The sequence below is a fragment of the Roseibium sp. genome, from assembly GCF_965276855.1.
In the GTDB taxonomy this organism is placed as follows: Bacteria; Pseudomonadota; Alphaproteobacteria; order Rhizobiales; family Stappiaceae; genus Roseibium.
This window is the reverse complement of sequence record NZ_OZ255700.1, coordinates 803134-859001: the sequence shown is the minus strand read 5'-3', so window position 1 is coordinate 859001 and position 55868 is coordinate 803134. Positions and strand designations below refer to the sequence as shown.

The 55868-nt window shown below is 58.3% G+C and carries 56 protein-coding genes, 1 tRNA gene and 1 pseudogene (2 of these 58 only partly in view); 35 read left to right on the top strand and 23 right to left on the bottom strand.

Annotated elements, in window-relative coordinates; translation table 11 throughout:
• Positions 1-505: the 3' portion of an adenylate/guanylate cyclase domain-containing protein gene (locus ACQY4Z_RS03850; protein ID WP_428526819.1), read on the top strand. Its footprint begins 851 nt before the window's first position; 505 of the gene's 1356 nt are visible here — the last part of the coding sequence; its start codon lies beyond the left edge, outside the window; it ends in the stop codon at positions 503-505.
• Between the two features lie 166 nt (positions 506-671).
• Positions 672-1439: an SDR family NAD(P)-dependent oxidoreductase gene (locus ACQY4Z_RS03845; RefSeq protein WP_428526817.1), complete on the top strand. Its 768-nt coding sequence runs from the start codon at positions 672-674 to the stop codon at positions 1437-1439.
• A 117-nt stretch (positions 1440-1556) separates the two neighbouring features.
• Here the strand turns inward: ACQY4Z_RS03845 and ACQY4Z_RS03840 are convergent, their stop codons facing one another.
• Together ACQY4Z_RS03840 and ACQY4Z_RS03835 are read right to left on the bottom strand one after the other, a co-directional pair.
• Positions 1557-1790, bottom strand: a complete 234-nt coding sequence (locus ACQY4Z_RS03840) for a hypothetical protein (RefSeq protein ID WP_428526815.1) — start codon at positions 1788-1790, stop codon at positions 1557-1559.
• On the bottom strand, positions 1780-2169 hold the full coding sequence (locus ACQY4Z_RS03835) for a VOC family protein (RefSeq protein ID WP_428526813.1): 390 nt from the start codon (positions 2167-2169) through the stop codon (positions 1780-1782). Before ACQY4Z_RS03835 ends, ACQY4Z_RS03840 begins: the two co-directional genes overlap by 11 nt.
• A 97-nt stretch (positions 2170-2266) precedes the next feature.
• On the opposite strand from ACQY4Z_RS03835, the gene soxR reads away from it, so the two are divergent.
• The gene (gene soxR, locus ACQY4Z_RS03830) at positions 2267-2734 is read left to right on the top strand and encodes a redox-sensitive transcriptional activator SoxR (RefSeq protein ID WP_428526811.1); all 468 of its coding nucleotides are present in this window, start codon (positions 2267-2269) and stop codon (positions 2732-2734) included.
• A gap of 125 nt (positions 2735-2859) precedes the next feature.
• Here soxR and ACQY4Z_RS03825 read toward each other — a convergent pair whose 3' ends face one another.
• Both ACQY4Z_RS03825 and ACQY4Z_RS03820 read right to left on the bottom strand, forming a co-directional pair.
• Positions 2860-3117 carry a YjhX family toxin gene (locus ACQY4Z_RS03825; RefSeq protein WP_209173299.1) on the bottom strand — a complete coding sequence of 86 codons (258 nt, stop codon included), beginning with the start codon at positions 3115-3117 and terminating at the stop codon, positions 2860-2862.
• Positions 3118-3395: 278 nt separating this feature from the next.
• Positions 3396-3650 (bottom strand): hypothetical protein, encoded by a 255-nt coding sequence (locus ACQY4Z_RS03820; RefSeq protein ID WP_428526808.1) that lies wholly within the window; start codon positions 3648-3650, stop codon positions 3396-3398.
• Positions 3651-3844: 194 nt separating this feature from the next.
• Here ACQY4Z_RS03820 and ACQY4Z_RS03815 point away from each other — a divergent pair, with 194 nt between their 5' ends.
• Positions 3845-4150, top strand: coding sequence for a phosphatidylglycerophosphatase (locus tag ACQY4Z_RS03815; RefSeq protein WP_306146602.1), 306 nt, complete (start codon positions 3845-3847; stop codon positions 4148-4150).
• 177 nt (positions 4151-4327) lie between these two features.
• On the opposite strand, the gene ACQY4Z_RS03810 is transcribed toward ACQY4Z_RS03815, so the two are convergent.
• The 3 genes from ACQY4Z_RS03810 to ACQY4Z_RS03800 form a co-directional block, all read right to left on the bottom strand.
• Positions 4328-4864, bottom strand: coding sequence for a DUF3299 domain-containing protein (locus ACQY4Z_RS03810; protein ID WP_428526806.1), 537 nt, complete (start codon positions 4862-4864; stop codon positions 4328-4330).
• Complete coding sequence (locus ACQY4Z_RS03805; protein ID WP_306146604.1) at positions 4854-6125, bottom strand: agmatinase family protein; 1272 nt, start codon at positions 6123-6125, stop codon at positions 4854-4856. Before ACQY4Z_RS03805 ends, ACQY4Z_RS03810 begins: the two co-directional genes overlap by 11 nt.
• A 142-nt stretch (positions 6126-6267) precedes the next feature.
• A complete protein-coding gene (locus tag ACQY4Z_RS03800; protein WP_306147305.1) occupies positions 6268-6510 on the bottom strand; it encodes a DUF6455 family protein in 243 nt (80 codons plus the stop codon).
• Between the two features lie 231 nt (positions 6511-6741).
• Between ACQY4Z_RS03800 and ACQY4Z_RS03795 the strand changes: the two genes are divergently transcribed.
• The 6 genes from ACQY4Z_RS03795 to ACQY4Z_RS03770 all read left to right on the top strand — a co-directional run bounded on the left by ACQY4Z_RS03795 (position 6742) and on the right by ACQY4Z_RS03770 (position 14079).
• Positions 6742-9468, top strand: coding sequence for a flagellar hook-length control protein FliK (locus ACQY4Z_RS03795; RefSeq protein WP_428526803.1), 2727 nt, complete (start codon positions 6742-6744; stop codon positions 9466-9468).
• An 8-nt stretch (positions 9469-9476) separates the two neighbouring features.
• Complete coding sequence (locus tag ACQY4Z_RS03790) at positions 9477-9773, top strand: EscU/YscU/HrcU family type III secretion system export apparatus switch protein (RefSeq protein WP_409690714.1); 297 nt, start codon at positions 9477-9479, stop codon at positions 9771-9773.
• A gap of 229 nt (positions 9774-10002) precedes the next feature.
• A complete protein-coding gene (gene gatB, locus ACQY4Z_RS03785) occupies positions 10003-11484 on the top strand; it encodes an Asp-tRNA(Asn)/Glu-tRNA(Gln) amidotransferase subunit GatB (protein ID WP_428526801.1) in 1482 nt (493 codons plus the stop codon).
• A 381-nt stretch (positions 11485-11865) separates the two neighbouring features.
• Positions 11866-12546: an amino acid ABC transporter permease gene (locus ACQY4Z_RS03780; protein ID WP_409690720.1), complete on the top strand. Its 681-nt coding sequence runs from the start codon at positions 11866-11868 to the stop codon at positions 12544-12546.
• The gene (locus ACQY4Z_RS03775) at positions 12543-13253 is read left to right on the top strand and encodes an amino acid ABC transporter permease (protein ID WP_428526798.1); all 711 of its coding nucleotides are present in this window, start codon (positions 12543-12545) and stop codon (positions 13251-13253) included. Before ACQY4Z_RS03780 ends, ACQY4Z_RS03775 begins: the two co-directional genes overlap by 4 nt.
• Before the next feature lie 37 nt (positions 13254-13290).
• On the top strand, positions 13291-14079 hold the full coding sequence (locus tag ACQY4Z_RS03770; RefSeq protein WP_428526796.1) for a transporter substrate-binding domain-containing protein: 789 nt from the start codon (positions 13291-13293) through the stop codon (positions 14077-14079).
• Positions 14080-14159: 80 nt separating this feature from the next.
• On the opposite strand, the gene ACQY4Z_RS03765 is transcribed toward ACQY4Z_RS03770, so the two are convergent.
• Positions 14160-14516: a MazG-like family protein gene (locus ACQY4Z_RS03765; protein ID WP_428526794.1), complete on the bottom strand. Its 357-nt coding sequence runs from the start codon at positions 14514-14516 to the stop codon at positions 14160-14162.
• A 40-nt stretch (positions 14517-14556) separates the two neighbouring features.
• On the opposite strand from ACQY4Z_RS03765, the gene ACQY4Z_RS03760 reads away from it, so the two are divergent.
• The 4 genes from ACQY4Z_RS03760 to ACQY4Z_RS03745 all read left to right on the top strand — a co-directional run bounded on the left by ACQY4Z_RS03760 (position 14557) and on the right by ACQY4Z_RS03745 (position 18545).
• Positions 14557-15363, top strand: coding sequence for an amino acid ABC transporter permease (locus ACQY4Z_RS03760; protein ID WP_428526792.1), 807 nt, complete (start codon positions 14557-14559; stop codon positions 15361-15363).
• 27 nt (positions 15364-15390) lie between these two features.
• Entirely contained in the window at positions 15391-16071 is a 681-nt protein-coding gene (locus tag ACQY4Z_RS03755; protein ID WP_428526790.1) for a DNA-3-methyladenine glycosylase I, read from the top strand.
• Between the two features lie 140 nt (positions 16072-16211).
• Positions 16212-17354: a site-specific DNA-methyltransferase gene (locus ACQY4Z_RS03750; protein ID WP_428526788.1), complete on the top strand. Its 1143-nt coding sequence runs from the start codon at positions 16212-16214 to the stop codon at positions 17352-17354.
• A 156-nt stretch (positions 17355-17510) separates the two neighbouring features.
• Positions 17511-18545, top strand: coding sequence for an adenylate/guanylate cyclase domain-containing protein (locus tag ACQY4Z_RS03745; protein ID WP_428526786.1), 1035 nt, complete (start codon positions 17511-17513; stop codon positions 18543-18545).
• A 127-nt stretch (positions 18546-18672) separates the two neighbouring features.
• Here ACQY4Z_RS03745 and ACQY4Z_RS03740 read toward each other — a convergent pair whose 3' ends face one another.
• On the bottom strand, positions 18673-19008 hold the full coding sequence (locus tag ACQY4Z_RS03740) for a MazG-like family protein (RefSeq protein ID WP_428526784.1): 336 nt from the start codon (positions 19006-19008) through the stop codon (positions 18673-18675).
• A gap of 146 nt (positions 19009-19154) precedes the next feature.
• Between ACQY4Z_RS03740 and ACQY4Z_RS03735 the strand changes: the two genes are divergently transcribed.
• Entirely contained in the window at positions 19155-19610 is a 456-nt protein-coding gene (locus ACQY4Z_RS03735) for an N-acetyltransferase family protein (RefSeq protein ID WP_428526782.1), read from the top strand.
• A 117-nt stretch (positions 19611-19727) separates the two neighbouring features.
• On the opposite strand, the gene ACQY4Z_RS03730 is transcribed toward ACQY4Z_RS03735, so the two are convergent.
• A complete protein-coding gene (locus ACQY4Z_RS03730; protein WP_428526780.1) occupies positions 19728-20150 on the bottom strand; it encodes a DUF2147 domain-containing protein in 423 nt (140 codons plus the stop codon).
• Positions 20151-20433: 283 nt separating this feature from the next.
• On the opposite strand from ACQY4Z_RS03730, the gene ACQY4Z_RS03725 reads away from it, so the two are divergent.
• Positions 20434-21192 carry a substrate-binding periplasmic protein gene (locus tag ACQY4Z_RS03725; RefSeq protein ID WP_428526778.1) on the top strand — a complete coding sequence of 253 codons (759 nt, stop codon included), beginning with the start codon at positions 20434-20436 and terminating at the stop codon, positions 21190-21192.
• Positions 21193-21621: 429 nt separating this feature from the next.
• Positions 21622-21861 carry a hypothetical protein gene (locus ACQY4Z_RS03720; RefSeq protein ID WP_133951211.1) on the top strand — a complete coding sequence of 80 codons (240 nt, stop codon included), beginning with the start codon at positions 21622-21624 and terminating at the stop codon, positions 21859-21861.
• A 169-nt stretch (positions 21862-22030) separates the two neighbouring features.
• On the opposite strand, the pseudogene ACQY4Z_RS03715 reads toward ACQY4Z_RS03720, so the two are convergent.
• Positions 22031-22213: pseudogene (locus ACQY4Z_RS03715) on the bottom strand (DUF930 domain-containing protein); the annotation flags it as partial.
• A gap of 75 nt (positions 22214-22288) precedes the next feature.
• Positions 22289-23026, bottom strand: a complete 738-nt coding sequence (locus ACQY4Z_RS03710) for a substrate-binding periplasmic protein (protein ID WP_428526776.1) — start codon at positions 23024-23026, stop codon at positions 22289-22291.
• 484 nt (positions 23027-23510) lie between these two features.
• Here ACQY4Z_RS03710 and ACQY4Z_RS03705 point away from each other — a divergent pair.
• Both ACQY4Z_RS03705 and ACQY4Z_RS03700 read left to right on the top strand, forming a co-directional pair.
• Positions 23511-23600: transfer RNA gene (locus ACQY4Z_RS03705), tRNA-Ser, on the top strand.
• Between the two features lie 443 nt (positions 23601-24043).
• Entirely contained in the window at positions 24044-26563 is a 2520-nt protein-coding gene (locus ACQY4Z_RS03700; protein ID WP_428526774.1) for a heavy metal translocating P-type ATPase, read from the top strand.
• A 71-nt stretch (positions 26564-26634) separates the two neighbouring features.
• Here ACQY4Z_RS03700 and ACQY4Z_RS03695 read toward each other — a convergent pair whose 3' ends face one another.
• From ACQY4Z_RS03695 to ACQY4Z_RS03660, 8 genes are all read right to left on the bottom strand, one after another.
• The gene (locus tag ACQY4Z_RS03695) at positions 26635-28074 is read right to left on the bottom strand and encodes an amidase (RefSeq protein WP_428526772.1); all 1440 of its coding nucleotides are present in this window, start codon (positions 28072-28074) and stop codon (positions 26635-26637) included.
• 333 nt (positions 28075-28407) lie between these two features.
• Positions 28408-28677: an amphi-Trp domain-containing protein gene (locus tag ACQY4Z_RS03690; RefSeq protein WP_428526770.1), complete on the bottom strand. Its 270-nt coding sequence runs from the start codon at positions 28675-28677 to the stop codon at positions 28408-28410.
• Positions 28678-28692: 15 nt separating this feature from the next.
• On the bottom strand, positions 28693-29973 hold the full coding sequence (locus tag ACQY4Z_RS03685; protein ID WP_428526768.1) for a metallophosphoesterase family protein: 1281 nt from the start codon (positions 29971-29973) through the stop codon (positions 28693-28695).
• 49 nt (positions 29974-30022) lie between these two features.
• A complete protein-coding gene (locus ACQY4Z_RS03680; RefSeq protein WP_428526766.1) occupies positions 30023-30727 on the bottom strand; it encodes a histidine phosphatase family protein in 705 nt (234 codons plus the stop codon).
• Positions 30724-31797 carry an HprK-related kinase B gene (locus ACQY4Z_RS03675; RefSeq protein ID WP_428526764.1) on the bottom strand — a complete coding sequence of 358 codons (1074 nt, stop codon included), beginning with the start codon at positions 31795-31797 and terminating at the stop codon, positions 30724-30726. The genes ACQY4Z_RS03680 and ACQY4Z_RS03675 overlap by 4 nt, the downstream gene beginning before the upstream one ends.
• On the bottom strand, positions 31794-32675 hold the full coding sequence (locus ACQY4Z_RS03670; RefSeq protein WP_428526762.1) for a GAK system ATP-grasp enzyme: 882 nt from the start codon (positions 32673-32675) through the stop codon (positions 31794-31796). Before ACQY4Z_RS03670 ends, ACQY4Z_RS03675 begins: the two co-directional genes overlap by 4 nt.
• On the bottom strand, positions 32668-34302 hold the full coding sequence (locus tag ACQY4Z_RS03665) for a phosphotransferase (protein WP_428526760.1): 1635 nt from the start codon (positions 34300-34302) through the stop codon (positions 32668-32670). Before ACQY4Z_RS03665 ends, ACQY4Z_RS03670 begins: the two co-directional genes overlap by 8 nt.
• Complete coding sequence (locus ACQY4Z_RS03660) at positions 34295-34753, bottom strand: NUDIX domain-containing protein (RefSeq protein WP_428526758.1); 459 nt, start codon at positions 34751-34753, stop codon at positions 34295-34297. Before ACQY4Z_RS03660 ends, ACQY4Z_RS03665 begins: the two co-directional genes overlap by 8 nt.
• A 153-nt stretch (positions 34754-34906) precedes the next feature.
• On the opposite strand from ACQY4Z_RS03660, the gene ACQY4Z_RS03655 reads away from it, so the two are divergent.
• Entirely contained in the window at positions 34907-35794 is an 888-nt protein-coding gene (locus tag ACQY4Z_RS03655; protein ID WP_428526756.1) for an NUDIX domain-containing protein, read from the top strand.
• 37 nt (positions 35795-35831) lie between these two features.
• On the opposite strand, the gene ACQY4Z_RS03650 is transcribed toward ACQY4Z_RS03655, so the two are convergent.
• The 3 genes from ACQY4Z_RS03650 to ACQY4Z_RS03640 all read right to left on the bottom strand — a co-directional run bounded on the left by ACQY4Z_RS03650 (position 35832) and on the right by ACQY4Z_RS03640 (position 39489).
• Entirely contained in the window at positions 35832-36548 is a 717-nt protein-coding gene (locus ACQY4Z_RS03650; protein WP_428526754.1) for a hypothetical protein, read from the bottom strand.
• Between the two features lie 146 nt (positions 36549-36694).
• A complete protein-coding gene (locus tag ACQY4Z_RS03645) occupies positions 36695-38284 on the bottom strand; it encodes a class I adenylate-forming enzyme family protein (protein ID WP_428526752.1) in 1590 nt (529 codons plus the stop codon).
• A gap of 215 nt (positions 38285-38499) precedes the next feature.
• Complete coding sequence (locus tag ACQY4Z_RS03640) at positions 38500-39489, bottom strand: NAD(P)H-dependent flavin oxidoreductase (RefSeq protein ID WP_428526750.1); 990 nt, start codon at positions 39487-39489, stop codon at positions 38500-38502.
• 283 nt (positions 39490-39772) lie between these two features.
• On the opposite strand from ACQY4Z_RS03640, the gene ACQY4Z_RS03635 reads away from it, so the two are divergent.
• The 15 genes from ACQY4Z_RS03635 to ACQY4Z_RS03565 all read left to right on the top strand — a co-directional run.
• Positions 39773-41005, top strand: coding sequence for a branched-chain amino acid ABC transporter substrate-binding protein (locus ACQY4Z_RS03635; RefSeq protein ID WP_428526748.1), 1233 nt, complete (start codon positions 39773-39775; stop codon positions 41003-41005).
• An 82-nt stretch (positions 41006-41087) separates the two neighbouring features.
• Complete coding sequence (locus tag ACQY4Z_RS03630) at positions 41088-42020, top strand: branched-chain amino acid ABC transporter permease (protein ID WP_428526746.1); 933 nt, start codon at positions 41088-41090, stop codon at positions 42018-42020.
• Positions 42017-43279 (top strand): branched-chain amino acid ABC transporter permease, encoded by a 1263-nt coding sequence (locus tag ACQY4Z_RS03625; RefSeq protein ID WP_428526744.1) that lies wholly within the window; start codon positions 42017-42019, stop codon positions 43277-43279. The genes ACQY4Z_RS03630 and ACQY4Z_RS03625 overlap by 4 nt, the downstream gene beginning before the upstream one ends.
• Complete coding sequence (locus ACQY4Z_RS03620; protein ID WP_409690768.1) at positions 43276-44055, top strand: ABC transporter ATP-binding protein; 780 nt, start codon at positions 43276-43278, stop codon at positions 44053-44055. Before ACQY4Z_RS03625 ends, ACQY4Z_RS03620 begins: the two co-directional genes overlap by 4 nt.
• Positions 44056-44063: 8 nt before the next feature.
• On the top strand, positions 44064-44759 hold the full coding sequence (locus tag ACQY4Z_RS03615) for an ABC transporter ATP-binding protein (RefSeq protein WP_428529701.1): 696 nt from the start codon (positions 44064-44066) through the stop codon (positions 44757-44759).
• A gap of 237 nt (positions 44760-44996) precedes the next feature.
• Positions 44997-45284: a GIY-YIG nuclease family protein gene (locus ACQY4Z_RS03610; protein ID WP_428526741.1), complete on the top strand. Its 288-nt coding sequence runs from the start codon at positions 44997-44999 to the stop codon at positions 45282-45284.
• A gap of 309 nt (positions 45285-45593) precedes the next feature.
• Positions 45594-47681: a 3-hydroxyacyl-CoA dehydrogenase NAD-binding domain-containing protein gene (locus ACQY4Z_RS03605; protein ID WP_428526739.1), complete on the top strand. Its 2088-nt coding sequence runs from the start codon at positions 45594-45596 to the stop codon at positions 47679-47681.
• An 11-nt stretch (positions 47682-47692) separates the two neighbouring features.
• A complete protein-coding gene (locus ACQY4Z_RS03600; protein ID WP_428526737.1) occupies positions 47693-48871 on the top strand; it encodes an acetyl-CoA C-acyltransferase in 1179 nt (392 codons plus the stop codon).
• Positions 48872-48881: 10 nt separating this feature from the next.
• The gene (locus tag ACQY4Z_RS03595) at positions 48882-50078 is read left to right on the top strand and encodes an acyl-CoA dehydrogenase family protein (RefSeq protein ID WP_428526735.1); all 1197 of its coding nucleotides are present in this window, start codon (positions 48882-48884) and stop codon (positions 50076-50078) included.
• Between the two features lie 12 nt (positions 50079-50090).
• Complete coding sequence (locus ACQY4Z_RS03590; protein WP_428526733.1) at positions 50091-51224, top strand: acyl-CoA dehydrogenase family protein; 1134 nt, start codon at positions 50091-50093, stop codon at positions 51222-51224.
• Positions 51225-51227: 3 nt separating this feature from the next.
• Positions 51228-52010 (top strand): oxepin-CoA hydrolase, alternative type, encoded by a 783-nt coding sequence (locus ACQY4Z_RS03585; RefSeq protein WP_428526731.1) that lies wholly within the window; start codon positions 51228-51230, stop codon positions 52008-52010.
• A 66-nt stretch (positions 52011-52076) separates the two neighbouring features.
• Positions 52077-53597 carry a class I adenylate-forming enzyme family protein gene (locus ACQY4Z_RS03580; RefSeq protein ID WP_428526729.1) on the top strand — a complete coding sequence of 507 codons (1521 nt, stop codon included), beginning with the start codon at positions 52077-52079 and terminating at the stop codon, positions 53595-53597.
• A 172-nt stretch (positions 53598-53769) separates the two neighbouring features.
• Positions 53770-54837: a C4-dicarboxylate TRAP transporter substrate-binding protein gene (locus ACQY4Z_RS03575; RefSeq protein ID WP_428526727.1), complete on the top strand. Its 1068-nt coding sequence runs from the start codon at positions 53770-53772 to the stop codon at positions 54835-54837.
• Between the two features lie 61 nt (positions 54838-54898).
• Positions 54899-55396 (top strand): TRAP transporter small permease, encoded by a 498-nt coding sequence (locus ACQY4Z_RS03570; RefSeq protein WP_133950783.1) that lies wholly within the window; start codon positions 54899-54901, stop codon positions 55394-55396.
• A gap of 50 nt (positions 55397-55446) precedes the next feature.
• Positions 55447-55868 carry the beginning of a TRAP transporter large permease gene (locus ACQY4Z_RS03565; protein ID WP_133950781.1) on the top strand. The gene runs 919 nt beyond the window's last position, so only the first 422 of its 1341 coding nucleotides appear in the window; it begins with the start codon at positions 55447-55449; the stop codon falls past the right edge of the window.

Genomic DNA, 55868 nt, shown 5'->3' with positions numbered 1-55868 from the left:
TGAAGCGGTGCTCGCAGTTCTGGCCGAGTACCAGAACCTTGCGGTCGAGGTGATCACCCGGGAAGGCGGGCAGGTCGACAAGTTTCTGGGTGATGGCATTCTGGCGACCTTTGGCGCTGTCTCACCGTCTGAAACCTATGCAGCCGACGCCTTGCGCGCAGCGCAGGCGCTTGTGGCGGCGGTCACTGAGGCCCAAGACCGGTTCAAGTCGGCGGGCTGGCCGTCCGATCTTCGGGTTGGCACGGCGGTGGCCGCAGGTGCGGTGACCGTTGGCGTCATCGGGTCGAAGAACAGATTGGAATTCACCGTGATCGGCGATGCGGTCAATCGGGCCGCCAAGCTGGAAGACGCCAATAAGGCCCAGCAGAGCAGCGCCTTGACCGACTGCGTGTCGCTGGACCTTGCTCGGGCGCAAGGCTATGCCGGGGATGCTGTCGACATTCGTCCATCTAGCAACGTCGGCGGCGTATCCGGCCCGGTCGATCTTGCTGTGCTGGCAAGATAACCCGAAGTTCTGCCACCGGCTTGGCGCTGCTTCCCCGGTCTTTGAGCGCAAATCCGCTTGACGGACCGTTGAAACTCAGACACTTTGCCTTCCAAATTGACGTTTTCGTCAATCAAAGTAATTAAATCTATTGAAAATCAATAGATTAAAGAATTGGAGGGCTTTGATGGAGCTGGATCAGTCTATGGCAGCGGTCGTCACCGGCGGCGCATCCGGTCTTGGCGCGGCGACTGCACGCATGTTGGCGGCCGAGGGCGTGAAGGTCACCTTGTTCGACCGCAACGGCGAGCAGGGTGCACAGGTCGCGAAGGAAATCGGTGGTGTTTTCGCCGATGTCGACGTGACCGATCAGGCGAGCGTTGAAGCAGGCTTCGATGCTGCCCGCGCCGCGCATGGCCAGGAGCGCATTCTGGTCAATTGCGCGGGGATCGCGCCGGTTGGCAAGACAACATCGCGCGGCGAACCGCACCCGATTGACATGTTTGAAAAAGTCATCTCGGTCAACCTGATCGGCTCTTTCCGGTGTATTGCATTGGCGTCCACCGGCATGTCCTCGCTGGACCCGGTGACTGCTGATGGTGGACGCGGTGTTATCGTCTCCACGGCCTCTGTGGCAGCTTTTGATGGCCAGATCGGCCAGGTGGCTTATGCGGCCTCCAAAGCCGGAGTTGCCGGAATGACGTTGCCGGTCGCCCGGGATCTGTCCAAGCTGGGCATTCGGGTCATGACCATCGCGCCGGGCATCTTTGAAACGCCGATGCTGCTCGGGTTGTCTCAGGACGTTCAGGACTCGCTTGGTCAACAAGTGCCGTTTCCGTCCCGTCTGGGCCGGGCGACGGAATATGCGCAGCTGGTCAAATCGATCTGCGAAAACGACATGCTCAACGGCGAGACCATACGTCTGGATGGTGCCATCCGCATGGCGCCGCGATAGGCCGTCTGTTCTGAAGGAAAAGCGAGAGGTCACAGCTCTGAACGACCGAGCTGTGACGATCTCAAGAGGTGCAGGGCCGTTGCCGCCGGCCGAGTGTCAGCAGGCAGCCCCGGTACGTTAGATCCGGCGCAGCTTTTTGAAGAGTGCGCCGAAAAAGTTGGCAAAGGGCGCAGGGCCACGGCCATCAAATCTGGTCCAAGCGGTCTGAGAGTTCACCAGGTGGGGAACGAGATCACGGCGGATCTGTCCGTCTTCGAGAAACCCATCGGCCCGCAAGGCCGAGTAGGTTTCCGGTGAAAACGCTCGCGGCACCGATGGTCCGAGCATGTGCCGGTCAAGTTCACTCCGCATAGCTGACCACCTCGAACTCGATGCCATCATCATCATCGAAGTAAAATCGGCGGCCAGGCTCATAATCGGCGTGGTTCTTGGTTTTGTAGCCCCCTGCCTTGATCAAGGCTTCGGTGGCATCCAGATCGTCGACCACGACCGCGATGTGATTGAGCCCGCCACGGATGCCGTAGGTTTCGCCCGGCATGGCAGCTGTTTCCTTAGGCGGGTTGTAAGCTGCGATGTAACTGGTTTCATTGCCGATGTGGTAGGTGATGCCGCCTCCGAGGCTATCGCCTTTCCAACGAACCTCCCAACCGAACCAGTCCTTGAGCCGCCTTGCGGTGGCTTCCGGGTCACTCACGGTGACATTCACGTGTTCCAGAAATGCGCCTGACATGGTGTGTCCTTTCACGTTGACTTGTGATGGACACCAGAGATAATTCCTCAAGTTAAGTTGAGGTCAAGAGGAAAAAGTCAATTTTTCGGAGAGGCTTGTGAAAGGCACAGATACGCTGTCCATCGGGGAGCTGGCAGAGCGGACCGGATTGGCAGTATCCGCAATCCGGTTTTATGAAACCAAGGGCCTTGTCGCGCCGGTCCGGACCGAGAGCGGGCAACGGAGGTTTATGCGGGCCGATATCCGGCGGCTGTCGTTTGTACTGGTGGCGCAGGAATTCGGGTTTTCGATTTCAGAGATCGCGGAGCAAATGGAGAAGCTGCCGGACAACCGGGCACCGACCAAGGCCGACTGGACCCGGATTAGCCGGGACTTTCGAAAACACCTTGATGCCAGGATCGAGGGGCTTACCGCGTTGCGGGACAAGCTGGACGGTTGCATCGGCTGTGGTTGCCTGTCGATGAAAAAATGCCAGCTTTACAATGCAGGCGACGCTGCCAACCGCCATGGCCGCGGCCCGCGCTATCTCATGGGAGACCGGCCGGACTTGCCGGAGGAGCTCTGAGCTCTTGCATGCCTTCTTGCACATGGCTTCGTTTGTCGTGGCTAGCTGTCCCGGACTTGATCCGGGACCTGCCGTGGGCCAGAGGGGTGGCCCCGGCGCTGAGGCCGGGGCGGTGAGGGGAGCGGTTACCGGTTGTCGAGCTGAGACCTGACACGTTTGAGGCCAAGGTTCGTGATCCGGTAGGGGCCGCTGTTTTTCGAAGAGATCAGACGCCGGTACTTCAGCTTCTGGAAAAGCTGCTGCGAGCAGCCGCCCCAGAACCAGCCATCGCGTGTGATCGTCTCGTATTTCAGAATACGGCCGTCCTCGTCCTTCTCGGCAAGGATATAGCCGCCCTGAGCCAGCAGGTGCAGCACCCGCTGTTCGGCTTTGGAAATGTCCATTGATGTTGATTTTCAGTCTTTGAGCAAAAGAAACCTGTCACCGCAGCAAACGCATGCGGTGTGGTGCTTTTGTTGTCCCGGCTGGTTGGGAGCCTTCTGGTGAAAGTCGAAGGTCCTGAAACGAGCCGGGTTTACCGGGACTCGCGAGTTCCGCGCATAAAACCTCTCAAAGATTGCACGCTGTCGATATCACGATGACTATGCTGCAACAAGAGACTGAAAGAGACTGACGGTCAGATGCCTGTCGTGTGTTGCAATCCTGCAAGCGAGCATATTGCTCAGCTGCGTTCCGCCGGCCAGTAGCCGCTCTTTTCATCGCGCTCAACTGCGATCGCCTCAACCTCGTCCGAACCGCAGCGCGAACACTTGAGGGATTTGGTGAGCGAGGAGAGTGTGTCTTCCAGCGCGTAGTTGGTCAGTTTCAGATAGCGAAACCGGCTGCAATGGGAACACACGATGCCAAGCCGCCGATCGCTGGTCTCCAGCATCTCGATCGTTTCATCTGTTTGTGCTTTGGCGGGGCTTAAGGTCATACAGTTAGACGGGTCCAATAGCTGCCGGGGGCTTCAAGTGGTCCGGGCGTGAAGACGTGAGAGGTTACGTAACGGCTTTTCTTCGATTGTAAAGCTCTGCCGGCCCTTTGGCCCAAACCACCACCCGACCGGAAAAGTCCAGCTGCGACGCAATTGCGCTCGCTTTTTGGTGTCTGCGCAGCTAAGACAGCGCCATGATGACGCTTTCTGACACATGGATCGATCTGTTCACGCTATCCGGGCTTTTGAACCCGTTTGCGCTGTTGATCGGGGTTTACCTTGGCTGGCGCGCCGATCAGCCGGTAAAGCTGTGGATCGCCGGGTTTGCGGCTGCTGCCCTGTCGCTGATGCTTGAGACTGCGGTGGGTTTGCTGCAATTGCCGCAACCGATCTCCCAGGATGCCGGTGCCCTTGCCATGTTCCCGTTCCGGTTCATAGGCGGTGCGGCAGCAGGTGCGGTTGCCTATTGGCTCAACCGCCGGCGTCGGCAAGCCGGATAAGTCCGGAGAGCAGGTCCCGGCTCAGGGCCGGGACGGCGGAAATTGGTACTCTGAGCTTTTGGAGTAGGGTGCGTCCAACGCCCACTTGGCGCCTCCCCGGACCTGATCCGGGGCCATTGCACGGTAGGCCTCGACTTGGGACGGCATAGTATGCCGCGCTGTCTTGTGAGACAGACCTCAGTTGGTGGGGCTGACTTCGGGTATGGTGGCCTGTGTTACTGATGTGGCTTGAAGCGTATAGTTTGCCGTTGCCAGGTGTGTCTTGGCCCGCTCTCGCCGCAACACGCCGGTCACCCAGACAGGGTCGGCATTCACATCCATACCGTCTGGAAAATGCACCGAAATCACCTGGTCCGGCAGGGGCGGCGGCGGATGTGTGCAATCCTGCCGGAGGGGCGGGATGAGCAGAAACTCCTTCACATCCTTGAACTGAAACTCCAGGGGATGCGCATATCCGGCAATGCGAACGGTTTTCCCGTCAAGGTCAGCCGATCCGGGCGCGCATTTCTCATATTGACGAGACAAAAGATGCGCGGAAGCCGCTTGCTGGCTGCACTTCCGCTGGGACAAGTAGTTTTCCAGCAGTTTTGCGCAAGACGATGGCCGGTCTGCCCGCAGTTCACCCCAGGTGACTGTCAACGGCTCTGCCAGGGCAGAGCCGCACCAAAGCCCAAGCAGAAGAGCACCAGCTAGAAGGCGGCGATCAGTTCTCACCTTGCCCATGCGTGACCGTAAGCGGGCTGAGATAATGCGGGTCGGTCAGGCCTTGCTTGCGCATGGCGATGCCAGTCAAACACTCGCGGATGACCCTGTTTGCGTTTAGTGCGGACACATAGGTCGGGTCCATCAAGGGGGCGAGCTCGACCAGCTCAAAGCCGACAACATTCGATTCTGCGCACAACCGCCGAACGATCGGGAACACCTCGCGCGGCATCAGCCCACCGGGTTCCGGTGTGCCGGTTCCGGGAACGAAGGCCGGGTCGAGTGTGTCGATGTCGAATGAGACAAAGATGTATTCCGGCCCATCGTTCGCCTCTTTGATCACGTCTTCCATGACGGCATCGAACCCACGGCGTTCAATTTCGGCCATGGTGTGATAGCGGAACCCGTTGTCGCGCATCCATTCGAAGGCTTTTTCATCCGGATAGTAGCCGCGCAGCGCAACCTGGATGAAGTTCTTGCCCTCAACAAGGCCCTCTTCAATCAACCTGTAAACAGGCATCCCGTGATTGATCAGATGTCCCATGCCGTATTTGCCGGCATCATAATGGGCATCGAAGTGCACAACACCGACATTGCCCTTGCCGTAAACATCGGTGAGCGCGGCAACATCCGGATACATCAGCGAATGATCGCCGCCGATGATGAAGGGAATGACCCGGCTGCCGTCCTCATGCTGTACTTCGGCCGCCTGGCGCACAAAAGACCGGACCGCATGGATTGTGCGCTCCGTGCTCATCATGTCATTTGGCGCGTTTCCGTAATCGACAACCGTCATGTCCTGAAGTGGATCGACCATCACGTGCATGTGCGGCTGACGTGCGCCGTACCCAAGGTAAATGGACGAGTTCCGAACCGCATTCGGTCCACGAGATGCGCCGCGGGCGCCACCGCCCATGTCGGTGAACGCGCCCATGATCGCCACGTCAACTTCACCGGCGGCGAGATCCTCAGGGGTGAAAGCCAGCGGTTGATGCAGGAACGTCGGGAGTTGCATGTAGCCTTGGCCAAAAAACCGCTGTGGATCGACCAATCCGGGTTCGCGATCCTCCCTTAAACCTTCATAACTCGGAAGAGGAGTCCGCCACGCGTTGAAGCTCGGATCCTGTGTGTCCAGTGGGACGACCGGCTGTTCGCCTTCTCGAATGGGGGCCGCATTTTCCTCGTATTCATGGCCATAGACCTGAGCCAAGGCTGGCCCACCCAGTAGCGGCAGAATGACGAGGCTTGAAAGTAAAGACAGTCCTTTGCCCATGATGCAGCACCTCCCAGAACGCTGACGAAGCGTAACACGCTGAAAAAACAGCGCCAGTCGCTAAAAAGTCCAAGGTGCCGCCGGATCTTTCCGGTGAAAAATCCCTGTCGTTAAGTCGCTGGATTGAAAGCGTGCGCTTCGTTCAGATCTTCAGCCAGCTTTCAAAGAGAACCGCGTTCGGGCAGTCCTTGAGGGGAGCTTTTGCTCCATCTTCGTGATGCTCCAGCCAATGGCGGCACTTTTCGGTTTCCTGACAGCTCATGCAACGGCGGGCAGCCGTTTCCATGTCCACATCGGCTTGCGCACCCTCTGGCAAGCCTTTCATCGCGCCAATGGTGTCCAGCATCCGGCCCATTAATTCGGCACGTTCGTTCAATCGGTCCATCCAGTTCACAGGGAACTCCTCTGTCCTCTGGGCCTGGCAGCTTATGCCGCTTGGCAGGCCCGTGAAGTTTTTGGCGGGATCCCGTCCTGATCCGATCCATTCTGCGGGCGAGGATGGAGACATCTTGCAGTCCCTGCCTTGATCAGGGTCAACTCTCGCCAAGCTTTAAGAAAGCAGCCATACTCGGCGCGTTAGAGTCGGTGTGCTCAGACTGACCCTGGAGACGGTGTCATGGTGGAAACGGTCAGCGCACAGCCGCTGCCAGCAAATACGCAAGGTGGAGCTGCCCCCCAGGCCCTGGAGCCCGGTACTGAACTGCGTGCCAAAGTGGAGGCCAATCTTCCGGGTGGTGTCGTGCGGCTGTCGTCCGATGCCAAATCGATCGATGTTCGCGTGCCGTCTCCCTTGCCTGTCGGAAGCAATGTCACGCTCTCGGTTTCCGGCACCCGGCAACAGCCCGCTGTTGTTCTGACGCCCGACGGCAGTGCGGCGAAACCTGCAACACCAACGCCGCTGCAAAACACTGGTCAGACGGTGGCGACCCAGCCCACAGCGGCAAATCCGCAAACTCCGGCATCCCAACCGGCTGCATCTGCGCCGCCGCCTCAGGCAAATCCTCAGGTGCCGCAACAAACACAGCAACCAACGCAACAGCTGCCGCAACAACCGGCGCAGCAGACTGGCCAGCAGTTGCCGCAACAAGCGCCTCCACCCACCGGAAAGCCGCAGCCCGCGCAGCAGCCAGCCGGGCAGCCGACCTTGCCGCGGCCCGCACCTGTTTTGGCTCAGTTTCTTCAGGCAACCGGCGTGCTGCCGCAACCCGCCCAATCGGGCGGTGCTGTTCAGCCCCAACTTCCCGGCCAAATCCTGACCCAGCCTGCCGCACCGGGCCAACCCGCTGTTCCAAATCAGGCGCAGGTTCCCGGGCAATTGCCGGCAAGTGCGGTTCTGCCCCAACCGGCGCAACCTGCAACCCCTTCAGGCAGCGGACAGGCTCCTCTGCCGGCACAAGGGGCGGGAACCGGTGGGCCGATTGCCGGTGCGCCAATCATAAGTACCGGGCAGGGCACCGTCGTTCCGCCGTTGCCCTCCGCCGGTCCGGCGCCTGGAACGCCGGGCGCTCCAGTCAGCGCGCAATCCGGCCCACAGACTACGGTCACCTTGCCTTCCGGGGCCGGTGGATCGATCCCTTCGCAAGGAGCCAGTGCGCCACTGCCAGGAGGGCCGGTGTCCGGTACGCAGGTCTCAGGTCAGCAAGTCTCTGGCCCGCAAGCGTCTGGTCCGCTGCAAGCTGGTGCGACTTCGCCAACGCAGGTGCCCGCAGGAGGTTCGACGCTTGCCGCAGCACAGGCAGGCACCCTGGCTCCTGCCGCCGGCGGTGCTCCACTGCAATCGCCCGGCACTGGCCCGATACCGACCGCACCGGTGACACCACAGACCGGGCAGCCGTTGCCCGCCGGATTACCAGCTGGAGCTCCAACCGGTACAGGTGCGCCCGGCGTTCCCCCCGCTTCGGGCCAGCCTGCCACGGGTCAAGCGATCCCGCAGACTGGGGCTTTTCCAGCATCCGTAACATCAGCATCAGGGCAAGCGCTTCCGGCGCAAGGGGCTCCCGGAGTACTGGCGGGCGTTTCCACACAAGCGTCAGCCTTACCCCCGCAAGGAGCACCGCCGGGTGGGGTGATCTCCCAAACAGTATCAGCTGCAGGGCAGGGGGCAACCGTTGGAGCCGGAGCTGTTCCGCCTCCAGCCGCCGGAGGGCCACAGGGCGCGGTGCAGCCGAGCGGGCAGGCTTTGCCTCAGCCTGCAGTCAATCAGACTGTTGTGACTGCTCAATCACCTTCAACGCCCGCAGCTGGGACAGCGGGGCAGAACGCCAATGTCCAAGCGGGGCCCCCTCCGCCGGTCAGCGCCAGTGCGCAATCGCAGGCACAGGCCTATGTTTCCGCCAAACCGGGCATGGCAACGCCCGGTCAACCGGCAATTGCCTCTCAAGGGGGCGGTCCGGCAGCTTCAACGCCGGTTCAGCAGGCAGCGGCAGTCTTGCGCCAGCCTTTGGCGGAACAACAGGCCAGCCTCGGCAATCTTTTTGCTCAAATCGGGTCCTTGATGTCGGCGCAGGCGGCCGGAAAGGCCACCGTTCCGGATGCGGTGCAAAAGGCCATGCAGCAGATTTTGGGACTGCGCCTGAACTCCGGACAACAGATAACCGGACAGTCCTTGCAGCAGGCCGTCCGCTTGTCCGGTCAGGGCGGGGAGGGACGGTTGCCGTTGCCGACTGGCGCGCAACAGTCTCCTGTGCCCGATCTGAAGACCGCTCTTTTGGCATTTCGTGGCTTGCTGCAAAGCCTCGGCGCGGAACCTGCCGTTCGGTTTCCAGCGCGCCAGCCAGCCCCGGCGTCCCGCTCATCTGGTCCCCAAGGCCAAGCCCCGCAAACCTCAAGTGGTTATTGGGCCGGGTCCGCGCCGCAAAATCTGCAGTCGCTGCTCCAGGAAACAGACGCTGCGTTGGCGCGCATGCGTCTCACTCAATTGACCAACGCCGGTCTTGCAGGAGATGACGGCCCGCCGGCCGCAGCGGCCAAGCCCATGGACACCGTTCTGGAGTTGCCGCTTGCGCTCGGTCAGGACACGGCGGTGATGCAAATGCAGATCGGCCGAGACGGCGGGGGCAACAGCGCAGACGAGGATGAAGAACCGGCCTGGCGGCTGCGTTTTGCACTGGATCTGACAGCGACCGGTCCGCTCGAAGCGGCTGTGAGCCTTCGGGGCGGCGGGACTTACATCTCCCTTTGGGTGGACCGCAAGGAGACACTTGATCTCCTGTCCGGTCTTCAGGAAACGATGGAGGCGGCCTTCGCCGATGCCGGGCTGGATCTTCAGGAACTGCGTTTCATTCGCGGCCTTCCGCCAAAAACCGCTGCCAAGTATGGCGCCCTCATCAACCGCCAATCGTGAGAGCGCCCATGACCACGCCGACGAAACCTGAAAAAATCGCAGTTGCTCTGGAATATGAAGATGGCGGCGCGCCGGTTGTCAGCGCCAAGGGAACGGGCACGGCGGCCCAGCGGATCGAGGACATAGCCCGCGAGGCCGGAGTGCCAATCGAGCAGAACCCGATGATGGCCGAGGCGCTGTCGCAGATTGAAGTCGATCATGAAATCCCGATGGAGCTTTATCAGGCCGTCGCCGTTCTGATCGGCTTCATCATGCGCACCGGTCAAGCGCAACATCCCAAGGGACCGGGCGAGACAGAAACCTGATCACGATGATGCGGCGTCAATGGTCAAGCTGCTGCCAATCTGCTCAGGAGAGAGGCAGCGACTGCCACCGTTCCCCGCTCCTTGTGCGAAAGCGCCAGCTTTGGGCAAGGAAAGCCTTGCAGTAAAACCAATTCCCGACTAGGCATCAGGGCTGCAAAAACCAGCGCTCCGGCTGTCGTGCCGTACCTTCCAAGCGAGCGCTTTTGACGAACACAGGATTAAACGCCCCATGACGATTGTCGACGTACGCACTCCCGACCCGAAGAAATTCATCAAGGGCGCGACCGGCGACTGGGAAATCGTGATCGGCATGGAAGTCCATGCCCAGGTCACCTCCGACGCCAAGCTCTTTTCCGGCGCCTCGACCGAATTCGGACAGGATCCGAACAACAATGTTTCGCTCGTCGATGCGGCGATGCCCGGCATGCTGCCGGTGATCAACGAGGAGTGCGTCCGCCAGGCGATCCGCACGGGCCTCGGCCTCAAGGCGGAGATCAACCTGAAATCCGTTTTCGACCGCAAGAACTATTTCTATCCGGATCTACCGCAGGGCTACCAGATCTCCCAGTTCAAGCAGCCGATCGTTGGCGAGGGCAAGATCCTTCTGGATATGCCGGACGAGCAGGTCGAGATCGGCGTGGAGCGCCTTCATCTGGAACAGGATGCCGGCAAGTCCTTGCACGATCAGCATCCGTCCATGTCGTTTGTGGACCTGAACCGGTCCGGTGTTGCCTTGATGGAAATCGTGTCCAAGCCGGATCTGCGCTCGGCCGATGAGGCCAAGGCCTATCTCACCAAGCTGCGCACCATCCTGCGCTACCTCGGCACCTGTGACGGCAACATGGATCAGGGTTCCATGCGCGCCGACGTCAACGTCTCCGTCCGCCGTCCGGGCGGCGAATTCGGCACGCGCTGCGAGATCAAAAACGTCAACTCCATCCGCTTTGTCGGCCAGGCGATTGAATACGAAGCGCGCCGTCAGATGGCGATCCTGGAAGATGGCGGCACCATCGATCAGGAAACCCGCCTGTTCGACAGCGTGAAGGGCGAGACCCGGTCCATGCGCTCCAAGGAAGAAGCGCACGACTACCGCTACTTCCCGGATCCGGATCTGCTGCCGCTGGAATTCACGCAGAGCTTTGTCGATGAACTGGCCGCTGACCTGCCCGAACTTCCGGACGACAAGAAGGCCCGGTTCGTCAAGGACTTCGGCCTGACAGCCTATGATGCGGACGTGCTGGTTGCTGAAAAAACCTCCGCTGCCTTCTTTGAAGAAGTCGCGAACGGCCGCGATGCGAAGCTTGCTGCCAACTGGGTGATCAACGAGCTGTTCGGCCGCCTGAACAAGGAAGGCAAAACGCTTGAAACCTCTCCGGTTTCCGCAGCTGAACTCGGCGGGATCATCGATCTGATCAAGGCGGGCACTATCTCCGGCAAGATCGCCAAGGACGTCTTTGAGATCGTCTGGACCGAAGGCGGCGACCCGGCTCAGATCGTCGAAGACCGCGGCATGAAGCAGGTGACGGACCTCGGTGCAATCGAGGCGATTGTCGACGAAATCATCGCCGCCAATCCGGACAAGGTCGAGCAGGCCAAAGACAAGCCGAACCTCGTTGGCTGGTTCGTTGGCCAGGTGATGAAAGCCTCAAAAGGCAAGGCCAACCCGCAAGCGGTGAATGATCTTTTGAAACAAAAGATCGGCCTGGAATAAGGTTTTCTGTTTTCGATTAAGAAGAAAAAGCCCCGGATTTCCGGGGCCTTTTTGTTTTTGGGCAGAACAACAGGCCGCGGCGGCCAATTCTCCTCGGAATGCACTTAAGTCGGTCTAGGCGATCTCATGGACATCTGCGCAGGCGGATGGTCCTTTGCACCGTCGCTGTATTCAACTTGAAAGAATATCGTATGACGATAATTGTTAAATTGTATGCAAAGTGATCACGTGTTGCCCAACAATTGGGCCGAACTTGTCAGCCCGATACCGAAACAGTAGCAAAAACGCTTAGTCCTGCGGGTGGCACAAGTATTGCAAAGCGAACCGTATCCAAACGGGGGCGCTTGATGACAACAAGATACGGCGAGCCGGACCTGGATCATGTTTGATCTCAGGTTTTTCGAAATTTATCGCAATCCAGAATATCTGTTGCTTTTGGGCGAAGGCGCAGCCATGAGCGCCGCGTTGACAATCGGCGGCGGTATGGCGGGCTTTCTGTTTGCGGCACTCCTGGCCGCAGTACGTCATTACAAGATCGCTTTTTTCGCCCAGATTGCCGCGGTCTATGTGGAGTTCATTCGCAACACGCCACTCATCGTACAGATGTTTTTTGTGGCCTTTGGATTGCCGCTGCTTCTTGGATATCAGTGGCCTTTCTGGGCCCATGCATTGCTCGCGTTGACGCTCAATTTCTCAGCATATTTTGCGGAAATTTTGCGGGCCGGGCTTGCAGGTTTGGGGGCGGGGCAAGCGGAAGCTGCTGATGCCCTTGGGCTACCGAAATGGCTCGGGTACGTGAAAATCCTGTTCCCACAAGCGGTAGCGTCGATGTTCCCGTCGCTCAACAGTCAGTTCATCTTTTTGTTTTTGACGACCGGCGTGATCTCCGAAATCGGCGTGACCGATTTGACTTGGGCAGGGCTGTTCATCGACAGCCGCAGTTTTCGATCTTTTGAGGTCTTTTTCACCCTGACCATCATCTACATTCTGATGTCCTTGATGTTCAAAAGTCTGCTTGGGGTTCTCTACGGCCGCCTGTTCAAATGGAAGGTGGTCAGATGAAGGATGCTTTTGTCGCCGTTTTCGGCAAACCTTTCGGGATCGTCCTGTTTCAGCTTTTGGAAGCGACCCAGTTTACGATCTATCTTTCCCTGATCGCGTTTGTCGGTGGTGGCCTCATCGGATTGGCGGTGACCGCCGCTCGGGTGTCGCCCTACAAGCTAATCGACCGGACTTTCATGGCCTATACGTGGCTCTTCCAGTCGGTTCCGCTCTTGATGCTCTTGTTCCTGCTGGGGCTCGGAGCCCCACGGCTTTTTCAAATCCAGATCGATCCATGGCTTGCCGCTGGCATAGCGTTGACGCTTTACACCAGCGCTTATTTGTCTGAGGTGTGGCGCGGGGCCATTACGGCTATTCCCGACGGCCAGCGGGAAGGAGGAAAGGCGCTCGGTCTGACGCTTTTCCAGATCATGCTTTTGATCATCCTGCCGCAAGCCTTCCGTCTGGCAATCGCCCCCACCGTCGGGTTCATGGTCCAGATTATCAAGGGAACGTCGCTCGCCTATATCATCGGGTTCCACGATCTGATGACCATTGGCAAGCGCTGGGCCAACTCTCCGGTGCCCGGCACTCAACCATTCATCATCTATCCGATGATGGCGATGATCTACTTCTCTCTCTGTTTTCCGTTGTCCTTGTGGGCCCGGCGTCTTGAAAAGCGCCTTGGGTCCGCATCGTCCAAAGGTGGGGCAACCGCTGCTGCCTAAAGCCTCCCAAATCACCTTCAAACCAGGGAACACAAACATGTTCAAGAAACTTGCAGGAGCCATTGGAATAGCCATCACAGCCCTGACACTGGCAATTGCACCAGCGTCTGCCGAACTGAAGGACATTCTGGAAGCAGGAACAGTCAAAATCGCCATTCCTGAAAACTTTCCGCCTTTCGGTTCGCTCGGCGCGGAAGGTGAGTATGTCGGCTATGATGTTGATGTCGCAAAGATGATCGCAGAAGACCTCGGCGTTGAACTGGAACTGGTTCCGGTGACCTCAAAACAGCGCATTCCGTTCCTGGAGACCGATCGGGTGGATCTGGTCATTGCCACTCTGGGCGCAAACCCTGAACGCGCCAAATCCATCTGGTTTTCTCATGCCTACGCTCCCTTCTTTTCGGGCGCCTTTGCAAAGCCGGATGTCAGCGTGACAACCATTTCTGATTTTGCCGGCAAGAAAATCGCGGTGACCGGCGGGACGCTCGAAGATCTCGCGATCACTGAGGACGCTCCGGAAGGGGCGGAGATCATCCGTTTTGGTGACAACGCCGCCACGATCGCAGCATACGTTTCCGGTCAGGCTGATGTCATCGTCACCGGCAACATGGTTGCTCTCGGAATCTCCAATGACAATCCGGGCTTTGATCTCGAAACTAAATTCGTGATTGCGAACTCTCCGTCGTTCATTGGCGTGAAAACAGGCAACATCGACCTCTTGCAGTGGGTCAATGTGTTTGTTCTGCACAAGAAGCTGAACGGCAAATTGAATGAACTGTCTGAAACATGGCTGAAAACACCCCTGCCGCCGCTCCCGGCGCTGTAAATTTCAGGCCAGCTATCAAAAAAACGCGCGTTGCAAAGCGCGCGTTTTCCTTTGGTAACCTGCTCGGCGTTCAATCTCGTCTAGTCGTCAGCCGGCAACCGTGTTTCAAGTCCATACTTTTGAGACGTCGCGTTGAATTTTCGTGTGACCGCAGCGCCAAGATCGATACCCATCTGGTCGGCGAGCAGATCCAGGGCAATGATTGCGTCGGCCATTTCGTTGGCGACATCCTGAAGATCTGCAGTGGAGCCCTTGATACCGCGGGTTCCTCGCAAGTATTTCTTCAGGGCTTCCGCAACTTCCCCGAATTCACCGGCAACTTCCAACCCGCGAAAGGCGGTTTGGCCCGCAAATGTGCATATGCGATTGTCTTGTCCGGAAGGGCAGAGCCCAAGATTCGTTTTCCCTTGGCGTTCCAAAGGACTTAACTGTCTCACCTGACATCAATTCATCTCAAGGCCAATCACAGGCACCTTTATGTTTTCAAAAAAGACCAAGGTCACAACACCAAATCAGGACTTTCCTTACTGGCTGCTGGCGGCCTGTCTGATTGCCGCATTTCTTCTGTTTCAAATCGCGACAGACGACATTTACTCAAAGGTCATGGCAACGGTATCGCGCGGCATCTGGATCACGATCTTTGTCACCTTGACCGCATTTGCACTGGCCTCGGCCCTTGGGCTGCTCCTGGCCGTCGCCTCCCTATCCCAATCGATTGTTCTGCGTCAGCTTGCCCGGTTCTACATTGAGATCGTGCGCGGCCTCCCGGTCATCGTCCTGCTGCTCTACATTGCCTTTGTGGCAACGCCGCTGATTGTCATGGGCCTGAATGCGATCCTGGAACCGCTTGGGCTTGAAGCTATACGGACACGGGACTTCCCGTTGCTATGGCGTGCAATCACTGCGCTGATGATCGCTTATTCAGCCTTCATTGCTGAAGTCTTCCGGGCCGGGATCCAGTCGGTCGATGGTGGGCAGATCGAAGCTGCCAAAGCGCTCGGTTTGAACCGGTGGCTGAGGTTTCGTCTGATCGTCTTCCCGCAGGCCTTGAAGATCATTTTGCCCCCGCTCGGCAATGACTTCGTTGCCATGGTCAAGGACAGTTCTCTTGTCTCCGTCCTCGGCGTGACTGACATCACGCAGCTCGGCAAGGTCTACGCCGCCGGCTCTTTCCGCTATCTGGAGACCTATAACGTCGTGGCGCTGATCTATCTGATCATGACCATTACGCTTTCTCTTGCCTTGCGAAAGTTTGAGCGGACAAGAGACGTACGGACGCAATAATCTTGATCAATCACTTTGGAGACGGCCTTGTTGAAATCTTTTGAAGACATCGAAGCATTGGCAATCAAGAAGAAGGGCGGCGCGGACCAGCTTTCGGCCCTGATAGCCGAACATAGTGGTCCCAAGACACCGAAAGAACTGGAGACGATCGGCGATGACCGCTGGCTGTCCATGTTCACCAAAACGATCTTTCAGGCCGGATTTTCCTGGAAAGTGATTGAGACGAAGTGGCAGGGCTTCGAAGAGGCCTTTGAAGGTTTTGATACGGCCCGCCTCGCCTTCCTGCCGGATGAGGCTTTTGAGGCGCTTCTCAACAACAAGTCCATCGTCCGCAATGCCATGAAGATCAAGTCCGTCCAGGCGAATGCGATATTCCTCCGGGATCTGGCAGAAGCCCACGGTAGTGCTTCGACGTTCTTTGCCCGGTATCCGGTCGAGGATCAGATCGGCCTGATGGACATCCTGAAGAAGCGGGGCAGCCGGCTTGGCGGCAACTCTGGTCAGTATGCGCTTCGCTTCATGGGGAAGGAGACATTCATCCTCTCCCACGACGTGGTTAACGCTCTAATCCGTGAAAATGTCATTGGGAATGAGTCCATGTCGAAAAAAAATCTGACTGCAATTCAGGAAGCCTTTAACCATTGGCGATCAACTTCCGGTCGTTCTCTCAATGAAATCAGCAGAATTCTGGCGTTTTCGGTTGGCTGAGCCCGTTAACTTCTCATTCAGGTTTTACCATTGTAAACAAAGCATTGATTCAAAGGGAATTTTTGTTCTGGCAGCTTAACGCCTGATTTACCAAAAGCGGTAACCATGACACTCGAAATTGCGTGAGGTATTGCGTCGCAATGAGAGTACTGCGTACCGGGGTGTCCCCTGTGGCACCCCATTCAACATCTTCGACGGAAGCGGATGCTTCCTGGCTGAACACGATCTTGAAGGGCGACTGCGTGGCTGCCCTTGAGAAGCTGCCGTCCCGGTCTGTCGACCTGGTGTTTGCGGATCCGCCCTACAACCTTCAGTTGGGCGGCGACCTGCACCGGCCGGATCAGTCCAAGGTGGACGCCTGCGACGATCATTGGGATCAGTTCGAGAGCTTTGAGGCCTATGACGCCTTCACCCGCGCCTGGCTGCTGGCCGCGCGCCGGGTGATGAAGCCGGACGGCTCGCTCTATGTGATCGGCTCCTATCACAACATCTTCCGGGTGGGTGCGATCCTTCAGGATCTCGGCTTCTGGATCATGAACGACATCGTCTGGCTGAAGTCGAACCCCATGCCGAACTTTCGCGGCAAGCGGTTCACCAATGCCCACGAAACCATGATCTGGGCAACGAAGTCCAAGGACGCAAAGCCGACCTTCAATTACGATGCGTTGAAGACCTTCAACGAAGATCTGCAGATGCGCTCCGACTGGCATCTGCCGCTGTGCACCGGTGCAGAACGGCTGAAGGGCAAGGACGGACAGAAGGTGCATCCGACCCAGAAGCCGGAAGCTCTGCTCTACCGGGTGCTGACCGCCTCGTCCAAACCGGGCGACGTTGTGCTCGACCCGTTCTTCGGCACAGGCACCACCGGCGCTGTCGCGCGCAAACTTGGCCGCAACTATGTCGGCGTGGAACGCGAGCAGGATTACATCGATGCGGCAACCGCCCGCATCGCGGCAATCCAGCCGGGTGATGAAAAAGCGCTGGAGATGCAGCAGGGCAAAGGGGCCCAAAAGCGCATCCCCTTCGGTACGCTTTTGGAAAACGGCATGCTGGAGCCGGGCACCGAGTTGACCTGTTCCAAGGGCAAGCATCTGGCGATCGTAAGGGCAGACGGCTCCTTGAAGTCCGGTGACCACACCGGCTCGATCCACAAGGTGGGCGCGCTGGTGCAGGGTCAGGAAGCATGCAACGGCTGGACTTTCTGGCATACCGGAGAAGGTTCGAAGAAATCGCCAATCGACGAGCTTCGCAAGGAAATCAGATCCCGGCTGCAGGCCAACTAGCGCCGCAGCCGGCACGAGCTAACAAGCAGGAAGAAAAGACCTTCGCGTTCCCCGCGAGATCTTCCCTTGGCCCCGCCTCCCAAAAGGGATGGCGGGGTTTTTCTTTGGTCCGGCAAAAGCCTATACACATAAGCGGACACTATTTGGGACGTTGCAATGTTTCGACAATGGCAGACCAGAACACTGAAAGCGATTGCCTGGATCTCACTCGCCTCTGCCATTGTCGGGATGTTCATCGGGTTTCTCCGCGCAAGCGAAGAGACGATCTTCACCGATGTGAGTATCGGTATGCTCACTGGAATTCTGATCGGTTTCAGTTGTTCATCTTCTGAGTTTTTCGTTTTTTCAAATTCCCGTCTGAGAATTGCCCGACAGATGCCGCTTTGGCAGCTCATGCTTCTCAGAACAGTCGTTTGGTGCGCGTGCATTTTGGCCGGCATGAGTCTGCCGATCTGGCTCTTCGGTCTGCCTTGGCAGGATCTGGATACCTACTTAATTGAGAACTTTGTCATTTCGGCTGCGATCGCCTTGGCATTTTCCAGCGGCATTGAGCTCTCCCGCCTTTTGGGCCCAGAAGCAACCTCAGCACTCATTACCGGCCGGTATGCCCGCCCAAGGCTTGAGAACCGGGTGGTTTTGTTTGCGGACCTGATCGGTTCAACCGCGCTTGCGGAACGCCTCGGAGAACTTCAGTTTCATGCGTTCTTAAGCGACGTTGCACAGGATTTTGCCGATCCGATCTACAAAACCCATGGCGATGTGCATCGGTATGTCGGCGATGCTGTGATCGTCACATGGCCTCTTGAGAAGGGGTTGAAAAATGGTGCCAGTCTCCATTGCGCACTTGGCATGCATCGCATCCTGGATCGCCGGGCTTCCTTTTATAAAAGGAAGTACGACACGGAACCGCGCATTCGTGTTGCAATTCATTGCGGCCAGGTGGCTGCCGGTGAAATCGGTGATTGGAAAAAGGAAATCGCTCTGCTCGGCGACACCATGAACACCACAGCCCGGATCGAAAGCGCAGCCCGGGACTTGGGGGAAAGCATCGTCTTATCGGACGATCTGGTGAAACGGTTTCCTGATACTCTCAGTACGCCCATACGGGCTTTGCCCGCTTATGAAGCCGCCGGAAAACAAGATAAACTGGCGCTCTGGGCCGTCGAGTTGCCAAAAATTCATCCGCAATAAGAGTGTTTAGGGGATTGATGAGGTGAGTAATTTTGGTTTGCTTGACGGAGCATTCCAACAAAAACACAGAACGCCCCCAACTTCGACGGGTGCCTTATGCATTGCGGAGCGCCGCGTTCCAGTGATCTCAAGAACCATTAGGGTCGAGCTTCGTGACCAATCCGTACTTCTGCGAGGTCGCGTTGAATTTCCGTGCGACCGCAGCGCCAAGATCGATGCCCATCTGATCGGCGAGCAGATCGAGGGCAATGACTGCGTCGGCCATTTCATTGGCGACATCCTGAAGATCTGCAGTGGAGCCCTTGATGCCGCGGGTTCCGCGCAAGTATTTCTTCAAGGCTTCCGCGACTTCCCCGAATTCACCGGCAACTTCTAGCCCGCGAAACGCAATGTCGGCCTGATCATTGCCGGGCCACTCTTTCTGGCGGGTGGTATTGGCCTCGCGCAGATCGGAAAATTTCATGGGTTTGGCTCCAAGTTTGCGGGGATGGAAGAGCAGAAGCGGCAGCGCACACCCCTTCGCAAGGCTTAAGCGACTTGTCAATTTGCCGGACATGGGAATCGCGGTACCAACGCCACAGGTCTTTCTACCAACCGCCAGCGATGCCCATGATCAAAATTGAAAAAGCCACTCACAGCCAACTGGCTGACATTGTTGCCATCATCAATGCCGGGGCGACCAGCGTCCGGAAGGGCAAGGAGTTCGGCAATACTGAGGAGTATCGACCGGCGTTCGAGGCCATGCTGGCGGCTCCCGAAATGGACATCTATGTCGCGCTGGATGCGGCAGGAGAGGTGATCGGCACCTATCAGATCCACTTTCTGAAAGGCCTAGCCTTTCGGGGCCGACCGCGGGTGGAATTGGAAAGCGTCCATGTGCGCGCGGATCAGCGGGGCTCGGGCGTTGGAAAACTCATGATGGCACATGCCGAGCAGCTCGCGGCGGACGTTGGGGCGTGTCTCGTACAGCTGACGTCCAACAAGGAGCGGGAAGGGTCCCACCACTTCTACAAGCGTCTCGGCTATGAACAGAGCCATTTGGGTTACAAGAAGATGCTTGTATGACCGGCGCTCCAAAATGAAATGCCCGCCGCCCGGTCCGGAAATGCGCCACACATTCAAAAGCGGACAGAGCAAGCGGGCTATGGCCAAACCTTAAAGCTTGGCAAAGCGATAAGCGTCTTACTTCACGCGGCTCCAGGTCTCGCCCTTACAGATCAGTCCGCCCATGACGCAGCCTTCCAGCTTCAGTTTGTTGGCAGACGTCAGTTTGATGAAACCGGTATAGGTCTTGCCGTCTTCCGCGTTATAGACTTTGCCCTTCCACTGACCATCCGTACCGGTCGGCTTCATGGATTGAACAATCTGAACGCCAAGCAGCGGGCGGCTCCGTTTGGAAGCGTCGGGGTTTTGCGTATCGTTGCGGGGATCGCGCAGCCAGATGAGCTTGCCGCACAGTGCACCACCGCAAGAGCTGATCCGGATTTTTGACGCCCCGTTTGGGCGTTCCCAGTCGCCCTTGGCATCGGCGGCAGAAGACGGTGCAGTCGTGGCGGCGAGCAGTCCGGCAGCCACAAGTGCAGCCGCGGGGTTGAATTTCAACATATGTTCCTCCCAAAGCGGAATAGCTTCCGTTTACGAAAAGGGAATGTATCGTGGTGTTTCCCGGTTGCATACCCGTCACGTAACGTCATATGCGCGATTTTTTGCTCGGCACGGTGGGAAAGGACGCAATAGTTGGTGCCTTAGGCTGCTCCATCAGGTTTGAAGGGACCTCATTCCAGTATTTGGCGCGCCCATGAACTGGCTAATTTTAGCAGGATTGAAAACCGGGTGCGGGGACCATGTAATAGGATATCTATCGTCCTCCGTAATTTGGGCATGCAGCTTGTACATTCGAAATGCCGTCGGTCTAGTCGTCATAGGCCTGACCCTCTTCGGGGCCAGCACAAAACCCTTGCATGCCGGCCCAATCCGGGCGGCCACCGACGAATGGCCACCGTTTCGCATTTTAACCGACGAGGGTTTTACCGGGCTGGACCTCGATCTCATCCACGAGGTCGGGAAACGGATTGGAACAGAGATTGACGTGGTGAGAATGCCGTGGGGACGGGGGCTGGCGTCCATGCAAACCGGGGCGGTCGATGTCATGACCGGCTTGGCCTACCGCAAAGAGCGGGCCGAATACATCGCTTACACGGACACACCCTACTATGCCTGTGAGACGGCCTTTTATACGCCCGCGTCACGCCCGGTCAGTATCACCTCTTATGAGGACTTGCGCGAGCATACCGTTGGGTTCGTCCTGCATTCCGCCTATTTCGAACAGTTTGATCAGGACACAACGCTCGACAAGTTGGGTGTTGCGGCCGAAAACATTCTCATAGATATGACCAAGCGCGGACGCCTCGATGTGATGATCGGCACCGACTGCCAGGTTGACTATTACCTCAAGACCCAAGGGCTTGGTGACCGGATCGTCAAGACCGAGTACCGCCCGGGCAATACGGTCAATCTGTTTCTCGGCGTTTCCCGGCAATCTGAGTGGGCCGAGCGGGTGGATGAGCTCAATACCATTGTGAAAGACCTGGTGGATGAGGGCATTGTCGATGCGTTTGCCCGCCGGTACTACGACAATCCGTCCTAAGTCCTCCCACTGATCACCATCACAACCTGATCCAACAGGGGCTTTTCCAGCGTGTGGGGCAATCCCGCTGCGTCTGAAAGACAGCTCTCTTCACGGCTTGTGTTTTTCCTGTTCTTGGCTGAAAAAAATGCTCAATCGATCTTTTGGTGAATCCAATATGAATCGATCCTGTCAAATTTTGCGATAATGTTATTGAAAACACACAGCAATTCGTAACGCTATGGTTGTCATCCGGTAAATTTCAGACTTGCTTAAATTATTGTTCGGATTTCATTAAATCTGTTTTTTAACTGCCTCTTTAAGCGCTCCTGATGAAGTAACCCTCATGAAACGGCGGGAAAAGCTTCAGATAAGCTTTCGTTTCTAGGGAAGTCTTGTAGACAAAAAGGGGAGAGCGTTATGGCTCGCTATGAAATACATTCCGACGACATGGCCATCATGGGCGAAAAGCCGATGACAGCTGACATTCTGTTCCAGATGGGCCTGGACAGCGCCTGTGGCCGTCACGGCACGACAGACCTCGTGACCGCGCACAAGTGGTTCAACATTGCGGCTTTGAAGGGCAACCAGGAAGCCGTTCGCTATCGCAAGGAAATCTCCGGTGAAATGAGTTCCTCCGAGATCGCAGAAGCGCAACGCTCTGCGCGCGAATGGCTGTCGATGCATTGATGGCGCGCAAGGCTGCCGGCCAAACGGCACCTTCATCCAACGGTCTATCCTGACGCGGCGCAGATGTTATCGCCGCGTCACCACATTTAGGCACCCATTGAACTGCAGCCAGTCCATGGTCATCCCAAAGAGTGTCGGGGACCGGAGGGCCGAGAACAAACTCAAATCCCGTAATTGCATTGCCAGACGGAGTTAGCTGGCACCTGTAGGCGAGTTCATACCGGTTTCCCTGGCTGCGTAGAGCGCCCGCCGGAGCATAAAGCTCCAGGCCGCGTTGTATTGCAATTTTCAAGGCATAAGGCGCCAGCCGGTCTGGCCTAAATCCTTCTGCATGCGCTCCAACTTGCTCCATGGCCTCCAGCGCGCAAAGCTGAAGTCGTGAGTGGCCAACACCACCACCAACATTCGATCTTTGCTACAAGCGTCTTCAGTTCATGAGCCGGTGGCGGTTGAGGATCTGCTCGTAAGTTCCATTGTGCTTGATTGCCTCCAGGCCGCGTTTCAACGCCTGAATGAGGTCAGGGTCGCTGTCTTTGTTGATGGCCATGTAGAGACCGCCGCTGATGTCCTCCAGGCGATAGATCCGCTCAAAAAGCGCCGGATCGATATCCTCCAGGTCGAGGTAGTATTGAAACGCAGCCTCGTCGAAAGCGATCACATCCAGCCGGCCGAGCGCCAGCTTCCGGATGTTCAAGATATCTTCACCCACGATATCGAGATTGCTGAAGTTCTGGCTCTTAAGGTATTGATAAATCACATCCTCAACCGAAACGCCGATGCTGTAATCCTTCGCGTCGGACAAAGAGTTGACGGTCAGATCCGTCCGGTTGGCCAGTTTGTAAAGTGATGTGTTGTAAGGCGCAATCACACCGAGCCATTCAAACAGATCTTCCCGTTCCGGGATCCGTCCGATCGAAAAGATCACAGTGTTTTTCGAGTTCTGCGCAGTCAGATAGGCCCGTGCCCAGGGCAAAAACAGGAATTCTGCGGTCAGTCCGGTTTCGGCAAGAACAGCCTGAACGACCTCGCTCGACAGGCCCTCGGCAAGGCCGTTGTCCGAATAATTGTAAGGCGGGAATTCCTCGGTGACGATCCTTATGTCCTGCCCCCGGACCGGGAGCGCAAGACACATGAGCAGTGCTGCCACCCACAAAAGGAGCTTCATAAAGGAACGATACGCAGACATCATGGCTCAATACCGCAACAAATCGCCAAAACCTGCAAGCTGTGAAATCTGTCAGGAGCGGCAGCGTTGGTGATGGTTTGGTGCTGTACATGTCCTGCTCGCCGAATGCACAACCGAAACAGCGTGCGGCCACCGATGGGCCGATTTTCCGAAAAGGGCGGGCGTAGTCAGGCGAAACGGAGGCCCGGACCGCGATAATTTGAAGTGCGCCTCGTTCGTCCGCTGATGCAAGGCACTCAGGCGTGACCCGCAAACGCGCAATCAGGGCAGGTCGCGCGATCAAGCGGCACGAGAACAAATCCAAGATAGATTTGTCCCGGTTTTGTCCGGGGCACACGGGAAGTCCTAATCTGTTCTCTGCATGTTCCTGCACAAAGCTGCAAGGTAGGCTCGGTGGAAAAACTGTCTCTGCCTTCAAAAACCGCTTGCTTCCCAAGGCTTCGGGCTCTAAACGGACTTTACCGGAGAGGTGGCCGAGTGGTCGAAGGCGCTCCCCTGCTAAGGGAGTAGGCGGGCAACCGTCTCGAGGGTTCGAATCCCTTCCTCTCCGCCACTTCTTTTGAAATAGCTGCGGTTTGGGAGCTGTCGCCGGATTTATTCGGAGTAGGCCAACGAGCTCGTTGCTCCGGCTCCGACGATGTCACTTGATCAGCAGCCTCTGGCGGTTGGGACAGGTTTGTCATCCCGGCCGCCGCGACGAATGTGGTCTTCATCCCGGGGAGTTGGCCGCTCCCGCAGTCAAGCGTTCAGGTGTCCCGCTTGTCAAAGGCGATGATGGGTCTTTGTTGCCCAATCTGAGCTGATTGTCTTCAAGAACAACATCAAAGATCCGGGCATTTTCCTGTATGATCAGAGGCTGTGCTGGTGATTTCGTTTGCCGTTGGGGAATTGTGGTCCGTCGGTCAGATATGTAGAAAACCGGACCTTGACCTTCCAGCGACTGGAAGTTCCATCTTGGTTTCAATAGCCAAATGAAAAGATGAAGGATGGCGCGTCATGGCGGCCGGTTCCAGTTTCCTAAAATCCCTATCGTTGCCAATTGAAGGCATGCATTGCGCGTCCTGTGTGGGCCGTGTTGAAAAGGCCCTGAAAACCGTTCCAGGCGTTTCCGGAGCCACCGTCAATCTGGCAACCGAACGCGCGGAGGTTCGCCTCGACGGGAACGTTGAGACCCGATCTCTGATCAAGGCCATTGAAGGTCTGGGGTATGAAGTCCCGAGCCAAACCAGTCACCTTGCGATTGACGGGATGACCTGCGCCGGCTGCGTCCGGCGGGTAGAACAAGCGCTGCTTACTGTTCCGGGTGTGTCTGAGGCAAGCGTTAATCTTGCCACAGAACGCGCGGTGGTGACGGGAAACGCCGACATCGCAACACTGATTGCAGCGGTCTCGGAGACCGGCAAATCCGCACGCCAGATCGGGCAAGAGGACCATCCCACGCAAGATACGGCATCGAAACGGGACGATGAAACGCGTCACCTGAAGACCCGTGTGATGGTCGCCGGACTGCTGACCTTGCCGGTGTTCATCCTTGAGATGGGCAGTCATCTGATCCCGGGCATGCATCACCTGATCGCGCAGACGATTGGCGTTCAGGCCAGCTGGCTGCTGCAGTTCGTCCTCACCAGTGCGGTGCTGTTCGGTCCGGGCCGGTCTTTCTACCGGCAAGGCATCCCCGCCCTCTTGAAGGGCGCCCCCGATATGAACAGTCTCGTGGCTGTCGGAACAGCCGCCGCCTATTTGTTTTCGGTGGTCGCGACGTTTGCACCGGCTCTTCTGCCCGACGGAACGGTCAACGTCTATTATGAGGCAGCCGCCGTCATTGTAACGCTCATTTTGATCGGACGATGGATGGAGGCGCGGGCCAAGGGACGCACCTCGGAAGCGATCCAACGGCTGGTAAAACTTGCTCCAAAGACGGCGCGCGTCCGGCGGAACGGCAAGACTGTTGAGGTCGAGGTCTCCAGCGTTGCTGCCGGTGAGATCATCGAAGTGCGTCCCGGCGAACGGCTCCCGGTGGATGGCGAGGTGATCGAAGGGGCAACGTTTGTCGACGAGAGCATGATCACGGGCGAGCCTGTACCGGTGTCAAAAGAACCTGGGGCAACCGTCATCGGCGGGACGGTCAACCAGACCGGAAGCCTGGTGTTTCGTGCCACTGCTGTCGGCACCGACACGATGCTTGCCCAAATCATCCGGCTTGTGGAAGAGGCTCAGGGGGGCAAGCTGCCAATCCAGGCGATGGTGGACAAGGTCACCATGTACTTCGTACCGGCAGTCATCACGCTGGCTCTTCTTACCTTCGGCGTCTGGATTGTGTTCGGGCCGGATCCCGCTTTGACGTTTGGTCTCGTGAACGCCGTTGCCGTCCTCATTATCGCTTGCCCCTGCGCCATGGGCCTTGCGACTCCAACGTCGATCATGGTCGGGACGGGGCGGGGCGCCGAAATGGGGGTCTTGTTCCGCCGGGGTGAAGCCTTGCAGGTCTTGAAGGAAGTGCGCGTCGTTGCCTTTGACAAGACGGGAACACTCACTGAAGGCACACCGAGCCTGACCGACCTTGAGGTCACGAACGGCTTCGATGCCCGAACTGTGCTGTCCCATATCGCAGCTGTAGAAGCAAAGTCGGAACACCCGATTGCACAAGCGATTGTGGAAGCCGCCGGGGCACAAGGTCTAGCATTGCCGTCTGTGCGTGATTTCGAAAGCCTGACCGGTATGGGCGTTGCTGCAAATGCGGGCGGGCGAATGGTTCAGATTGGCGCGGATAGGTACATGGCCCAGCTAGGACAGGATGTGTCGGTCTTTGATGACATTGCCGAACAGCTTGGCCGTGAGGGCAAATCCCCGCTTTATGCCGCGCTGGACGGCCAGCTTGCCGCCATTATCGCCGTGTCCGACCCGATCAAGCCGACCACCCCCGCAGCAATAAACGCCCTGCATGCGCTTGGTCTCAAGGTTGCAATGATCACCGGGGACAACAGCCGCACGGCACATGCCATTGCAAACCGGCTTGGCATTGACGAGGTTGTCGCAGAAGTTCTGCCGGAGGGCAAGCTGGAAGCGGTCAGAGCGCTGAAGGCCGCGCATGGCCAGCTTGCATTTGTCGGTGACGGGATCAACGACGCGCCAGCCTTGGCCGAGGCCGATGTCGGCCTTGCGATCGGGACCGGAACGGATGTGGCGATCGAGGCGGCGGACGTCATTTTGGTCTCAGGCTCGCTCGCCGGTGTGTCGAACGCGATCGCCCTTTCCAAGGCGACAATCCGCAACATCAAGCAGAACCTCTTCTGGGCCTTTGCCTACAACACGGCCTTGGTCCCGGTGGCGGCAGGGATATTGTATCCGGCCTTTGGCATTCTCATGTCGCCGGTCTTTGCTGCCGGAGCGATGGCGCTCAGCTCCGTTTTTGTCCTCGGCAACGCATTGCGGCTGAGAACCTGGACACCGAAGATGCCTGACGCCTCCGGCAGCAGCGCAAAATCCGGAGCGCTGAAGGTCGCTCCGGCGGAATAGCACGATGACCGAGACGGGGCGCTGGGCCAAGTCGTGCCCCGTCAGGCAGCAAAGCCAGTCTCACCGGCGTTTCACGCAATGAGATCTGGTTCGGCCTGTCCACGGTCAAACAGCTTGTGCGCCATGATGCCAGTGCGCGTTTCGATCGCTTCCAGTGCGTCAAGGATCATGTCCTCGCGAAAGCGCCGGCCGACCATCTGAACGGCAACCGGAAGTCCGTCATGCATGCTGGGCGACACGATGCCGGCCGGCAGGCCCATATAATTCATGGCAAAGGACCAGATCCCGCAGCCGAGCACTTCCATGATACCATCCTTGCCCTCCGCGTCCCGGTTCCAGGCATAGGTCGGTGAGGGCAGGAATGGGGTAAGCACAAGCGGGTAGTCCTCAAGCAAGAGGTTCCACTGGCGGATGAAATGCGAGCGCTGCGCCATTTGGCGGAGCAGCTCCTCCCCCTCAAACGGAGGAAAGAGTTCGAAGTATTCGTCGAACATGCGGTTGATTTCGGCGCTGCCGTAGGTCCGGATATCATCGAGCATCAGGACATTGATCTCGCCCATCAGCGCGCGGTATCCGGTTTCACCGATCTCGCCAATGTCCGGCGTTTCGATCTCAACGACTTCATAACCGGCATCAACCAGACAATCGCGTGCCACATCCAAGGCTTTCGTGACCGCAGGATGGGCTTCGAACTGATAGGTGTTTTTCGTAAAGCCGATGCGAATTGCCTGGTCCAGGGCAGGGCCTTCAAACGGTACGGGAACCTGCCAGGGATCATGCGGGTCATATGTAACGGCGGACTTCATGGCGAGGCGTACATCCCGCACCTCCCGGCAAATGACACCCTGGACAGACATCAGTTGCGCAAGCAAACCGCGCTCGGCACTTTGAGAGGGATTCCAGGCAGGTGTGCGGCCGAGCCCCGGTTTGACCGTCACCGCACCCGTGGCTGCAGAGGGAAACCTCAAAGAGCCGCCGATGTCATTGCCGTGGGCGATCGGGCCCATCCCGCTCATGACAGCTGTGGACGCCCCACCGGACGACCCGCCGGAGGAAGCCCACTCGTTCCAGGGGCTAAGCGTGCGCCCATAGAGGTCGTTTGTCGTTGTCGCCCGGAAGGAAAACTCCGGTGTGTTCGTCCGGCCGATGACAATTGCGCCAGCATTGGTCAGGTTTTTGACGAACGGCGCATCATCTGGAGCCATGACCTCGGAGAATGCTTTTACGCCATTCGTGGTGGCCTTGTCCTTCTGGTCGACATTGACCTTGATGGTCACCGGCACGCCGTGAAGCGGCCCGACTGGTCCGGAGCTTTCCATATGCGCATCAAGAGCGCGCGCACGCTCAAGTGCCGCATCGCCCATATCATCGACGACAGCATTGAGATGACCGTTCACTGTCCGCATTCGATCGACGGTCGCTGCCGTGGCCGCTTCAGCCGTGATTTGGCCATTGATGATTTCCGCGACAAGCTCGCTTGCGCTCAATTGCCAGACTGGTTTTTCCGCCATCCTTGGGCTCCCACTCACAACGGACAATTGCAACCGATCCGTTGGAAAAGCTGCTTTTGCCAATTGGTAGTGAAGCCAACCGTTTGAAACAACACCGTAGGTGCACGGTCCTGGAAAGGCGGCCGTTGGTGGTGTGGCCTGTTTTATTCAGCAGTTGTGTTGGTTTTGTGCGAACGCATTTTCCGTTCGCGTCCCAAACCGCCGCACATTTGTTTGTCCAGTCGGTGCTGCCGGAATGTGCACATCGGCTCCTCGAAAGTCAGCTGTTTTGCAGACGTCCAGTTCCTGGCAGCGTGTCGATTGTATTTCGATCCAAGGTGTTACGAGCAGAAATTAGCGTACTTTAAGGTCGCTCTTGGGTTTTTGGGCTTCGGTGCTTTCGGTCCAGGTGAGGCGCAGATCGAGGCGGTTGGAGCCGTTGGCACGGTCTGCGCGCACGCGCACCGTGATCAAACCGCCCGGTTCCAGAACGATCTCTTCATCGCCATCGCTCAAGGTCAGTTCGCCTTTGCCAATCCCCTTGGTCACCGCCTCCAAAAGCGCCTTGATGGACTTGCGGCTTTGAAGGGACTCGTGGCGGAAACTTCCATCACCGTTTTGCATCTAGGCACTCTTTTCTCAAAGATGGTGTTCTGGCTTGAAATGTTTGACCCTTGGATAGTCGGAACTCAAGCCCACAACGTCGCCTGAGGGGAAAATAAGCGTCGCGCCCGCGCCGATGCCGGTGAGGCCTTCCAGACGGCGGGAGGTTCGGTCCAGCGTGATGTCGCCTTCCAGGTGCAACAGCCCGTTCTTGGCCAGGATCCGCTGACCTTTAAGGTTGTTGACGTGGCCCTGAACGATCATCTTGATGCCCGCCTGATGCAGGAGCTCAACGCCTGAGGCCGTCAGTTGTCCGTCAACCGGCCGGTATTTGGTGCGAACCAGATTGGCAACCGGGCCGGAATAAAAGGCAAATGGATCATCTTCGGCTTCCAGCCGGTAGCGCGCATTGACAGCGGCCGGGCCGTCTTTGGCCAGCAGTGCGCACATGCTGTCATCGATCCCGGCATGCAGAAAGACGAGGGAACCGATCTGCTCGACCACATCCATGGCCGAATAGAACCAGCTGTAGGCGCCTCCCGGGTTCAAAAAGAGATCCCGGCACCGCAGGGACGCGGCGTAGACCTCGCGCATGGTGAGGCCTTCCGCGTCCGCCTGTTTGGCGAACTGTTTTGCCTTTTTCTTCAGCTTCTTGAGCTCTTTTTCGATCCCCAAGGGCGTCAGATACGGCGCGGCCGCGGCTGGGAACGTTTCTTTCCAGTTTTGGGACGGAAAGATCAGTTCCCGGCACTCCGCCGCGTCCGGCAGCTTTGCCAGGTCTTCCGGTGTCACGTAACGCGTGTTGATTTCGGCTAAGAGCGGCAGGATCTTGCGGCCCATGCGGACAAAAAGATGCTCGGTGAGCGGGGCTTTCGGCAAGGTCAGCGCCCGGATCGCAAGGCGCAGCCGAAGATCATGATTTCCCGCAAGCAGACGAACGTCCGCACCCAGATCGAACAGGCGTTTCAGTGCGTTCAGCATGTCGAGGTTGGACGGTCCCTTGTCGAGGCAATCGCCGCCAACGATGATTTTCGCCAACTGGCCGAAGGGCGTCAGGACGAATCCGTCGTCAAGGCGCCGGACCGCGCCTGCGGAGACCAGTGAGCGCAAAAAACCGTCGGCATCGGCATGGGGGTCGGAGATAAAGACAACCGGCTTTTCCGGCCAGGTCCAGGTGCCGTGCGAGGCGGCTGCGATCAGGCTGTCGCGTACTGCGCCGGCATCACCGCCCGAATGTTCCTCGTGAAGCGGCCAGGGCACCAGGTTGCGGGGAAGCGCTGCGAGTTCACCCGCATCATCGAAGACAGGGGGCAGCATAGGGTGCGATCTTGCTGCGCGACCGGTATGGACTGCCATGATTGTAGGCCTAATCGAGCGTCTTATCCGTTAGCTGGCGAATCTTCCACGTCCCGCCAATGTGCGCCCATGTACCATTTTCTATGTGACAGAGATGTAACGGCCGGGCGTGGTGCATGCTGTATTGAGCGATCTGGTCCCGGGTCAAGACACCGAGGAGGTGCGCCGCGTGCCGGAAAGAAGCCCCATGGCCAAAATGCAGCGTCACCGTTCCTGCGGGTTGTCCAGCTGTTGTGCGGGTCAAATGATCCGCAACCCGTTGTCCTGCCATCATCAGGGATTCCGCACCTTGCAGCGGCAGGCAATAGTCGCTGTCCGATTTCCATGCCACGGGAGGTGCGTCAAAGCGGGGGTCTTCGATAAGGACGCTCTCAATCTCGTCGAGCGTCAGGTTTGCCGCGCTGCCGACAGAGCGTTCAGCCAGGGAAGGTGTCTGCTCGATGGTCAAGGTGTGCCCGTGTTTGATCAGAACATCACATGCAAGCCGGGCCGTCTGCCAGGCCCGAAGCTGGCAGGAGGTGTAGACGATCGGATTGAGGTTCAGGTGCTCGTCTGAGAGCCACCTGGCGAGCTCTTCGCCACAAGAATTGGCTTGCGCTTTACCGTTTTCCGTCAGGGGAAAGGGCTGCAAGGCACTGGGCACATACTTGCGCTGGTGATAGTCGCCGTGGCGGATCAAAACCGCGATGGAGCCTGTGTCAGCCGATCCGGTCATGTGAAGAGATCTTTGCCAGCGGCAGCCAGTGCATCGAAATCGATGACGCCGGTCACTTCACGAATCCGGACACGCTTGAGCTGCCGCAGATAGGCGTCCGGCTCCAACGGTTCGTCATCGCACAGGAAGACACCACTGGCATCCTGATAGAACGGGCCCGCGCTTTTCATGATCGCGCCCAGGAGGTCGGGCCGCTCGGTGAGGTCTGCATCCACGAGGCACGTTGGTTCGGTCGACAACCGGCTCCAGTTCAACACCCAGAACTCGGTGAGGGGAGCCGTGAATGAGATGCGGTCCGGGCCATAGACTTCGCTGATGAAAAGATCGTGCTTTTCTTCCAGTTGCCAAAGGTCTTCCGGCGGCATCTGCAGCAGCTCTTTTTTTCGCTCCTCGGACAGCAGAGGTGCCAGGCGCGGATTGTGTAAGATCGTGCCGGGGTTGATGCGCGGATTTTTGGGAATGCCGAGACCTTCGGTGCTATTCGGTGTTGCGCGCACCATGAGCCTGTCGTTTGTGACAAAGCGGGTCTGTTCGAGATCCATCATGCGCAAGATGGCAGTGGATTTTCCACCACCGGACAGCCCGGCAATCGCAAGCCCCTGTCTGCCATCGGTCACGGCTGCGGCGTGACAAATCTCCCAACCATCCCGCTTGCAGATGTTGAGGATCTGCGTGTTGATGAAGTTGATCACCTGATTGGGATGGGCAAGGCAGGGCCCGAGCGCGACAAGGGCTTGCGGTGACTGCAGGAAGGTCATGCCCGTGCGGATCTTGTGCACCAAACGGCCGTCATCCAGATCGATATACGCGTCCTTGCGTCCGGTTTTACCCGGTTCGCGCGCCCAGTCGATCCAGTCTTGTCGGGCGTTGAGACTTTGCCCTTCCAGAACGTCGATGGTGGCTGCGACCGGCCCGGCTTCGGCTAGTGCTTCTTTCAGGTGGTGACGCAACTCTGCGGCCATCGGGGTATCGCACCGGATTGCGAGCCGCACCGGACCGGTTTCGAGATAAAGAATTTCCGGCAAACCGTCGCGGTCTAGCTCGGCAAGCACATCAGCGGTGGTCCTCATTGCGTCACCTTTGCAATCACATGATCTGCAAGGGCCGCGGCTGCATCGACACCACAACCTTCCTTGGCTCCGCGATATCCGCCGAAGGCAGACACTTCAAAGACGATTGGGCCGTTGTCAGTCAGTGCGACATCGACGGTCGTGAAATCAAGGCTGAATGGTGCCTGTGCCTTTCGAGCCAGCTCGATCAGGTCGGCATCCGGCTCAAAAGGCGCATATTTGCCGCCGCTGTGGATCGTCGTGTTCCAGCTATCGGACTGGCTGACCCGGGCGTAGGTGCACAAGTAGTCACCGCCCAGGAAAACCATTCCGAGATCCTGGCCGGAAAGGTTCAATTTTTGCTGGATGTACATCACCGGATGGTCTTCAGCGAACGCGGCAATCTCGGCCCGGGCATTGGCACCCGCTTCGATGATGCACATACCGCGCGCCTTGGTGGAATACAGCGGCTTGAAGACGGCCGCGCCATAGCGCTCCACGGCCGCTTCGGCAGCCTCCAGATCTTCGGTCACAATCGTTGCCGGCATCGGCGCACCGGCCGCGCGCAAAGAGACAGTGCAGGCAAGCCGGTCGATCAGCCGCAATACGGCTTCGGGGCGGGAGAAGATCTTGACGCCGCGGCTTTCAGCAAAGCGCAAAAGCTCCAGCCGGTCGAGCGCATGCGGGCTGTAAATTTCGCTGATTTTCTTGATGATAATCCCGTCAAGCGCGCACAGATCCTGCCCCTGATACATGACAGCACCGGTTTCCAGATCCAGCGCCACGGCTGCCATGTCGATCACCAGACGGTAGCCGGTCTTGGCCTCGATCACATCGGCAAGGGCTTCTGTGGACCATTTGCCGGGTATGCCAACGACCCCGATCTTGATGTCAGTCAACGAACAACTCCTTGATGGGCAGTTTGAACCGCTCTTCCTTGCCTTCCGGACACTCCAGCGCCTGTTCGAGCAAGAAACGGGCGCGGATAAACATGCGCCGCGCGTGGGATTTGTCGAACACGAACCGCGTGGAGGTGGCAAAGCTGCGCGCAAGGCCGAGGGCGAGGCGGTACTCATAGGTCCGGTCTTTCTGGGACCGGGCGAATTTTGCGGCGACCGATTGCAGGTCGCAGGCGACTTTGGCGAGCCGGCGGCGCACCGGAATGTCCTGAATTTGCAGCCGGTAATTGGAAATCATGAAGACGGAGACGTCCTGAACGTAGTCCATGTAGCGGGACCGGTGCAGGTCGATGAAATGCAGCTTCTTTTCCGCCGGGTCATAGATGACATTGTCGAGATTGAAGTCACCGTGGATGTGAACGGAAAAGGCCGCCTCGAGTTTGTCTTCACGCTCCGCGGCTTCCCGGACGAGTTCGTCAAAACCCTTCAAACGCAGCCCACCGAAACGTTGCGGGTCCGCGCGGAACTCCGGATGGACGCGGTAAACTTCCGGCAGGCGCCGGGACAACTGGCGCATGGAGGCCATCACCGCTGGTTCTTCCATGCGGGTGCTGCGCCACACGTCGTTCAGGGTTTTGGCCAGTTTCTTCTGGGCTTCCGCGAGAAGAGCGTCGTTTTCGTTGAGGACCAGCTGCTCAAATGTGTAGCCCGGCAAATGCTCGATCAACAGGGCGGCTGATTGGCCGCGTTTCTGATAGGACAGGATCTTGGGGGCCAGTCCCGGATAGATCGCGTGCCAGCTTTTCACGCCCGCCCGTTCCTCGCGCACCTTGCGCAACTCCCCGTCCTTGAAGACCGCATTGACCGGTTCGCCGTTTCCAGCGCGCGAGCGGACGGAGGAAATGGCGCTTCCTGAGCGGGTTTCAGCCAGTGGGACCATATCGACCGGTTCGTCGTCCTTGGCCGATGGCAGCAGGCTTTTCAGCGTGAAATAGCGTTCGAACTGGACCGGTTGACCAAGATTGACCGACAGGATGGCTTCAGAGATCGACTGGAGCGCGTCACCGATCCGCCGGACTTCGTTGGCAACCAGCAGACTGTTGGCAATATCCGCCGTGTGCTTGGACTTGCGCATGTCCTCGGTCAGTGTGCGGAACACCCGGTCGTACAGATCTTCCATTTTCTCGCGGATCTGGCCGATGCGGACGGCGGATTTGCTGTCAGACCGGGAAAGGGCCGGCTGAATGAGTTTCAGGCTGTCGCGAACCTGCTTGAGAACCTTGGTGTAGGCATCAGCCCGCAGATAAGCCTTGCGCTCGACATCTTCCGCATGGGTCAGGCTGCGCCGGGCCAAACGGCTGATCAGGTCAAGGTTCTGCGCAATAAGTTCCACATTCCGCAGGAGGTTTTGCTGCTCGGAGGTGACTTTCTTTTGAGACAGAATTTGCGTGCTGGCTTTGGTCAGCTTTGAAGCAAGATTGTAGGAATACCCTGCGCGCAAAATGACCTTTTGCGCGGCTGCCTGACTTGGGGACTGGAAGTAGTCTTGCATTCCTGTGAGCTGACCGTCGATTTCCACGCTCAGAAAATAAAGGTTCTCGTCGATCGCGCGGGGGAGTTTAGTCATCGAATACTCCCAGATAGACCGGAGCGGCAGTGGTCAGCGCCGCCGCGTAGGCCGGGCGGAAGTCAGTCGCTCTTTTAGCAGGAGAGGCCCAGATCGTCCCGACCTGAGAGGGGTCGGGATGGGGTCCGATCACCGGCAAATAGTCGTCCGGGACGTTACACGCGAACAGCAGCTCCAACTGATGGCGCTTTCCCTCCGCTTTGGTTTTGAAAACTTCGGCCACATGCAAAAGAGGGCCTACGGTCACGGTCGTACCGACTTCTTCAGCGCATTCACGGATCAGAGCCTCTTCTGCGGTCTCGCCCGGATCCTGTTTTCCGCCCGGCAGGGTCAGGTAGGCCGCAGAGCCGCGCTTTTGCTTCACCTGTACCAAAAGATCTCCGTTTCGAAAGATGACGGCCCGGACGGTTGGGCGGATCGGTTCCAGAACCTTGGTCTGTTTCAGTATCATGGCGGTGTACAGCGGCTCTGAGAAGGAAACGTGACAGCAATTCAATGCCGTTGATAACACCGAATCGCGGGGCTGGTCTAAATGCTTGAAGATCCTCCGCATACATACACCGTGATAGACTGATGGGCAGCCTGGCGGTGGAGACACTTTGAGATGACGAATAAGACCTTGGAGTTGTTGCTTCTCTGCTCCGGAGCTGGTGCCAAGGATTGGGACGGCGCAAAAAGGAGGCGGCCCCTACGCACCAAGGGAAAACGCCAGGCCCAGAAGGTTGGTGCCTGGATGGGGCAGCACGGTTTGCGGCCAGACAAAACGCTCACGACAACCGATGAACGCGCCAATGCGACCGCGCAAAAAGCGCTGAAGGCTGGCGGCTGGTCCGCGCAGGAGGGGGGGCAGTCACCGGATCTCACGAAGGGCAAGATGCCGGTTTTTGTCAATGACGATCGTGTGTTGCTGGTTGCGCCCAAAAAGACGGTCGCAGATCTGCTCAGCTCTCTTGGGGTTCATGAAAGCCTGTCTCCGGGCGTTCTTGTTCGCCTAGAGAAAACTCATGCGGGCGCCGAAATCCGTCAGGTCATAGACCCGCAGGATTTGCCGGATCTCTTTCCCTATCCCGGCCCGGATGGTCCGGAACGCCGGGAGCGGCCAGCCTATTATTACACCCAGTCCGCCGTCATTCCCTTCCGCCGTACGCCGGCGGGAAAGGAGATCCTGATAACAGGTTCATCGAGTGGACGGCATTGGGTCGTCCCGAAAGGCATTGTCGATCCGGGCCTAAGTCCTGCGGATTCGGCCAGGATCGAAGCCCGCGAAGAAGCCGGTGTCGAGGGCATTATCTGTGATCGTTCACTTGGAACCTTCAGTTACGAAAAGTGGGCAGCAACCTGCCGGGTAGAGGTCTATGCGATGGAAGTTACCCGCATCCTGTCCGTGGACGTCTGGGAGGAAAGCCACCGGCAGCGCACATGGGTGCCAGCGGAAACGGCCGCAACGATGCTTCACCAGAAGGCATTCGGTCCGTTCATCGCGCAGATCTGATTATTGTGCAGGCCTCTTGGGCTTCAATGATGCCTGTTCATTTGTCACAAACGGCCCCGAAACACCCTTTTGAATTCAGACTCAAGATGGTTCTGCTTGTGATTTCTTTTTCGGATGCTTCGATCACTGCATTCCATGAGGTGAATGCAACATTTCGATCAACGTGAACGTGCATAATCCACCCCCTGTGCTCGAAACTAAGCATGCAGGTCTTCTGTTCACTGGAGCATAAAATTGAAAATATGCTTTTGTCTGACCTTCTTCCATAATACAAATTGCCACTATCTATACAGTCAGCATTTTCTATACTTGGATTTATGAGGCCGTTACTATCAATCGCCTCCAGACCACAAACACGCGCTGTCAGTTTAAAACGAGACTCAATAGATCCGCTTAGATCCCGGGTAGACAGACCATTTGTCACTCGAACAGGGAGCAACTCTCCCGCAACTTCAATTTGAGTATTGTAGGTAACGCCGGATCTGCTGATCACGTCCCTCTGTCCGGAGGTCACAAGATCCTTCAAGGTTGAGGGGTCGATGTCGGGAAGCACGCACCTCAGGAACTTGCGGCCCTGCGAGGTGATTTCTGATGGCTCCAGTTTGAGAACCAGAACCGAGTTCGTCCCTGTATCCGCGTTCGGGTACCCCGTGCAGAAGTAGACAGCGTCGTCGTCTGCGCTCACGGCGGTCGTCGAAACGGTCAAAAGCGCAGCCATGCCGCACATCGCGGCTTTGACAAGAGTACGGACCACTTTGCTTCTCCGTGGGATTCGGTCATCGCAAGTGTTGAAGCGCTTAAGGCTGAGCAAAGCGCAAACCGGCCGGAGGGCTCAGTCTGTTGTTAAATCAGGCAGCGGTAGCCATTTCCTTAAGCGGTTCGCTATCTGGGCGTACTTGTTTACGAACCGGCTGCCCTGGCCGCGTTTTGATAGGCCTCCCGCAATTCGCGCTTCAGGATCTTGCCGATGGCATTGCGTGGCAGCTGGTCCCGGGCTTCGATGGCCGACAGCCGTTGGGTTTTGCCGAGCTGGGCATTTGCGTGGGCAAGGAGGGCGTCGGTGGAGACGGTTGCGCCCTTTTTCAAGACCACAAGCCCCAAGGGCGTCTCGCCCCAGCGCGCGCTCGGGATCGCAATCACAGCGGCCTCCGCGACGTCCGGATGGGTCAGCAGCACCTGTTCCAGGTCTGCTGCATAGATGTTGAAGCCACCGGATATGATCATGTCCTTGCGCCGGTCCAAAAGGACCAGAAAGCCATCGTCGTCCAGCCGCCCCAGATCCCCGGTCCGCATGAAATAACCGCCGTCCGGGGACTGCCATAGCGCCTCGCGGGTCTTTTCCGGGGCATCCCGGTAGCCGGTCATGATGGTGTTCGACCGCCCGACGATCTCGCCGACCCGGCCATCCGTGATTTCCCGGCCGTCCTCGCCGATGATGCGCAGGTCCGTGCCTTCCGAGGCTTTGCCGACTGTGTGGAGCTTGCCGGGATGGGCACCACAATCGAGGATCGTTGCCAGTCCGCCTTCGGTCATGCCGTAAAGGTTGATCAGCCTGCCGGGCCAACGTTTCAAAAGATCGCGCACGAGCGGTTCGGGCAAGGGGGCGCTGGTCGACAGTTTGACCTGGAAGGCAGACAAATCGAAGCAATCGAATTCCGGATCAGCGAGCAAGCGCTGATATTGAACCGGCACCAGGAGGATGTGCGAGACGCGGTGGCGCTCGGCGAGCTCTAGAAATGTCTGCTCGGAGAACTTGCGCATCAGGATGACTGTCCCGCCATAGGCAAGCACGGGAAGGAGACCGGCAAGGGTCGTGTTGGAGTAAAGCGGAGTGGAGACGACGGAGACGGCACCAGAACCAAATCCCATTTTCTGCATCCGCGTCATCTGGCGGTCCCGGAACCGGCAATCGTGTTGAATGCCTTTCGGGGTGCCGGTCGTCCCGGAACTGTAATTGATATCGAACAGCTCGGTTGGAGCTGTTCCGAGCGGCTCGATCGGGGGCAACTGCTGCGCCTTAGGTCTCACACTCGCCAGACGCAGCGTCTGCGGCGCGCCGAGTTTTTCGGCGATGTCCAGATTGGCATCGTCAGCAAAGAGGAATTTCGGGCTGCAGTTCCGGATCATTTCAGCGAGCGCAGTGGGGTGCGCTGTGACGGGCAGGGGAACCATACAGGCGCCGGCTGCCAGAACGCCGAGATAGAGCACGACATGATCGGCACTGTTGCCGGCAAGGCTGGCCACCCGGTCGCCGGGCTGAAGACCCTTGTCCCGCAAATACGTTGCTGTCCGGTCCATGAGGTTGCAAATGTCGGCGCAGGACAGCGTCTCCTCACCATCGATCAGCGCAGGCTTGTGAGCGCATTCTGTGGCGGCTGCACGCAACCGGTCTGGCAGGTTCTGGAACTGTTCACCGCCCACCGGCAGAGGTGCAATTTGCGGCATGCCTGTGCCGTGAGCGACCGGATCGAGTGTGTCTTGATTAGCCAATTCTGTCCTCCCAAAGCAGTTAAAAAATTATTCGCATGCGAATTAAATGAGTGCAAGAGGGCGGTTGACCCAATACTAGAGAGGGCAGTTCGGCGCGCAATGTCTCTTATGAGATTACAAGTCTGTCCCGGCCTTGAGCCGGGACCTGTTTTGTCGGCCGCGGCTCAAGGCGGGGCGGCGTCAGAAGAGAGACTTGCCGCGATACCTCGCCCGGATCAGGCGTGGTCCGAGCAAATCCGTTGTTTGGCGTCGCGGTATTCCTGTTCGATCCGGTCGACAACCTTGCCCGCCGGAACGATCGACTTGAGCGCACCGATGCCCTGACCCGCGCCCCAAATCTCCTTCCAGGCCTTGGCCTTGGAAGACCCGGAGCTGAAATTCATGGACGACGGATCGGCGGACGGCAGGTTGGCCGGATCGAGACCGGCACGGGAAATCGATGGCGCAAGATAGTTGCCCGACACGCCGGTAAAGAGCGACGACGTCACAATATCTTCCGCGCCGCTTTCGACCAGCATTTGCTTGTATTCAGCCTGCGCGTTGGCTTCCTCGGTTGCGATAAAGGCGGACCCGATATATCCGAGATCCGCGCCAAGTGTCCGGGCGGCCAGAAGTGCTTCGCCCGTGCTGATGGAGCCGGACAGAAGCAGCGGTCCGTCAAACCACTCGCGGATCTCGCGGATAAGCGCAAAAGGGGATTGCTGGCCCGCGTGCCCACCGGCCCCGGCCGCGACGGCGATCAGGCCGTCGGCGCCTTTCTGGATCGCCTTCTTGGCGAAGGTGTTGTTGATAATGTCGTGCAACGTGATCCCGCCGCAGGAATGGGCCGCTTCGTTGACCTCAACCCGCGCCCCGAGCGACGTGATCCAGATCGGCACCTTCCAGCGGGCGCAGATTTCCAGATCGCGCTCCAGACGTCCGTTGGAGCGGTGCACAATCTGGTTCACCGCAAAGGGGGCTGCCGGCGTGTCGGGGTTCGCCTGATTGTAGCGGTCGAGTTCCTCGGTGATCTGCTTGAGCCAGATCTCCAGCATGATCGGCTCGCCTTCCTTCTCACGGGCATTGAGTGCCGGAAAGCTGCCGACAATCCCGGCCTTGCACTGGGCAATCACGAGGTCCGGACCGGAGACGATAAAGAGCGGGGCGGCCACAGCCGGAAGACGCAAGCCTTGCAAGGCTTGCGGAAGGGTTTTGGATTTCAACATGCTTGGGTGTCACCTCGGTAGGACGGTTCTGCGACCGCTGATTTCGCTTTGCGTGAAGGCCATCATCACACAAAGAACGGACTGAAACAGTCCACGCATGAGGCCTTCCGTATTGGTCATTATTCCACATGTCAGAATAGAATTCTGTAATTTTCTTGACAAGACACAGAATTTCAATTTGCAATAGTCTTTGAGTATAAATCAGCTTTTGCGTGCAATGCAGCAAATTGTCTGGCCATCAAAACAGGGAAAACCCGGCAGATGGCCGCTCAGGGAGGAAAGCATGAACTATCTGAAGTCACTTGTGGCGGCCGCAGCGCTTGCCACTTGCTCTATAAGCGCATCCAGTGCCGACACCGTGAAAATCGGCTATATCGACCCGCTTTCGGGCCATTTCGCCTTGGCCGGGGACACTGGATTGAAACACTTCCGCTATGCCGCCGACCGGATCAACGAGGCTGGCGGTGCGGGCGGTATGACGGTCGAGATCGTGCCGTTCGACAACAAGGTCAATCCCAAGGAAAGCCTGGTGCAGCTGCAAAAGGCGATTGACCAGGGCATCCGTTATATTGTTCAGGGCAACGGCTCTTCCGTCGCATCGGCACTGATCGACGCGATCAACAAGCACAACAAACGCAATCCGGGCGAAGAGGTACTGTTCCTGAACTATGCTGCCGTCGATCCGGCTTTCACCAACGACCGCTGCAGTTTCTGGCACTTCCGGTTTGATGCGGACGCGGACATGAAAATGGCGGCGATGACCGACTGGCTCGCCAAGCGGGATGACATCAAGAAGGTCTACATTCTTGGGCAGGACTATTCGTTCGGTAAGGCGGTTGCCAATGCAGCCGTGACGATGATTGTCGAAAAGCGGCCGGACATCGAAATCGTCGGCAACGAACTGCACCCGCTTGGCAAGGTGAAGGACTTCACGCCCTATATTCAAAAGATGATCGCCTCTGATGCGGACGCTGTGATCACCGGCAACTGGGGGCAGGACATGACGCTGCTGGTTAAGGCAGCATCATCTGCCGGTCACGATGTACCCTACCTGACCTATTACGGCGGCGGGCTCGGAGCGGTTGCAACCATGGGCGAGGGCGCCATCGGTCTCGTCAAGCAGATCACAGAGTTCCACCAGAACATCGATACGAGCGAAGAGCAGGTCGCCAATATGGACCGCTTCCAGGAGCTTTACGGCACCGATTACTATTATCAGCGGGTCTTCACGCTGATGGAGATGTTCGACAAGGCGGTTGATGAAGTGGGCGAGAACGATCCTGTGAAGGTCGCCTTTGCCCTTGCCGGAATGGAGCATGAAACGCCCTATGGCCCGGTCTCCATGCGCGAGGACAATCACCAGCTGATCCAGCCACTGTTTATCTCCACTTTCTCCGATGACGTGTCGCGAACGCTGGAGGGCACAGCCTTCGGGTTTACCACCGATCCGGATGGGAAGATCGAGGGTGATGCGACCCGCACAGCAACCACCTGCCAGATGGAGCGGCCAAGCTGACATCAGTCGGCTGCAGCTTTCATCCATAGATTGACCCCGCGCGCTTTCCATCAATGCGCGCGGCCTTCAAGGCAGGACATGCATGGAAACACTCTTTTTCTCTCTGCTGAACGGGGTGATTTACGGGCTTTTGCTGTTCATGCTCTCCAGCGGCCTGACCCTCATATTCAGCATGATGGGCGTGCTCAATTTCGCGCACGCCAGCTTCTATATGCTGGGCGCGTATTTCGCTTATACGATCGGCTCGGTCACGGGCTTTTGGATTGCTTTATTCCTGGCGCCGATCCTGGTGGGGCTGGCAGGGGCCGGTATTGAACGCTGGGGCCTCCGAAAGGTCCACGCAAACGGGCACTTGGCCGAGCTCTTGTTCACCTTCGGCCTGGCCTATCTGATCGACGAACTCGTCAAGATCATCTGGGGCAAGATCCCGGTTCCATATGAAATCCCAGCTGAGCTCGATTTTCCGCTGTTCACGCTGTTTGGCGCTCAATATCCGGCCTATCGGATCTTTATGCTGGTTGTGTCTATCGCGATGCTGGCCGGGCTGTGGTTCCTTTTGAAACGCACCCGCGCGGGACTAATCATCCAGGCAGCGCTCACTCATCCGCATATGGTCGGGCACCTTGGCCACAATGTGCCGCGGGTCTTCATGATGGTGTTTGGCTTCGGCTGTGCGCTCGCCGGGCTCGCCGGTGTGATCGGAGGCAACTATCTCGTTACCGAGCCCGCGATGGCTCTCTCCATCGGACCGATCGTCTTCGTTGTGGTCGTGGTTGGCGGTATGGGCAGCCTGGAGGGCGCGTTCATCGCCTCGCTTCTGATTGGTCTTCTTCAGACCTTTGCAATTTCCATCGATACGACCTTCGCTGAAATCTTTGCCTTCACCAGGCTGAACCCGCTGAGCGATCTTGGCCGAATCTCGATTGCCTCGCTGGCCCCGATGCTGCCGTTCCTGTTGCTGGTTCTGGTCCTGATGATCCGCCCACGCGGCTTGATGGGGGAGCGTGAATTTTGACCGACACACTGTCCATATCCCTCGCGCCGTCACAGTCGGAGAAATTCCGAACGCGTGTGTTGCCGTTTCTGATTATGGCCGCCGTTCTGGTGGTGATTCCGCTCACGGGGCCGTCGCGCACCACCTATTCGCTCTTGAACGCGATTGGCATCAACATGGTGTTCGCCCTGTCCTACAACATGCTGCTTGGCCGCGCGGGGCTGTTGTCCTTTGGTCATGCGGTCTATTTCGGCCTCGGTGGGTATGCGGCGATGCATGCCATGCAGGCGATTGAAACCGGGACCGGCCTTTGGAGCATGTTCCCGGTCTTTGCCTTGCCGCTTGTCGGATTTGCAGGCGGCGCCCTTGCGGGGGCTGTCATCGGCTGGCCGTCGTGCCGGCGGGCCGGGATTCCCTTCGCGATGATCTCGCTAGGCCTTGCCGAACTGGTGGCAGCTGCCGGCTTCATGTTCACCAGCCTCTTTGGCGGCGAAGAGGGTGTCTCCGGTGATCGCATGATCGGGCCTGAGCTGTTCGGTCTCAGTCTTGGCCCGATTAACGAGGTCTACTGGTTCATTGCCGCCTGGACGCTGATTGGAACCGTTGCGATGTTTGCCTTTACCCGCACGCCGCTGGGCAAGATGGGCGAGGCGGTGCGCGACAATCCGGAGCGGGTGGAGTTTGTCGGCTATGATCCGCAGCGGGTGCGCTATCTGATTTTCATCTTTGCCGGCGGATTTGCAGGCCTTGCGGGCGGCATGGCTGCGGTCAATTACGAAATCTTCACCCCTGAGACCCTGTCGGTGATCCCGTCCGGATTTGTTCTGCTGATGGCCTATGTCGGCGGCATCCGCTATTTCGCGGGGCCGATGCTGGGCGCGGTCTTGCTCACCTACATGCAATCCAACCTCTCCGACTTTACCGAAGCCTGGCTTTTGTATCTCGGGCTCCTGTTCATGATGATCGTTATGTTTGCGCCATCCGGTCTTGCCGGGGTCCTGGTCTCCATCTCGCAAGGGCTGCAGATCCCGGATCGCGGAGTGATCCTGGGGCGCTGGGCGCGCTATGCGGCCGGAGCTCTGCTCGCCTTTGCCGGCATTGTGATCACCATCGAAGTGGCGGTCAGAGAATCCAGTGGTTTTGGCGAGGTGTTTGAGCCCTTCGGCTTTGCCCTTGCGCCGGACAATCCCGTGACCTGGCTGCTTGCGTTTAGTCTGGTCGGTCTTGGCGGTTGGATCATGCGGTCCAGCGGATCGGACAAAGAGGAGGCCTTGTCATGAGCACACCAGCTTTGTCGATCCGGGATCTCACCAAGAACTTCGGCCCCGCCGAGATCATCCGTGGGGTCACTCTCGACATCCAGCCGGGGGAACGGCACGCCATCATCGGGCCGAACGGGGCCGGCAAATCAACCTTGTTCAATCTGATCTCAGGACTGCACCGGCCAACGTCCGGCAGTGTTCATTTGGGTGGGCAGAAGATCTCCGGGCGCAAAGCCCATGAGATCAACCGCAAGGGTCTGTCGCGATCCTTTCAGGTCTCCAACATTTTCGCCAACATGACGGTCCGCGAGAATGTCCGCTGTGCGGTTCTTTGGTCGCTCGGCACCGGCTACAGCTTCTGGCGCAACATCGGCAACTTGAGACATGTCCAAGACCGCACGGCGGAGATTCTGGAGACCGTCGGCATGATCGACAAGGCGTCCTTGCCCGCTGCAAGTCTGCCCTACGCCGATCAGCGGACACTTGAGATCGCGATCACCATTGCGGGCGGGGCCGATGTCATTTTGCTGGATGAACCAACCGCCGGGATGAGCCATTCGGAAACGGAGCGGGCCGTTGCGCTCATTGAGCGGGCCACACGCGGAAAGACACTCATTATTGTCGAGCACGATATGAGCGTGGTCTTTGGGCTGTCCGACCGTATTTCGGTTCTTGTCTACGGCAAGATCATTGCATCCGGGCCACCGGAGGCCATACGCGGGGATGCGAAGGTGCGCGAAGCCTATCTTGGCGACGAAGCCGAGGATTTGCCGATGGTTGAGGGAGCAGCGTGATGACCGGGATGTTGTCAGTTCGCGGGCTGAATGCCTTTTATGGCAAAAGCCACGTTCTGCGCGGTGTCGAGCTGGAGGTCGGCGAAGGCGAAGTGGTGGCCCTTCTCGGGCGCAACGGTGTTGGCCGCTCGACCACCGTGAAGGCAATCATGGGCGAAGTCGCGCCAAAGGGAGACATCTGGTTCAAGGGCGAGAACATCTCGGGCCTCGCGAACCATGAAATCGCCCTGAAAGGTCTTGGGTATGTGCCGGAGAACCGGGATATCTTTCCGGGTCTGACCGTGCGCCAGAACCTTGTGCTCGGCATCAAGGACATGAAACGGCCGGGGCGCTGGGCGATCGAGGACATGCTGAGAATGTTCCCAAACCTTGCCGAGCGCGCAGACACGCCGGCCGGTGTCCTGTCGGGCGGGGAAAAGCAGATGCTGACGATTTGCCGGACACTCATGGGCGATCCGCAGCTGATCATGATCGACGAGCCAACGGAAGGCCTTGCGCCGCGGATCGTAGCCCAGGTCGGGGAGCTTCTGGCGGAAATCGCCCGGGCCGGGGTGTCGATCCTCCTGGTGGAGCAGAAACTCTCCATCGCGCTGAAAATTGCGTCCCGTGTCTATGTCATGGGACATGGTGAGATCGTTTATTCGGGAACGCCGCAGGAATTCCTGACCCGCGACGACATCCGCCGCGAGTGGCTGGAAGTGTAAGCGTCTCGGGTCTTTCCGCGTCGCCGTCCCGGTCGCCGAGGCGGGACCAAAAACGGCGAGCTGGGTTTGTTGGCGTCTACTACGCTCGCGTTGTCGGCGTTCAGCTTTCGGCTCGAATACAGCGGACAGATCCCGGATCAGGTCCGGGATGGTAGAGGGCAGCGGAGTAACTGAAGATCGCCGGGCCTGGTTCGGTGCCGTCCCGGCCTTGCGCCGGGATCACATGAGGGTCGGGGGATGCCGTACTACGTCTATATCCTCGCGAATAAACCACACGGAGCGATCTACATTGGTTCGGCGCGGGACTTGCGAAACAGATTGGAGCAGCACGCGGCGGGGATACCCGGTAGCCACACCCAAAAATACAACATTAAGACGCTCGTCTATTTTGAGGTCCACGATGAAGTCATTGATGCCGTGCATCAAGAGCGAAGGCTGAAACGTTGGCGGCGAGCTTGGAAGGAGGAGCTGATTGCCAAATCAAACCCAGACTGGAGAGATATCCGTGATCAAATCCCGTTCTAAGTGGGTTTGAAGCTGGTCCCGGATCAGGTCCGGGACAGCGCGAAGTGTATAAGTCTGGAGGGGGAAGCTAACCTACTTGCCGTCCCGGCCGCCGAGCCGGGACCAAGAGCAGCCGAAATGGGCCGGTCCCGGGGCGCCGCTTTGCTTTGTCCGGGACGGCAGAGGGCAGACAGAAAGTGATTGCTCGAACGCGTGACACTTAGCTTCTTAATTTCAATATAAAATATTGAATTCCACATATTGAAATTTCTTCCGGATATGTTTAGGACTTTGTTCACGTACTAATCACTTGGACTGGGAGGCCTTGTGGTGACACAAAGCGTCAATCTGACACTCGAAGACAACATTGCCGTCATTGAAATAGCGAACCCGCCGGTCAATGCGCTCTCGCATGCCGTCCGCTCCGGCCTTCAGGACGCGTTTCGGGACATTGCTGCGAATGACACGATCAAGGCTGCCGTGGTGTATGGCGCCGGACGGACGTTTGTCGCCGGAGCTGATATCCGCGAATTCGGTCAGCCACCGAAAGAGCCGTTTCTGCCGGAACTCATCAACGAAATCGAGGCCTGCACAAAGCCTGTGATTGCCGCCGTTCATGGCACGGTTTTGGGTGGCGGACTGGAGCTTGCCCTTGGTGCGCATTACCGGATTGCCGCGCCGAAGACCAAGCTCGGCCTACCGGAAGTCTCGCTCGGTCTTCTGCCGGGAGCCGGCGGGACACAGCGCCTGCCGCGCCTGGTGCCGGTCGCAAAAGCCATCGACATGATCACCTCCGGCAAGCCGGTGTCTGCCAACCAAGCGCTTGAGCTCGGTTTGATCGATCAGATCAGCGGCGAAGACGACATGCGCGCTGCCGGTCTCGCCTATGCGAAGACACTTGTTGAAGAGGGCGCCGGGCCGCGACCGGTCAGCGGCCTTGCCTGCAATGCGCCGGAAGACGGTTTGTTCGAAAAGGCCCGAGCCACGCTCGCCAAGAAGGCGCGCGGCCAGATCGCTCCGCAAAAATGCATTGATGCTATTGAAGGCGCCGTGAACCTGCCATTTGCCGAAGGCTTGGGACAGGAGCGGGCATTGTTCCGCGAGCTGATGGACTCAGATCAGCGCGCCGCGTTGATCCATGCGTTCTTCTCCGAGCGCCAGGTCGGCAAGTTACCGGAAATCCAGGGCGTCGAGCCGCGTACACTTGAAAATATCGGCATCATTGGTGGTGGCACCATGGGCTCCGGCATTGCGACCTCTGCGCTTTTGGCCGGCCGGACGGTCACGCTGATTGAGCGGGATGCAGACGCCGTTGCCAAGGCGGAAGCAACGGTCTCCAAGAACCTCGCCGGTGCGGTCAAGCGCGGCAAGCTCTCCCAGGAAAAGTTCGACGCCATCATGGCCGGACACTTCAAGGCGGGTTCCGACTACGAAGCGCTTGCCGAAGCCGATCTTGTGATTGAGGCCGTGTTCGAGAGCATGGACGTCAAAAAAGAGGTCTTTGGCAAGCTGGACAAGATCTGCAAGCCGGGTGCTGTTCTTGCTTCCAATACGTCTTATCTGGATGTCGACGAGATCGCTGAGATCACCAGCCGTCCGGCGGATGTCATCGGCCTGCATTTCTTCTCGCCTGCGCATGTCATGAGGCTTCTGGAAATCGTTGTCGGCGCTAAGACCGCACCGGATGTGATTGCGACCGGCTTTGCGCTGGCAAAGCGTCTTGGCAAAATCGGCGTGCGCGCCGGTGTTTGCGACGGCTTTATCGGCAACCGGATCCTCGCAACCTACCGAAAGGCCATTGATGGCGCGGTGCTTGCCGGTGCCAGCCCCTTCGATGTCGACCGGGCCTTGGTGGATTTCGGGTTGGCCATGGGGCCGTTTGCGGTCAGCGATCTGGCTGGCCTCGACATTGGTTACATGACACGCCAGCGTTTGGCGGCGACCCGGGACCCGCGCGAGGTCTATGCGGAGTTTTCCGACAAGCTCTGTGAAGATGGGCATCATGGGCGCAAGACCGGCCGCGGGTTTTACGACTATAGCGGTGACAAGCCGACGCCGAATGGCGATATCCTTGGATATATTTCCGAGGAACGTACAGCCAAGGGCATTGAAAGTCGGAGCTTGAGTGATCAGGAGATCATTGACCGCTACATGGCGGCGATGGTCAATGAAGCCGCGCTCGTTGTGGAGGAGGGCATTGCACAGCGTCCGCTCGATGTCGACGTCACCTTGCTCAACGGCTACGGTTTCCCGCGCTGGCGCGGCGGTCCGATGCAATATGCGGACACGGTCGGCGTCGACAAGATCTTGAACGATATCAAACGGTTTGCCGAAGAAGATGACTTCCTGTGGCAACCGGCCCCCCTGTTGGAAAAATTGGCAGCGGAAGGCAAGACCTTCGCCAGCCTGAACGCGTGAGGCCCCATTTCATGAAACAAGCAGTTATTGTCTCGACCGCCCGGACCGGGCTGGCGAAATCCTATCGGGGCGCGTTCAACGAAACCCACGGTGCGACCATGGCCGGTCATGCGATCCAGCACGCAGTGGAGCGGTCCAAGGTGGACCCGGCCATCATCGAAGATGCCTTCATCGGCTGCGGCTATCCGGAAGGCTGGACCGGCAGCAACATCGCACGCCAGTCCGTTCTGCGCGCCGGTTTGCCGGTCACCACAGCGGCCGTCACCATCAACCGGTTCTGCTCCTCCGGCCTTCAGGCCGTTGCGATGGCAGCCCATGCAATTTCCGTTGAAGGTGCCCCGGCTGCGATCGCCGGTGGTGTAGAAAGCATCAGCCAGATGCCGCCATCCCGCCCGCCTGCAGCGCGCGAGAAATGGCTCGATGAGCACAAGCCGGAAGTCTATCTGTCGATGATCGAGACCTCCGATATCGTCGCCAAGCGCTACAACATCAGCCGCGATGCCCAGGACGAACTGTCGCTGGTCAGCCAGCAGCGCACTGCCGCAGCTCAGGCTGCCGGAAAGCTCGACGATGAGATCGTGCCGATCACCGTGACCCAGGCCTTCAAAGACAGGGAAACCGGGGAAGTGACCCGCAAGGAAGTCACATTTTCCATGGACGATTGCAACCGTCCGAACACGACGCTCGAAGGCCTGGCCACGCTGGAGCCGGTGCGCGGTGAGGGCAATTTCACCACCGCCGGCAATGCCTCCCAGCTGTCAGATGGCGCTGCGGCGCTCGTCCTGATGGACGCTGATCTGGCTGAAAAACAGGGCCTTGAGCCGCTCGGCGCGCTGAAAGGCTTCGTCACGGCGGGCTGTGAGCCAGATGAAATGGGCATTGGCCCAGTTTACGCCGTGCCGCGCCTTTTAAAGCGCCACGGCTTGTCCGTCGACGACATCGACCTTTGGGAGCTGAACGAGGCATTTGCCTCCCAGGCACTGTATTGCCGGGAGCAGCTCGGCATCGATCCGGAGAAGTGCAACGTCAATGGCGGGTCCATCTCCATCGGCCACCCGTTCGGCATGACCGGCGCCCGCATGACCGGTCATTTGCTTTTGGAAGGTCGTCGCAGAGGCTCCAAGCTCGGCGTTGTCACCATGTGCATTGGCGGCGGACAGGGTGCTGCCGGCCTGTTCGAGATTTTCTAAGGGGGCTTTGATGGATCTGAGCTACACGCCTGAGGAAGAAGCGTTCCGCGTCGAAGTGCGGGCCTTTCTGAGTGAAAAACTGCCGCGCCAGCTCTCCGAAAAGGTGCGTCTCGGCAAACGGTTGACCAAGTCTGACATGGAAAGCTGGCATGCAATCCTGAATGCGCAGGGCTGGCTTGCTCCGAACTGGCCCAAGGAATACGGCGGCGCTGAATGGGATGCCGTTCAGCGGATGATTTTCGAAGAAGAAGCCTGTCTGGCGCATGCGCCGCGCATCGTGCCGTTCGGCCTTTCGATGCTGGCGCCGGTGCTGATGGCGTTCGGATCGGAAGAACAGCGCCAGCACTACCTGCCGCGTATCTTGAGCGGCGAAGACTGGTGGTGTCAGGGCTACTCTGAACCGGGCGCGGGATCAGACCTTGCCGCGCTCAAGACCAAGGCGGTCCGCGACGGCGACCATTATATTGTCAATGGCCAGAAAACCTGGACGACACTCGGCCAGCACGCCAACTGGATCTTCTGCCTGGTACGTACCGACGCGGACGCCAAGAAGCAGGAAGGCATTTCCTTCCTGTTGATCGACATGAACACGCCCGGCGTGACCGTGCGCCCGATCGTGCTGATCGACGGCGAGGCCGAGGTCAACGAGGTCTTCTTTGATGACGTCCGCGTGCCGGTCGAAAACCTCGTTGGCGAAGAAAACAAGGGCTGGACCTACGCCAAGTACCTGCTCACCCACGAGCGGACCAACATTGCAGGTGTCGGTTTTTCAAACGCTGCGCTGGCAACGCTAAAACATGTGGCTGCCAACACCCAGTCCGGCGGCAAACCACTCGATCAGAACCCATATTTCGCGGCGCGCATGGCGCAGGCCGAAATTGACCTGATGGCCATGGCAACGACCAATCTGCGGGTTGTCTCCGCTGCCGCCAAGGGGCAGGCACCCGGACCGGAAAGCTCGATGCTGAAGATCAAGGGCACGGTAATCCGCCAAGAGCTGTCCTCGCTCCTGCGCCGCGCAGCTGGCCCCGACGCCATGCCGTTCCTGCCCGATTATCTGGATGGCGGCGACAACGTCCCGGCCGAAGGCCCGGAACACGCTCCGGCGGCAGCGCCCAACTATTTCAACATGCGCAAGCTTTCGATCTTCGGAGGGTCCAATGAGATCCAGCGTACGATCATCACCAAAGCAATCCTGCAACTGTGAGGCATTGAGCAGATGGACTTTAATCTGACGGAAGAGCGCGGCTTGCTGCGCGACATGTTGCAGAAGTTTTTGGGCGAAAAATATGGCCACGAAGAGCGGCGCAAGCTGATCGCGTCCGGCAAGGCCTATGATGCCGATATTTATGCCGAGATGGCTGAGTTGGGTGTTCTTGGTGCGATGTTCTCTGAGGAGGATGGCGGCCTCGGCGGGGCCGGGTTCGACATTGCAGTTGTGTTTGAAGAGCTCGGCCGGGTCGGTGTCATCGAGCCGATCCTTGGCAACGCCGTTCTTGCCGGCAGCCTGATCGCGGACCTCGGATCGGACAGCCAGAAAAAGCTGATTGGCAGCGTCATTGCGGGAGAGATCCTCCTGGCGTTTGCCCATGCAGAACCGGCCTCACGGTACGACCTCAATCATGTCACCGCATCGGCGAAAACCGATGGCGGCCAGATCATGCTGAACGGCACGAAGGCGCATGTGCTGAACGGCGCGCAGGCCGGCATGCTTGTGGTGTCCGCCCGTGAGGCCGGAGCGGATTGGGACGAGACGGGCATTTCCCTTTTCCTCGTTCCGGGTGATGCTAAGGGTATGACCATCGTCGATCATCCGAATGTGGACGGCACATCGGCCGCGACCATTCGTCTTGAAAATGTGGTCTTGGACGAAGGCGCAAGGTTGGGTGCATCCGGTGAAGCTTTCGCGGCGATCGAGGCAGCTGTTGCCCGGGCAACCCTCGCGGTCAGTGCCGAGGCCCTCGGTGCAATGGAAGCGGCGAAGGCGCTCACCATCGATTACCTGAAGGAGCGCAAACAGTTCGGCATTGCGATTGGCAAGTTCCAGGCGCTGCAGCACCGCATGGCAGATGTTTTGATCGAGGTGGAGCAGGCACGTTCCGCAGTGATCAATCTGGCCGGTCATCTGGACGCGCCGCGCGCCCTGCGTGAACGGTATGTGAGTGCAACGAAGAACCTGATTGGCCGCGCGAGTGCCCTGGTGGGCGAGGAAGCTGTCCAGATGCATGGCGGCATCGGGATGACGGATGAATATGCCCTATCGCATTTCGTTCGCCGCATGGTGATGATCGATCATCTCTTCGGGGATGTTGACCATCATCTGGAACGTTTCATTTCCTTGAACGCGGCCTGATCCATGAGCGGGCTCTTTCGAAAAGAAGTGCATCCGGACCATCTGGTCCTGCGGAACACCAACACTGCCCGGCGCAATGCCCTGTCGCCGGAGTACTATGACGGTCTTCTGGACGGATTGGCGGAAGCAGCGAAAACGCCTGAGATTACGGCCGTGGTGCTGACCGGGGAGGGAGATTACTTCTGCTCCGGCGGCGATCTGAACCTATTGAAAGAACGCCGCAATATGACGCTCGAGGAGCGCAAGGCTGCAATTGGCAAGCTCCATGACCTGATCCGGGCGATCCGGACTTGTCCCAAGCCCGTCATCTGCGCGGTCGAGGGCGGCGCTGCCGGGGCCGGTCTGAGCATCGCGCTCGCCTGCGACATGGTTGTAAGCGCCAAAGGGGCGACGTTCACGCTCGCCTATGTGAAGGCCGGTTTGGTTCCTGATGGTGGTGTAACTCACGCGCTGATGAATGCCTTGCCGCGCGGCACGGTTTCCAAGATGGCCTTGCTGGGTACGCCGCTCACTGCAGAGCGCCTTTATGACTTGGGCGTCTTGACCGAGCTGGCGGATCCCGGAGGGGCACTGTCCGCGGCTCAAGCGCTGGCCGCAAAAATCGCAGCCGGTCCGGAGCAGGCCATGGCCGCCATCAAGGGGCTTTTGACCTCCGCAGAGACCGCGACGCTGGATGCACAACTCGATGCAGAACGAGATGCCATGGCGGAAGCTTTGGGGGGCGAGGAGGCCCGCCGGGGCATTGCGGCCATTTTGAACAAAACCCGTCCGGTGTTTTGCGACTGAGACGCGGGCGACAAACAAAACGGCTGACAAACGCTGCCCGAAGAGCGGCGACTTGGAGGAAACGCAATGCACAATCGCATTCATGATTTTCTGGATGATGCGGCCGCAAAACGGGGCGATACCGTTGCCATTCACGACTATGCCGACCGGGCATTTACCTGGACCGAGCTGAAGGCGGCAGCGGGCGAGGCCGAAGACCTTTTGCGCTCATTCGGCCTGAAGGCCGGTGATCGCCTGGTGATGGTTTTCGAAAACTGCGTCTCGGTTTCGGCGTTCTTTTATGCCGCCAGCCGTATGGACGCCATCATAGTGCCGATCAACGCGCGCCTCACCGAAGCTGAGCTGGAGCGGATTTTTTCGCACAGTGATCCGAGCGTTGTCATGTTCAGCACGGACGTGTCCGAGGCAGCCAATACCCATGCAGATCACTTCGGCGCGGAGAAAGTGACCGGCAGTTTCGGCGAAGCAGCGCTGATGCGGCGCGAGGGGGCAGACGTGGAACCGGTCTTTGCAGACGGCCGGGAGCAGGTGGCCCTGATGCTCTACACCTCCGGGACGACCGGAACCCCGAAGGCCGCCATGCTGACCCACGGGAATTTGAACAGCGCGGCGCTCGCATCGGTAAAACTTCGCAGCCGCCGTGACAACGACGTGACTTATCTGGCGCTGCCCTTGTCACACATTTACGGCTTTGTGGCTCTGCTGTCGGCAGCTGTCGCGCAAACCACGTTGCGGCTTGAGCCAAGATTCGATGTGGCCCGGCTCTATGAGGCCTTGCAGACCGATGTCACGCTGTTGCCCGGTGTACCGCAAATGCATGCCCACCTGTTTCACTACGCCCGGGCCCACAACAAGGCGAAATACGATGCCGGCCACCTGAGATTTGTGTCGTCCGGCGGAGCCCCGCTCGATCCAGCCTGGAAACGGGAAGCCGAAGCCTTTTACGGACTTCCGCTTCAAAACGGCTACGGCCTGACGGAAGGCGCCGCTGGTGTCTGTGCAACCCTCAACGAGATCGGCGACCCAGATATCAGTGTGGGCCGGGCGATGGGCGAGTGCGTTCTTCGGCTGGATCTGGAGGCCTTGGGAGCAGAGCCGGATAAGGGGATTGGCGAGATCCTTCTTGGTGGCCCGCAAGTCATGAAGGGGTATTTCCGGGATCCGGAACGGACGGCGGAGGTCATGACGGCCGACGGTTTCTTCAAAACAGGCGATCTTGGCCGGTTCGACGCCGAAGGCCGCCTGCACATTGCTGGCCGGTCCAAGGAGCTGATCATTCGCTCCGGCTTTAACGTTTATCCGGTGGAGGTCGAGGGGATCTTGACCGACCATCCGGAGGTGATCGTTGCCGGTGTCGTCGGGCGTCCGGTGAAAGGCAATGAAGAGGTTCTGGCGTTTGTGAAGGTCGCCAAAGGCAGCCACGTGACCGAGGAGGACCTGAAAGCGTTCCTGCACGACCGGCTTGCGCCTTACAAGCGGCCGAGCAGGATCGTGATCGCCCATGAATTGCCGGCCGCGCCCACCGGAAAAATCCTGAAATCCAAACTGATCGAGACCTTCGCGAACGACCTGGCTGAACCTGCATAAAACGTAGGCCACACAAAGGGTTGATCGAAGAAGACTGTCACAGAAACCAGCCTGTTTGCCGGGTTTTACCGGTCCGGCGAACGGCAAGTTTGAGGGAATGCACTTTATTCTTTCAAATGAAAAATAATTCCATATAGTGGAATAATCTAAGGTCGATGGAGGATGAGACCCTATGAAAGTTTTGAAGTCTTTGCTCGCAGGAGCGGTCCTTGCCACAGGACTGAGCGCGTCCGCAGCCGTTGCGGAAACCACGATTTTTTATGGCCACGCAGGCCCTGCACGCGGCACCATCCCAACGGCACTGGAGTGGTTCAACAACCGGATCGGTGAACTGTCCGGCGGTGACATGAAACTGGACATTCAGTTCGGTGGCGCCCTGTTCAAGGCGAACGCATCGGCCAATGCCATCGGTTTTGGCGTTGCTGATGCCGGATCGATTATCTCGGCCTATTTCCAGAAAGAAATGGCTGCCTACTCCATCGCTGATCTGCCGATCAGCGGCCCGAATGTCTGGGTTGGCCTGAAGGCCACAGACAAACTGATGCGCAACACGCCGGAAATCACCAAACATTTGGCCGATAAAAACTTGGTCTACATCGGGACCTTTACCGCATCAGATGTCAACGTGGCCTGCACGGGCGGTGAAATCGCTTCGGTGAAGGATATCGCGGACAAGCGGATCCGCGGCGCCGGTGTCTACGGCAAGGTGTTCGGCCAGATGGGGGCCACCATGGTCAATCTCAGTGTCTATGAGGCTTATCAGGCGCTGAACAATGGCCTGATCGACTGCAGTCAGGGCTACACCTACATCATCCCGGCTCTGAAGTGGCACGAAGTGATCGACAGCTTCACGGTCCTGAACTGGGGTCAGATCGGCGGCTTCGGCATGTTCATGAACAAGCAGTCGTTCGATGCACTGAGTGAAGAGCAGCAATCGATCATGTTGCAGACCGGTGAAGAACTGGCGGACGAGTTCGCCCAGATCGTCATGAGCCGGAATGCCAAGGCGCTTGAAGCCATGAAAGCCGGCGAATTCGAGCGGGATATCAAGGTGCTTGAGCTGAGCGTTGAGGACCGTGCTGCCATGAACGCAGCGACGCAGCCGTTCATTGAGGAGTGGAAGGAAAACGCAAACAGCGTTGGGTTTGATGCTGACAAATTGATGGCGGCTTACACCGAGGCCGTTGCCGACTACACCAAGGAGTTCGAAGAGAAGGGATATCCTTGGGAGCGCAACTGATCGCGCAGACAAACAGCCGGGGCGCTCGCCGCCCCGGTTTCTTCAGCGGGGAGGGAACCTGATGCTTGATCGGTTGGAGCGGATTTTTGTAGATGTGGCCGTGACCGCGACCATTCTGCTTGCAGTGCTGATATTTGCAGATGTTGTTGCATTGAACGTCTTCAATGCGTCTGTGCCGGACACGATCATCATTGTCCGCGAACTCATGGTTCTGGCAATCGTCATGCCCTTGGCCGCAGCAACGGCCCGCCGGTCTCACATTGCCGTGGAATTCGTGACCAATTTCCTGCCCGATCGGGTCGTGAACTGGTTTGTCGTCTTTGGCGCAGCCTTCGGTGCGGTCGCGCTGATCCCACTGATCTGGTCTGCAGCCCACGAATTTATCTATCAGTGGCAAACGGGCAATGCGTTTTACGGTGATCTTGGTCTGCCGCAGTGGCCAGGCCGCTTGGCGTTCGTTCTGGGGCTCGTTCTCTGCTGGATCCGGTTGGTGCTGATGCTGATCGGCGATGCGGTTTCGGCAATCCGTGGGCGCGTGATTATCACCGGCACCCACTAAGCCAGCTTCAATTTTCAGTCTGACACTCAATACTTTCAGGGAATGTCTTTATGGATCCGGCAACCATTGGCTTGATTGCGTTTGCCTTCATGCTCATCCTGCTGGCGATGCGCGTGCCGATCGCTTTTGCTCTGATCGGCGTTGCAACGGCCGCTGCCTTTATGATCTTCGCTCTGCGCACGGGCACCTTCATGCCGGAGCGGGCGTTCCGGGCAACGTCGGCGATGGTGTTTTCCAATTCGTTCGACCTGATCCATTCTTTCGATCTGTCGATGATCCCGCTGTTCGTGGCCTTGGGCAACATCGCCTACAAGGCGGGGATCACGACGGCTGTCTACAATTCTGCGCGCGTCTGGCTGGTGCAACTGCGCGGCGGGGTCGCCATGGCGTCCGTGATCGGTTGTGGCGGCTTTTCCGCAATCAGCGGGTCCTCTGTTGCCTGTGCCTCGACCATGGGCAAGATCTGTACGCC

Coding starts and splice junctions, on each gene's coding strand:
- ACQY4Z_RS03680 (WP_428526766.1), bottom strand. CDS start 30,727: ATGACCGGATCGGCTGACACAGGCTCCATCGCGGTTTTGATCCGCCAC.
- ACQY4Z_RS03630 (WP_428526746.1), top strand. CDS start 41,088: ATGGAAACACTCTTTTTCTCTCTGCTGAACGGGGTGATTTACGGGCTT.
- ACQY4Z_RS03770 (WP_428526796.1), top strand. CDS start 13,291: ATGTTCAAGAAACTTGCAGGAGCCATTGGAATAGCCATCACAGCCCTG.
- ACQY4Z_RS03735 (WP_428526782.1), top strand. CDS start 19,155: ATGATCAAAATTGAAAAAGCCACTCACAGCCAACTGGCTGACATTGTT.
- ACQY4Z_RS03840 (WP_428526815.1), bottom strand. CDS start 1,790: ATGCGGAGTGAACTTGACCGGCACATGCTCGGACCATCGGTGCCGCGA.
- ACQY4Z_RS03795 (WP_428526803.1), top strand. CDS start 6,742: ATGGTGGAAACGGTCAGCGCACAGCCGCTGCCAGCAAATACGCAAGGT.
- ACQY4Z_RS03600 (WP_428526737.1), top strand. CDS start 47,693: ATGAAACAAGCAGTTATTGTCTCGACCGCCCGGACCGGGCTGGCGAAA.
- ACQY4Z_RS03825 (WP_209173299.1), bottom strand. CDS start 3,117: ATGGACATTTCCAAAGCCGAACAGCGGGTGCTGCACCTGCTGGCTCAG.
- ACQY4Z_RS03690 (WP_428526770.1), bottom strand. CDS start 28,677: ATGCAAAACGGTGATGGAAGTTTCCGCCACGAGTCCCTTCAAAGCCGC.
- ACQY4Z_RS03710 (WP_428526776.1), bottom strand. CDS start 23,026: ATGAAGCTCCTTTTGTGGGTGGCAGCACTGCTCATGTGTCTTGCGCTC.
- ACQY4Z_RS03695 (WP_428526772.1), bottom strand. CDS start 28,074: ATGGCGGAAAAACCAGTCTGGCAATTGAGCGCAAGCGAGCTTGTCGCG.
- ACQY4Z_RS03635 (WP_428526748.1), top strand. CDS start 39,773: ATGAACTATCTGAAGTCACTTGTGGCGGCCGCAGCGCTTGCCACTTGC.
- ACQY4Z_RS03580 (WP_428526729.1), top strand. CDS start 52,077: ATGCACAATCGCATTCATGATTTTCTGGATGATGCGGCCGCAAAACGG.
- ACQY4Z_RS03675 (WP_428526764.1), bottom strand. CDS start 31,797: ATGAGGACCACCGCTGATGTGCTTGCCGAGCTAGACCGCGACGGTTTG.
- ACQY4Z_RS03595 (WP_428526735.1), top strand. CDS start 48,882: ATGGATCTGAGCTACACGCCTGAGGAAGAAGCGTTCCGCGTCGAAGTG.
- ACQY4Z_RS03720 (WP_133951211.1), top strand. CDS start 21,622: ATGGCCATCATGGGCGAAAAGCCGATGACAGCTGACATTCTGTTCCAG.
- ACQY4Z_RS03800 (WP_306147305.1), bottom strand. CDS start 6,510: ATGGACCGATTGAACGAACGTGCCGAATTAATGGGCCGGATGCTGGAC.
- ACQY4Z_RS03610 (WP_428526741.1), top strand. CDS start 44,997: ATGCCGTACTACGTCTATATCCTCGCGAATAAACCACACGGAGCGATC.
- ACQY4Z_RS03790 (WP_409690714.1), top strand. CDS start 9,477: ATGACCACGCCGACGAAACCTGAAAAAATCGCAGTTGCTCTGGAATAT.
- ACQY4Z_RS03575 (WP_428526727.1), top strand. CDS start 53,770: ATGAAAGTTTTGAAGTCTTTGCTCGCAGGAGCGGTCCTTGCCACAGGA.
- ACQY4Z_RS03655 (WP_428526756.1), top strand. CDS start 34,907: ATGACGAATAAGACCTTGGAGTTGTTGCTTCTCTGCTCCGGAGCTGGT.
- ACQY4Z_RS03570 (WP_133950783.1), top strand. CDS start 54,899: ATGCTTGATCGGTTGGAGCGGATTTTTGTAGATGTGGCCGTGACCGCG.
- ACQY4Z_RS03815 (WP_306146602.1), top strand. CDS start 3,845: ATGATGACGCTTTCTGACACATGGATCGATCTGTTCACGCTATCCGGG.
- ACQY4Z_RS03835 (WP_428526813.1), bottom strand. CDS start 2,169: ATGTCAGGCGCATTTCTGGAACACGTGAATGTCACCGTGAGTGACCCG.
- ACQY4Z_RS03620 (WP_409690768.1), top strand. CDS start 43,276: ATGAGCACACCAGCTTTGTCGATCCGGGATCTCACCAAGAACTTCGGC.
- ACQY4Z_RS03805 (WP_306146604.1), bottom strand. CDS start 6,125: ATGGGCAAAGGACTGTCTTTACTTTCAAGCCTCGTCATTCTGCCGCTA.
- ACQY4Z_RS03685 (WP_428526768.1), bottom strand. CDS start 29,973: ATGCTGCCCCCTGTCTTCGATGATGCGGGTGAACTCGCAGCGCTTCCC.
- ACQY4Z_RS03700 (WP_428526774.1), top strand. CDS start 24,044: ATGGCGGCCGGTTCCAGTTTCCTAAAATCCCTATCGTTGCCAATTGAA.
- ACQY4Z_RS03845 (WP_428526817.1), top strand. CDS start 672: ATGGAGCTGGATCAGTCTATGGCAGCGGTCGTCACCGGCGGCGCATCC.
- ACQY4Z_RS03775 (WP_428526798.1), top strand. CDS start 12,543: ATGAAGGATGCTTTTGTCGCCGTTTTCGGCAAACCTTTCGGGATCGTC.
- ACQY4Z_RS03745 (WP_428526786.1), top strand. CDS start 17,511: ATGTTTCGACAATGGCAGACCAGAACACTGAAAGCGATTGCCTGGATC.
- ACQY4Z_RS03820 (WP_428526808.1), bottom strand. CDS start 3,650: ATGACCTTAAGCCCCGCCAAAGCACAAACAGATGAAACGATCGAGATG.
- ACQY4Z_RS03740 (WP_428526784.1), bottom strand. CDS start 19,008: ATGAAATTTTCCGATCTGCGCGAGGCCAATACCACCCGCCAGAAAGAG.
- ACQY4Z_RS03750 (WP_428526788.1), top strand. CDS start 16,212: ATGAGAGTACTGCGTACCGGGGTGTCCCCTGTGGCACCCCATTCAACA.
- ACQY4Z_RS03590 (WP_428526733.1), top strand. CDS start 50,091: ATGGACTTTAATCTGACGGAAGAGCGCGGCTTGCTGCGCGACATGTTG.
- ACQY4Z_RS03760 (WP_428526792.1), top strand. CDS start 14,557: ATGTTTTCAAAAAAGACCAAGGTCACAACACCAAATCAGGACTTTCCT.
- ACQY4Z_RS03640 (WP_428526750.1), bottom strand. CDS start 39,489: ATGTTGAAATCCAAAACCCTTCCGCAAGCCTTGCAAGGCTTGCGTCTT.
- gatB (WP_428526801.1), top strand. CDS start 10,003: ATGACGATTGTCGACGTACGCACTCCCGACCCGAAGAAATTCATCAAG.
- ACQY4Z_RS03585 (WP_428526731.1), top strand. CDS start 51,228: ATGAGCGGGCTCTTTCGAAAAGAAGTGCATCCGGACCATCTGGTCCTG.
- ACQY4Z_RS03780 (WP_409690720.1), top strand. CDS start 11,866: ATGTTTGATCTCAGGTTTTTCGAAATTTATCGCAATCCAGAATATCTG.
- ACQY4Z_RS03615 (WP_428529701.1), top strand. CDS start 44,064: ATGTTGTCAGTTCGCGGGCTGAATGCCTTTTATGGCAAAAGCCACGTT.
- ACQY4Z_RS03665 (WP_428526760.1), bottom strand. CDS start 34,302: ATGACTAAACTCCCCCGCGCGATCGACGAGAACCTTTATTTTCTGAGC.
- ACQY4Z_RS03730 (WP_428526780.1), bottom strand. CDS start 20,150: ATGTTGAAATTCAACCCCGCGGCTGCACTTGTGGCTGCCGGACTGCTC.
- ACQY4Z_RS03660 (WP_428526758.1), bottom strand. CDS start 34,753: ATGATACTGAAACAGACCAAGGTTCTGGAACCGATCCGCCCAACCGTC.